Genomic DNA, 46,314 nt, shown 5'->3' with positions numbered 1-46,314 from the left:
AAAACTGACTCGATCCTCCCGAAGAAGAACCGAACATGTTTTACTGTGCGAGCACTTTATAACTTGTAAGCTCCRRTGCTTGCGCACCGGGCATCCGCTATCAAGCGCCCACACTTATCGGTTGTTTGTTTGTTAAAGAACTTGCCGCGRYTCGCTTTGCTTACCGCGTCGCTGCTTTGTTGTCAGCAGCAGAGAAACGAGATTATGAAGAACTTTCTACGTTTCGTCAACAGGTTTCGCAATCTTTTTTTGCTCCGGTTCGCCGCGCTRTYCGCACCGCCAACCTCACCCGTTCACCCCGCAACCCTTGTCCCGTCTGCTTTGCAGCCGCGCTTCGTGTTGCGAGGGAGCGAATATTAAGGCCCGCCCACGGTCCTGGCAAGCCTTTTCTGAAATCATTTTCTTGCGGCGCAAAAAGTATTTCTCAAGGCACACGGCGGCCCTGCACCGAGTCAGAATCGTGCTGTCGGGGCACCCCCAGGGATGCCGCAACTCACGTTCGCAGTGCTTCTATATATAAGGAGATGCAGCAATGACGATCCGTATCGTGAAACTGGGCTCGCCACGCGCGCCTGACGAAGGACTTCGGATTGGCACCGTGCGCCGGCCACCCCGAGGCGTACCCAAGGCGGAGTTCGCATCGCGCGACTACTACGATGTCTGGTACCCGGAGCTTTCGCCGTCGGCGGACCTCGTTGCCCAGGCGCTAGCCATCCAGGCAGACGGCGACGACAAGGCCTGGCGCGCGTTCGAAAAGCACTTTCGCGCGGAAATGGCCCGCCCCGAGGCTAGCCGGACGCTGGACCTGCTGGCCGCGCTGTCACGGCAGACAAATTTTTCGCTTGGATGCTACTGCGAGCAAGAAAGCCGCTGCCACCGCTCGATATTGCGGTCGCTGCTGGAAAAGAGAGGGGCGGCCATGGCGTAGCCGCCAAGCGCGGGACGAGTCAGATCGTCTTGTGGCTGCCGGCGCACTGCCGGCGGAACAGCGTGCGCAGCGCGCTCCACTGAATGGGGAGCAGCGGCGTGCAATGGCGCACGGCGTCGCGCCTGGCATAGTGGGCCAGCAACTGCTCTCCGACCGACTGCCGGAAATAGGAGGGCGTCGGGTAGCTCATGGTCAATCCCTATTGTGGTTCATCAGGATTGACAGTATACCAAATTTGGTGCGCTGCGTCATGACGGGGCAGGCAACGGCTCCGTTCTGGTGCATCCCGGCAGCCAATAGCACAATGAAATCAAGGGCTGGACCACTCTTCGCGCCCGGCCGCCTGCTCGTGCCGCATCCGGCATATCGTATACCGGAAGCGCCGAGATCCTCCACCAAGCCGGGACTAGCTGGCGCTCGCTACGCGACCGCTGCGCTTCGCCGGGCTGGTGGCGGTGCGCTCCCCGGCCACGTCAGGTGCGCCGCTCTCCGCCTGCGCCAGCTCTTCCGCGGCCTTCGCCGCGCTATAGACATGCCGGGTCGCCAGCAGGGCCGCAAGATCGGCATCCCCGGCAATGACGGCCTGAAGGATCTGCGCGTGTTCTTCCCAGTTCTGGCGGGCACGCGTCACATTGGCCGGCGCAAACAGCAAACCCGTACGCTCCCGCAGCGTCCGCACCATGTCCTGGAGCACGCTGTTGGCGGCGATATTGCCAAGCACCTCGTGAAAGTGGGAGTTCAGTTCGACAAAGCGCTCGGACCGGCCGCTGGCAGCCGCTTCGGTCCCCTGGCGCAGGACCTCGTTGAGCTCCGCGAGCAGGCCGGGATCGCGCCGCTGGGCGGCCAGCTTGGCATTGAGCCCTTCCAGAGTGGCCCGGACCTCGACCATTTCCTTGGCGATATTCGGCGACAGTGTTGCCACCGAAGCCCCGCGCCGCGGCTCGATGCGGACCAGGCCTTCCGCGGCCAGGGCGCGCAGCGCTTCCCGCACGGGGATACGCGACACGCCGAGTTCGGTCGAAAGCTTGTTTTCGACCAGCCGGTCACCCTGGTTGTACTCGCCGGCCAGGATGCGCTGCCGCAAGGTATCGGTGACGAGGGCGAACAGGGGCGAATGCTGGGCGCCAAGGCTGGTGCCGGCGGAATCCGAAGCGGCGTGAGCGTGTTCGGTACCAGGGGCGTCGGACATAGATTCTGGCTTTGCTCGGCAGGACACCGTCGCCAGGCTGGCCGCGCATGCGAGCCGTCGCGGACGGGTCAAAGGGATCAAGGACCGCGGCGCGCCCTGTAAAGGATGCCGCAGCGGCGATATTGTCCGCATTGTATACCGGCGCAACGCCGTTTTTGCGCGCCGCGGCGCACCCGGTCCTTGCCCGTGATCAATTGCGACACCCTGCAGCACCCGGTGGCCGGGATGGCTCGCCCGGCACGCTATGATGCGTGGGCCCGAACTTTCCACAAACCCGCCCTCCTCCGATGCGCAGATGGCACTGAATATCGTCTGGCTGTCCTTCTTCCTGCTTGCCTTCATCGTCGCCTGCATCCGCCTGGCCATGGGAGACACCAGCGTCTTCCCCGCCATGCTGACGAGCCTGTTCGACAGCGCGCGCACCGCATTCGAGATCTCCCTGGGGCTGGCTGGCGTCATGAGCCTCTGGCTCGGCATCATGCGGATCGGAGAACGTGCCGGCGTGGTCGATGTCTTCGCGCGCGCGGTCAACCCGCTGCTGCGCCACTTCTTCCCGGGCGTCCCGCAGGGCCATCCGGCCCAGGGCGCCATGATGATGAACGTCTCGGCCAATATGCTGGGCCTGGACAACGCAGCGACGCCGCTCGGCCTGAACGCCATGCGGGAGCTGCAATCGTTGAATCCGCGCCCGGATACGGCCAGCAATGCGCAGATCATGTTCATCGTCCTGAACACGGCCGGGCTGACCCTGATCCCGACCTCGGTGATCGCGATGCGGCAAGCGATCGCCGTCAAGCAGGGCCTGACCGGCTTCAACGCAGCCGACATTTTCCTGCCCACCCTCCTCGCCACCTGTGTTTCCTGCGTGGCCGGCCTGCTCGCGGTGGCCTGGGCGCAGCGGCTCAACCTGCTCAAGCCAGCGGTGCTGGGCGCCCTGGGCTTGCTGGCGGCCGCGGTCGGCGGTCTGTTCCTGTGGCTGCGTCATGCCCCGCCGGAGCAGGTCAGCACCGGCACGGCGCTGGCCGGTAGCGGCTTTATCATCACATTGATCATCGTCTTCCTGGTCTGCGGCGCCGTACGCGGCATCAACGTCTACGACGCCTTCGTCGACGGCGCCAGGGAAGGCTTCGGCGTGGCCGTGCAGATCATTCCCTACCTGGTGGCAATCCTGGTGGCGATCGGCCTGTTCCGCGTGACCGGATGCATGGATGTGCTGATGCGGGGACTTACCGCGGCCTTTGCCTGGCTGGGCCTGGACACGGCGTTCGTGCCGGCCCTGCCGGTCGGCCTGATGAAGATCCTCTCCGGCGCCGGCGCGCGCGGCCTGATGATCGATGTGATGAGCACCTATGGCGTCGCCTCGTTCCAGGGCAAGCTGGCCGCGATCATCCAGGGCTCGACCGAAACTACCTTCTACGTGCTTGCCGTTTATTTCGGCAGCGTCAACATTCGCGATACGCGGCACGCGCTCGCCTGCGCCCTGTTCGCCGACCTTGCCGGGCTATGCGCCGCGGTAGGCATTGCATACCTGTTCTTCCGCTAGGGGCATTCCCCCATCGGCCACTACGCCGCGAACACATCGGCAAATTGCCGACGGAATCAGGGCGTGAAATCAGGAAAAAGTGGAGGCGGATGTTGTAAACGGCTACTTTGTTGTGCACAAACAACATGTTTGTGAAGCCAGACACGCACAGCCAATATGACGCTTGGTGCGTCGCAACAAATCGTATATAGTGGAGTCTGTCTCCTCCACCACCTCGGTGGATTCCAGCCCGCGCACGAAACTGCGCGGGTTTTTTTTGCCCGATTTTCGGCGCGCACCTGCGTTTCCCCCTGAAACGCCAATGCATTACCGGCCGGGAACCAACCCGTCCCCACCGTCGTGCCAGGTTGGCGATTGCGCGCACCGGGACGATGCGGCGGCGCACCTCCCCAGTGCAAATCGCCCGAGATGACACGATATGTTGCAACGCACCATACGGTGATCTAGAGTCAAGCCATCGCTTGCATCCGCCGGCGTCCTTACTTAGTTGTCGACATGTTTTCCGTGCCGTACCTGCCCCGTCCCGACGCCTCGATGCTGCAAAGAGGCCTGGTCTACGCTTTCTCGTTCCTGGCCCTGGCCGGAGCGGGATGGCTCACGGATCAGCCGGGCTACTTGTGGGCAGCCACCGCCTCGCTCTGGACCTGCCTCGCCGACCGCGGCGGCACCGCAGGCGAGCGGCTCAGGGCGCTGGGTTCGGTCGGCATGGGCGGCACGGTGGCGTGCGCGGTGGGTGTGGCCGTCGCCGGGTCTGCGTGGGCGGCGCTCGCCGCGGTCGGGATTGCCGGGCTCGCGGCTGGCCTGGCAGAGACCCGTGGGCCCGGCGCGGCCCTGCCCGCCAAGCTGCTCTACGTCATCCTGATCGCCGCATGCCTCCAGCCGGCCGGCGATGCCGCGCTGGCCGTACACGTGTTCGAGCGTAGCCAGGAATTCCTGCTCGGCGGCGTGTTTGCCTGCCTGGTGAGCCTGGCGCTGATTCCGTCCGCGCGCGACCAGCGCCCGCGCGCGGAAGTCATGGCGGTGTTCGGCGCCTTGTCGCGTCTTGCCGGGGCGCTGGCCGGCACTGAAGCGGTCGGCGATGCGGCTGCCAGCAAGCGCGACATCCGCGAGCGGATCGAGGCCGCGCATCTGGCCGTGCGCGCGCGCCGCAGCCTGCGCGATCCGCTGGGGCGGATGCGCTATGCCTATATCGTCAGCCTGGCCGATGCCATTTTTGCCCTGCTGATCGTCGCCGCCGAGTTGCGCAGCCGCGCAGACAGCGCGCCGGCAGGCGACCCGGGCGAGGGCAACGTCAGCCCGCTGCCGCTCCAGTACCTGCAGCGCTGCGTGGCCGAGATGCGTTTGCAGGTGGACGAGGCCCTCGCCCGGCCCGCGCCTGACCTGCCTTCGCTGTGCGCCGCACTGGTCCGCGAGTTGCGGCGCCTGCATGCGCCCCTGGCCAATGCCGACGCGCCGGCCGTGTACCAGTCCGCGGTGGGCGCCCTGGCCCGCTACCCGGCCTTCGCCACCTGGCATGGCGCGCACCGCCGGCCGCGTCACACGTTCCGGCAAAGGTGGCAGCGCTGGCGTGCCGCCCTGGCCGAACACACTGCCCGCGACGCCCGCGTGGCGCGCCATGCGGTGCGGCTTGCGCTGGCCGGCAGCCTGAGCCTGCTGCCAGCACAACTGTGGCGGGTGGATCATGGCTACTGGGTAGCGGTCACCGTCATCATGGTGCTCAGTCCGCAACTGCAGACCACACGCAGGATCTCCTTCCTGCGCTTTGCCGGTTCGCTGGCGGGAGCGCTGCTGGCCTGCGCCATCGGCCTCGCCCACCCGCCGGCGCCGCTGGCGCTGGTGATCAGCGCAGCGTGTCTCGCGGCAGCCTATGTCTTGCGGCTCGCCGGAAGCCCGGGGCTGTTCGCCCTTTGCCTCACGCCGGCTGTCATCCTGTTCTCATGGGTGGGCGCCCCGGCGGCGGACAGCAGCCACTTCGCCGCGCTGCGCGGCATCGATACCGCGCTTGGCTGCCTGATCGCGCTGGCCAGTTACTACGTGCTGGCACCGCGCGCCGAGCTCTCGCGGGTGCATCGCCACGGCGTCGACGCACTCGCCGCGAATGCCGCGTACCTGCGCGCGGCATTCGCGGGCGCCGGCGCGTTCACGACTTCGCCCACGCGCTCGCCCGCGCCGACCGCGGCCCGCCTGGAAACACTGCGCATCGGCGCGGGCCGCGCGTCCGCCCGGGCCGAGCTGACGCTGCAGCAGGCGGAGGCGGAACTGATGCCGGAACTGGCTGCGGCCTACGCCGGGCTTCACCTCACCTCACGCCGCATGGCCGCGCTGGCCGGCGTGGTGCGCGCCGGGCTGGCTGCCGGGAGCGGCGCCGGTGCACCACTACCAGCCACGCTGGCGACGCTGCAGGCCCTGGCGGGGCGGCTTTCGTCACTGGCGGCGCGGCCCGGGGAAAGCGCAGGCCCCCTAGCCAGTCCCGCGGACCACGGAACCGCCGCACCGCTGGACCGCTTCCTGCTCGAGCAGGCCGCGTTCGCCGCGGCGCAATCTGAGGCCGCGCACGAGGCGCTCGCCAGCGTGCGCCAGTTGACGGCCGGGCTTGCCGTTGCCGGCCAGCACTTGCCCCATCCCGGTTGATGGCGGTCAAGGCGACGCGCCGCACGGCGTCGCTCGGCCGCGCGATCTCCTAGAATGGTGTCATCCTCAGCGACCGGTGTGAGGCACGCCATGCCCGAGATCTCGTTTCCCCGCAGCGTTCCCACCTACTGTGCGGCCAGTCTTACGCTTTCCTGCCCCGCCACCGTGAACGGCAAGCCCACGCTGTATTCCATTACCGCCGAGGCGCTCGAGACGCACTTTGGCGCCCGTTCTCCGCGCGAGGAAGACCTGGTGCGTGCGTTCACCAGCCATCGGCAACGCATCGAACATATTGCCGAAGACTTGTTCGAACTGACCCAGGCCAGGGAGATCGTGCTGCGCAGCGGGCACATCCGCTTCGCAGGATAGGCGCGCCTGCGCGCTGCCGCCTTGCGCTTGCGCCGGCGCCAGTACGCCGCCGCCGGCGATATCACTCGCCTCGTACTGCACTTGCCGGGACGGACGGATCCCGCGCGCCCGAGTCGACGATCACCAGATAGCGCCCCGGCCGCGACACCGGTGTGCGATCCGGCGCGAGAACCCAGAGCGCATCGCCCCGCTCCACGGCGTCGAGGTAGTCGGCGTCGATCAGGCCAAAGCGGTCGATCAGCCGGTTGAGGGCGGCAGGAATGCGCACGCAACCCTTCGAAGCCGGATGCCCGAGGCGCGCTTCGAGATGTTCGGGATCGGTCGCGTGCATCTGCAGGCGCATCTGGCTTTCGCCGCCCTTGCCCCAGCCGCGCTCTGCATCGACCCAGCCGAAGTCATAGACGCGCATGCCGCGCGCGCCATAGCCGCGGATGCCATTCTCGTTGACGGTGCCCTCGGCGCGGAAATCCATGTTCTCCAGGCTGTGGTCGAACACGCCGAGCGGCGTGATGAAATGATCGAAGGTGCCCGGCTTGCCGGTCGAGGTGGGTGCCGAACCCACCCACCGCCAGGGCGCATCGCCATCGGACCGGGCGAACAGCATGGCAGCCTGTACGCGCGGGTTGCGGTCGACCAGCACCACCCAGTCGCCGGCGTCGGCGTCGTGCCCCACAGCCTGCAGCGCCGAGGACAGCAGGCCGGCATACCGTTGCGCCTGCGCGGCCGGCAGCTCGAGGCGGTGCGGCACCTGCCGGGCAAACGCCTGCCGCACGGTACCGAACTCGTTGTTGGCGCTGGCGGCCTGGGGCAGGAGCGACAGCGCGGCCAGCAATATCCACAATGCCAGCCAGCCGAATCGGTGGCGCAGGCACGGGCCGAAAAGCCCGTCATGGGGACTGCATTGCATAATTGCCTCCTTGCACAAGATCTTGCACCGGCCGCTGCGATCATCATTCGCCCGTGCCCGACTTCGCGCACTGCCCTGCGTCAAGGCACATGCGCGAAGCCGGCGTGGCGAAGCCAGTAGCGAAGCGGCCTCCATATTTAGACTGCCGGCGCGGCCATGATTTCCCGACGCCGCACGGCCACAGCGTTTGTCAATGGATCAGACTCAAGTCATCAACCAAGCCCGCCAGCGTCTCGCCGCGGGTGATTTCGCCGGCGCCCGCGCGGCGCTCGAAGCCCTGCTTGCGCAGGAACCCGGGCACGGCGGCGCCCTGGAACTGCTGGGGCTGGCCGCAGGCAACCAGGGAGATTTCCGGGCCGCGGCGGCGCATCTCGACAGCGCCGCGCAGGCGGGTGCGGGCTCGCCGGAGCTCTACTACAACCTGGCGGTGGCGCGCCAGAAACTGGGCGAACACGAGGCGGCGATCGCTGCCTTCTCGCAAGCAGTGGCATTGCGCAGCTATTTTTTCGAAGCCCACCACGATCTCGGCCTGTCGCTCGCGGCATCCGGCAACGCATCTGCGGCCATCGCCGCGTTCGACGCCGCGCTGAAGCTGCGCCCGGGAAGCTTCGAAGCGCTCTACAACAAGGGCAAGGCGCTGAGCGAGCTCGACCGCTTCGCCGACGAGATCGACTGCTACCAGCGCGCCATCCAGCTGCGGCCCAACTTCGCCGGCGGGTACGTCAACCTGGGCGTGGCGCTGCGCGACCTGCATCGTTTCGACGAAGCCATGCGCCACTTCAAGAAGGCCGTCACGCTGGACGCAAACGACGCGCTGGCGCGTTGCAACCGCGCCCAGACCAATCTGCTGATGGGGGTCTTCGATCACGGCTGGCGCGAATACGAATGGCGCTGGCTGGACGGCACGCCCGCGCACCGCCTGCCGGGCAAGCCCTGGCTGGGCGAAGGCAGCCTGGCCGGCAAGACCATCGTGCTGCATAACGAACAGGGATTCGGCGACACCATCCAGTTCGCCCGCTACGTGCCGGCCGTCGCGGCCATGGGCGCGCGCGTCATCCTGCAGGTGCAGCCCGCGCTGGTGCCGCTGCTGCAGGGCCTGCCCGGCGTCGCGGAGCTGATCGCCGAAGGCGACCAGCTGCCTGCCTTCGACTGCCATTGCCCCTTGATGAGCCTGCCGCTGGCCTTCCGCACCAGCCTGGCGACCATTCCGCCCGCGCCTTACCTCAACGCCGACCCCGCGCTCAGCGCAGCCTGGCGCGCCCGGCTGGAGGCGGACTCCGCCGCCGGCCGCCGGCCACGCATCGGCCTGGTCTGGTCCGGCAGCACCTGGCACCGCAACGACCGCAACCGCTCGCTGGCGCTGGACCAGCTGCGCCCCCTGCTCGCGGCCGATGCGAGCTTCGTCTCGCTGCAAAAGGACGTGCGCGCCGCCGACAGCGCCACGCTTGAAAGCCTGCCGCAGCTCATGGACGTATCCGGCGAGATCGCCAGCTTCGCCGACACCGCCGCCCTGATCGACAACCTCGATCTGGTCATCAGCGTGGACACCGCCGTCGCCCACCTGGCCGGCGCGCTCGGCAAGCCGGTCTGGCTGCTGCTGCCGTTCTCGCCCGACTGGCGCTGGCTGCTCGAGCGCAAGGACTCGCCTTGGTACCCAGGCATGCGCCTGTTCCGGCAGGCCGCGATGCGCGACTGGAACGGCCCGCTCGACGAACTTGGCGCTGCGCTTGCCGCCCTGCCAGAAGCTCACCCGCGCGGCTAGATATGCGTGCTTGCGGCCGGTGCTTCACGTGAAACGCCGGCCGCGCTGGGCCTCGGGAAAACACCATTCCCAGATAAAGTGACCGACCAGTCGGTTTATATATAATGCTCCTACCCGCTGCCAATCCATGAAAGCAACAAACGCGCGGCCCCGTCAAAGGAGGCGTTATGTACACCCAGAGTCTGGATCTTCCCGGCGGCGTAAACGCACAGGCCACGCCTGACGGACTGCGCGCCGCCCCGGACGCGGCCAGGCAGGAAGCCTTCGACACCCGCATCGCGGCCGATGCCAAGATCGAGCCGCAGGACTGGATGCCCGAGGCCTACCGCAAGACCCTGGTGCGGCAGATCTCCCAGCACGCGCATTCCGAGATCATCGGCATGCAGCCCGAAGGCAACTGGATCAGCCGGGCTCCGTCGCTCAAGCGCAAGGCCATCCTGCTGGCGAAAGTGCAGGACGAAGGCGGCCACGGCCTCTATCTCTATTCGGCGGCGGAAACGCTGGACGCTTCGCGCGACGACCTGGTCGACGCGCTGCACGCGGGCCGTGCCAAGTATTCCTCGATCTTCAACTACCCCACCCTGACCTGGGCCGACGTCGGCGTGATCGGCTGGCTGGTCGATGGCGCGGCGATCATGAACCAGATCCCGCTTTGCCGCTGCTCCTATGGCCCCTACGCGCGCGCCATGATCCGCATCTGCAAGGAAGAATCCTTCCACCAGCGCCAGGGTTTCGACGCGCTGCTGGCGATGATGGGCGGCACCGACGCCCAGCGCGAGATGGTGCAGGACGCGGTGGACCGCTGGTGGCTCCCGGTGCTGATGATGTTCGGGCCGCCCGATGCGGCATCCACCAACAGCGCCCAGACCATGGCCTGGGGCATCAAGCGCATCTCCAATGACGACCTGCGCCAGAAATTCGTCGACGCCGCCGTCGCGCAGGCCAAGGTGCTGGGCGTGACGCTGCCCGACCCGGGCCTGCGATGGAACGCCGAGCGCGGCCGCCACGACTACAGCCCGCTGGACTGGGACGAATTCTGGCGCGTCATCAACGGTGACGGCCCCTGCAACAAGGAGCGCCTCGCCACCCGCGTGAAGGCGCACGACGAAGGCGCCTGGGTGCGCGAGGCCGCGCTGGCCTATGCCGCGAAACAGAATGCAGGACAGGCCGCCCTGCGCGCGGCCTGAACCGCAGGCCAGAGGAGACAAGCAACATGACCCAAGACACTTCGACCCAGGACCGGGCGCGGAAAGATTGGCCGCTGTGGGAAGTCTTCGTGCGCAGCAAGCAGGGACTCGAGCACAAGCACTGCGGCAGCCTGCACGCCGCCGATGCACAGCAGGCGCTGCACATGGCGCGCGACGTGTACACGCGGCGCCAGGAGGGCGTGTCGATCTGGGTGGTCCCGTCGGTGGCCATCACCGCGAGCGCGCCGGACGAAAAGCCCGAGCTGTTCGACCCGATGGCCGACAAGATCTACCGGCACCCGACGTTCTACCAGCTGCCCGATGAAGTCAACCATATGTAAGGGCCCGGCACCATGACCAGCATGCCGACACTTGCGCCGCCCGCCGCGCCGGCCACCGCCGCCCTGCCCGCCACGCTCCAGTACATCCTGCGCCTGGCCGACAATGCCCTGATCCTCGGCCAGCGCAACGCCGAGTGGTGCGGCCACGGTCCCGCGCTGGAAGAAGACATCGCGCTCGCCAATATCAGCCTGGACCTGATCGGCCAGGCGCGCCTGCTCTACGCGCACGCCGGCGTGCTCGAGGGCCGGCTGGCCGGGCAGGCCGGCCCGGCGCGCCTGGAAGACGACTACGCCTACTGGCGCCCCGAGCGCGATTTCCGCAACTGGACGCTGACGGAGCTGCCGCACACCGGCCCGCTGGCCGGCACTGCCGCGGCAGAGCGCGACTACGCGGTCACCATCGTGCGCAACTTCCTCTACAGCGCGCTGATGGTGGAGCTGTGGACGCGCCTGCAGGCAAGCAGTGATGCCGAGCTCGCGGCCATCGCGGCCAAGTCGGTCAAGGAGGCACGCTACCACCTGCACCATGCCGCCGGCTGGGTCGTGCGCCTGGGCGACGGTACCGGCTTTTCCCATGCGCGCGCGCAGCAGGCGCTGGATCACCTGCTGCCCTATATGAACGAGTGCTTCGCCACCGATGCGGTGGAGCATGAAGCCGCGGCTGCGGGCGTGGGCGTGCCGGCGGCGGATTGCCGCGCCGCCTGGCAGGCCACGGTGGACGAGACCGTGGCGGCGGCGACGCTCGCCCTGCCTGCTGCCGGCGGCTTCGTCCCGACCGGCAAGCAAGGCGTGCACTCGGAACACATGAGCCGCCTGCTGAGCGAACTGCAAAGCCTGGCACGCGCCCACCCTGGCGCGCAGTGGTGAGCACCATGGCCACCGGCACCGGCACCGCCGCGCAAGCGCGCGCCACGCTCGCATGGAATGCGCTGGAAGGCGTGCCCGATCCGGAAATCCCGGTGGTCTCGATCCGCGACCTCGGCATCCTGCGCGATGTGGTGGTCGCCGGCGACGGCAGTATCGAAGTGGTCATCACGCCGACCTACTCCGGCTGCCCCGCCATGTCGCAGATCGCCGAGGATATCGGCCACGCCCTCGATGCCGCGGGCCTGGGCCCCTGGCGCATCCGCACGGTGCTGTCGCCGGCCTGGACCACCGACTGGATCAGCGCCGGGGGCCGCGACAAGCTGCGCGCCTACGGCATCGCGCCGCCGACGCGCTGCCACGATGCGCAGGGCACGCACGCCACGCCGCAGCCGCTGCGCTTCGTGCCGCGCGCGGCGGCGCCGGCCGCCTGGCAGGACCGGGTACCCTGCCCGCGTTGCGGCAGCCTGCATACCGAGCAGCTGGCGCGCTTCGCCTCGACCGCCTGCAAGGCGCTGCACCGCTGCCTGGACTGCCGCGAACCCTTCGACTATTTCAAACCCTATTGATGCGCTGGCGTCGCCGGCCCACGCTGCCATGACCCCTCAGTTCCACCCGCTGCGCGTGGCGCAGGTCCGCACCGAAACCGCCGACACCATCTCCATCGCCTTCGACGTGCCCGCGGCGCTGCGCGACGCCTACCGCTTCACGCAGGGCCAGTTCCTCACGCTGCGCGCGCCGGTGGACGGCAATGACCTGCGCCGCTCGTACTCGATCTGCTGCGGCGTGCAGGACTACGCCGAGCGCGGCGAATTGCGCGTGGCGGTCAAGCGCGTGGAGCATGGCGTGTTCTCGCAGCATCTGCACGACGGCCTCGCACCCGGCCACGTGCTCGACGTGATGACGCCCGACGGCCGCTTCCATGTGCCGCTGGAAAGCGATGCTAGCCGCCACTACGTCGCCTTTGCCGCCGGCAGCGGCATCACGCCGGTGCTGTCGCTGATCCGCACCACGCTGGCCACCGAGGCGAACAGCCGGTTCACGCTGGTGTACGGCAACCGCAGCGTCGACAGCATCATCTTTTCCGAAGCGCTCGAGGACCTGAAGAACCAGTACCTGGCGCGCTTCACGCTCCATCACGTGCTGTCGCGCCAGCCGCAGGAAGTGGACCTGCTGCACGGGCGCCTGGACCGCGCCCGCGTGGGCGCATTCCTCGAATCCCTGCTGCCTGTCGGCGACATCGACGCCGCCTTCGTGTGCGGGCCGGCCTCGATGATCGACGAGGTCGAGGCCGCGCTCAAGGCGGCCGGCCTCGACCCCCACCGCATCCATGCCGAGCGTTTCGGCGTGCCAGTGGCGCAGGCGCCGCGCCCGGCTGCGCGCGCGGACCAAGCCAGCCATGCCGGCACGGCGGAACTGGTGGTGGTGCTCGACGGCAAGCAGCACGCCATGCGCCTGCCGATGGCCAATGCCAATGTGCTTGACACCGCGCTGGCGGCCGGGCTGGACCTGCCCTACGCGTGCAAGGGCGGCGTCTGCTGTACCTGCCGCGCCAAAGTGCTCGAGGGGCAGGTCGAGATGGCGAAAAACTACACGCTCGAACCGTGGGAGATGGAAAAGGGCTTCGTGCTGACCTGCCAGGCCCGCGCCGTCACCGGGCGCGTGGTGGTGAGCTACGACGAACGCTGAGCAGCGCCGGGCTCCGGCGGCGCGCCGCAAGCGGCGCAACCGCGTGATTAAAATGGAAGCAGCCGCGCCACGCATCCATATACAATCACGCCCATGCAATACATCCATGTCGTCAACGGTGACGTAGCGGGCAACACGCTACGGCAAGCCCTCGCCCAGGCCGCCCGGCCCGACCCGGTCGTCGTGCTGCGCGACGACCTTGCCGTCGGCCCGATCGCCGACGTCGACAGCAGCGGCCTCGTCCGCTCCGGCTTCTGGCAGCGCGTGGCGCCGCGCAGCGACATCGACTTCGCCGCCGAGATGCAGCACGCGCTCACCCAGCTGCACGGCCTGCGCAAGGAAGAACTGGAGATCGCGCTCTGGCATGGCCAGAGCGCGTCCGACCAGCTGATGCTGCGCCGGGTGGTGTTCCATCTCTACCAGTCCCCCCAGCGCATCAACGAAGTCGCGATGGACCTGCGCGAACTGGAAATCCCCGCGCGCGGCAACCTGGCCGCCATCGGCATGTATCCCGCGGCGCGCCTTGCGCGGCGCTTTTCCACGATCGCCCCGGTTTCGGTGCTGCGCCTCGGCCGGCTTGGCTACGAGTGGCAGCAGAACGTCAAGGAGAACGCCGACGTGCGCCTGTGGAAGGGCAACACGCTGGTGCCCGCCGCGTACCACACGGTGGATGAGGTGATCCTGGAGCGCGCGCCGCTGGAATGGGCGCCGGCCGCGCAAGTGGTGGGCGCCGTGATGGGGGCCATCGAAGGGCTGCTGGCCAGCGACTGGTTCGTGTTCTGGCGCTGCCGGGAGCTGATCGGCGCCGGCCAGCTGGTGCTGCGCGGCAATGCCGAATCACTGCAGACCTGCGAGCTGCGCCGCAACCTGTCCGCCAGCGGCGAATAGGCCGGCAAGCCGGGAACAGCAGAATCAAGCTGAAACAAGCGGAAATAATCGGAAATAAGCGGACGTTTACATGGCCCGTACCAAGGCACCCGATTTCGAGGCGCAGCGCGAGCAGATCCTGGACCTGGCTGCCGCCGCTTTTGCCGCCAGCAGCTATCCCAGCACCTCAATGGCCGACCTGGCCGCCGCCTGCGGCACCTCCAAGGCGCGCCTCTATCACTACTACGAGAGCAAGGAAGCGATCCTGTTCGACCTGCTCGACCGCTACACGCGCCGGCTGATGCTGATCGTGACCGAGGTCGAGGCGGAGGCCGGACGCCGGGGACGCAGCGAGCAGGAGACCTTCGCCAACCTGATCCGCGCCTTCCTGGCCGAGTACGAAACCTCGCAAACCCGCCATGTCGCCCTGATCAACGACGTCAAGTTCCTGGCCGACGAGCAGCGCGACCAGATCCTCCGGCGCGAGCGCGACGTGGTGGCCGCCTTCTCGCGCCAGCTGCGCCGCGCCTACCCGGAGCGCGTCACCCACGACAACCAGGCCGCCCTCACCATGACGGTGTTCGGCATGATCAACTGGACCTTCACGTGGCTCAAGCCGGGCGGCAAGCTGTCCTACGCGGAGTTCGCCGAGATGGTGATCGACCTGCTGGCTGGCGGCCTGCCGGGCGCGCCCGCGGCCGCCGCCCCTTCGGCGCGCGGCGTAGCGTAGCGTCCGGGCGGCCGCCGCCCCCTCAGGACCAGTCCTCTTCCTCCTTGCGGCGGCGCTGGTCGCGGTCCTGGCGGAACATCTCCTGCAGCTCGTCGCGCGCCTGGCGCGCCAGCGAAACCAGCTTCTTCTGGTCCGTGTAATGCGGGTAGAAGCGATCGATGGCCGCGATATTGTGGCGGCGAAAGCGCAACGCCACCGAGCGCGCCTGGACCGGGTCGTAGCCCAGCCCCTCGAGCACGTGCCGCCCCAGCCGCAGCGATCCCTCGAACAGCTCGCGCTCGAACAGCTCCACGCCGCGGTCCTTGAGCTGGTAGATATGCGATACGTGCCGCGCCCGCGCGTAGATGCGCAGATGCGGGAAGCGCTCGCGCACTTTGTCGATCAGGGCCAGGCTCTCTTCCATGCCGTCGATGGCCACCACCAGGATGCGCGCGCGCTCGGCACCGGCCGACTCGAGCAGGTCCATGCGCGTGGCGTCGCCATAGAACACCTTGAAATCGTACTGCCGCAAGAATTCGATCTGGTCGGGATCGTGGTCCAGCACGGTGACGCCGATGCCTTGCGCATAGAGCAGGCGGCCGATGATCTGGCCGAAGCGGCCGAAGCCGGCAATCAGCACCGGGTTGTCCTGCGGCGCGATCACATCGTCAGGGCGCCGCGCCAGGCGCGCCAGCCGCGGTGCCACCAGGCGGTCGTAAGCCAGCAGCAACAGCGGCGTGACCACCATCGACAGCGCCACCACCAGCACCAGCAGGGCCTCGGTGCGCGCCGGCAGCAAGCCGGCGCCGCCGGCCACGCCGAACACCACGAAGGCGAACTCGCCGCCCTGCGAGATCAGCAAGGCGAACAACAGGCGCTGGCCGTGCGCGATGCCGAAGCGCGGCGCCAGCACGGCCAGCACCACGGTCTTCAACAGCACGAGGCCGGCCACCAGCGCCACCACCGTGCCCGGCGCCTGCATCAGCACGCCGAAGTCGATCGACATGCCCACCGCCATGAAGAACATCCCCAGCAGCAGGCCCTTGAACGGCTCCAGGTCGGCCTCGAGCGCATGCCGGTACTCGGAGTCCGCCAGCAGCACGCCGGCCAGGAAGGTACCCAGCGCCATCGACAGGCCCACGGCGTCCATCATCAGCGCAATGCCCACCACCAGCAGCAGCGCGAAGGCGGTGAACATCTCGCGCATGTCGGTGCGCGCGATGAAACGCAGCGCCGGGCGCACCAGGTAGCGCCCGCCCACGATCACGGCACCGATCACGCCCACCGCCTTGGCGGCGCCCAGCCAGCCCGCCGTGCCGGACGCGCCGGCTGCCCCGGCCTCGGCACCGCCGGCGGCAAGCAGCGGCAGCAGCGCGATCATCGGAATCGCGGCGATGTCCTGGAACAGCAGGATGCCGAAGCTGGCGGCGCCCGCCGGCGTGCCGAACAGGTTGCGCTCGGTCAGCGTGGCCAGCGCGATGGCGGTGGACGACAGCGCCAGCCCGAGCCCGGCCACCAGCGCCACCTGCCACGGCGCCCCCACCAGCGAGGCGACGCCGCCGATCAGCACCGCGCAGGCCGCCATCTGGCCGCCGCCATAGCCGAAGATCACGCGGCGCAGCTCCCACAGCTTCTTTGGCTCCAGCTCCAGCCCGATCACGAACATCATCAGCACCACGCCGAACTCGGAGAAATGCAGGATGGATTCGACATTGGTGACCAGGCGCAACGCCCACGGGCCGATCGCCACGCCGGCCAGCAGGTAGCCCAGCACCGCGCCCAGACCGAAGCGGCGGGCCACCGGCACAGCCACCACCGCGGCGACCAGGAAGACCACCAGCGCCACCAGGAAATCGTGTTGATCCATGGCGCGCTCCTCAGCCGGCCGCGACGCCGGCGGCGCCGCCGAGCACCATCGATACCCGGCCGATATGCTCGGCCAGCACGTCCTCGTCCACCTGGTTGGCGTCATGCAGGACCAGCGGCGTCAGCCAGTTCATGCCGCACAGCACGGCTGTCTGCGCCAGCGGCAGCATGTATTCGCCGATGCTGTGGCCGTGCGTGCCGTCGGGACCGTAGGAATCGGCATGTCCGCCGGTGCTGGCCACCACCAGCAGGGACTTGCCGCGCAGCGCCGTGCCGCCGGGGCCAAAGGCCCAGCCGCTTTCCAGCACATCGTCCATCCACAGCTTGAGCAGCGCCGGCATGCTGTACCACTGCACGGGGAACTGCAGCACCACCGTGCCCGCGCGCGCCAGCGCGCGCTGCTCCTCCACCACGTCGATGTCGTAGTCGGTATAGCGGGTGTAGAGATCGTGCACGGTGACAGCCGGCAACTTTTCCAGGGCCGAGGCCAGCGAGCGGTTGACGCGTGACTGATGCGGCCTGGGGTGGGCGTAGATGACGAGAATCGGTGGCTCGGCCTTGGGGTCCACAAAGAATCCTGAAAAACGTAAGGTGCGCCGCGCGAAACGACGGTCTTGCGATAAAAAAGAGGCCCAAGGCGCACCAGAATGGCACCCCGGGCCTGGCGCCCCGATGTTAAATCAGGGCAGGCCGGCTGGCGGCACTGGCGATGCCTCGATATGCGGCGTTGCAACAAACCCACATTCCAGGGGCTCGCCGGCTTCATGAAGCACAATTCAAGCTATTGATTTTATTGAATAAATCCCGATATTACAAAATGTAGCCAGCTTGGCCGTCCCGCTACCTTACGCGAGACTGACAATTCCACTACAATACTTTTTGCGTTGCAGCAAGATAGTGTTTGCCCTTGGCCAAGGCTTCCAAAGCCAGGCCGCACTCGAAAGTGCATGGACAAACACCTGCTGACTGCTATTTTTATACCTGATTACGTCGCGAGGAAAACAAAGTGAATCCGCTCGAACTGAGCAAGGCCGTCGGGGCCGTATCCGACGAAGATCTCCGCCGCGCAACCGCAGCCGCGCAGGCCTCGCATCGCCCCACCACCCTGGTGCGCGAGCTGGCCGCGCATCACCGCTCGCGTCTGCTCAAGCATTTCCTCGCCCTGGGCGAGGAGGATCGCCTGCTCCGTTTTGGCCAGTCGGTCGGCGACCATGTGATCGAGGCCTATGTCGACAGCATCGACTTCGACCACGACACCGTGTTCGGCGTCTACGACGAGCACCTTGAACTGATCGGCGTGGGCCACTTCGCCAACCTGCGCGACAACACCCAGGGCCGCGTTGCCGAATTCGGCGTGTCCGTGTCGCAGAGCGCGCGCGGCCGCGGCATCGGCAGCTCGCTGTTCGAGCGCGCCGCCATGCATGGCCGCAACAGCAATGTGCGCACGCTGTACATGCACTGCCTGTCGCGCAACGCCGCCATGATGCACATCGCCAAGAAAGCCGGCATGAAGGTGCAGTACGCTTATGGCGAGGCCGACGCCTACCTGGAACTGCCGCCCGCCGACACCGTCAGCCGCCTGACCGAGGCGCTCGACGAGCAGGTGGCCGACCTCGACTACATGGTCCGCCGCAACCTGCGCGATGCGCGCCGCTTCGGCCTGCGCTTCTGGCGCTCGATGCTGCCGCAAAAGCGCACGGCCTGACGGCATTGCGGCCTTGCCAGGATGGCGCGCCCGGCGGCGCGCCATTTTCATTGCCGCCCCGGCCGTCGCCTGCGCCCTTCAGCCCCCCGCCACCGGCAGCGCCGTCGTGTCCTTGATGCACTCCAGCGCGAAGCTCGAGCGCACGTCGATCACCGCCGGGTGGGCCAGCAGGTGGTCCTTCATGAAGCGCGCGAAGTGCTCCATGTCCTCGACGTAGACCTTCAGCAGCAGATCCATTTCCCCGGTCATGGCATGGCAGGCGGCCACCTCCGGCCAGATCGCGATGGCGGCGCGGAACAGGTCCAGCGGCGCCTTGCCCTTGGGCGCGCCACCATGCTTCTCCAGCCGCACGTTGATATAGGCCAGCAGCCCGAGCCCGATCCTGCCCGGCTCCAGCAGCGCCGCGTACTGGCGGATCACGCCAATCTCCTCCAGCCGCCGGATGCGCCGCAGGCAGGGGCTGGGCGACAGGTTCACGCGCTCGGCCACTTCCAGATTGGTCAGTCTCCCGTTGGCCTGCAGCACCTCCAGGATCTTCCTGTCGATCTTGTCCAGCTCCACCTTGCTCACGATATTGTTGCTCCGCAATATGTTTGACGGCAATTTTTTTGCGCAAATTTAGCAAGCTGTGCACAACTACGCAATTTTTTGTGTAGTCCGGACTATAGACGCAGCTTATCAGCCCCCCTCCCTGCCCCGGCCGCCGCCCCCCTGCACGGCCCCGTCGATCTGCGCGATCGCCTTCCGGGTGCACGATGCCGCCCCCGCCCATGGCCGTGCACTGGAACCGGGCGCCTGGGGCTTCGACAACAAGCGCGGCCCGATGGAACTGAACATCCCGGCCATCGAGGCCATCGAGGCCATCAAGGGTATCGGCGATTCGCTGATCTGCCTCGCCGACCGATGGGAAGGCAAGGATGGTGCCAAGGCTGGCGAGGCGGGCAATATCAGCATCTACGACGTGGACTTCGCACCGATCGCCCGCGCCAAAGAAAAAGCGCGACCACGGATGGTCGCGCTTTTTCTTGCCCGCGGCGCTGGTCTGCCGCGGGATCCTGCCAGGCATCGATCAGCCGCCGCGGCCCGAAGGCGCCGCCGGATTGGACGGGTTGCCGCGCTGGCCCCACTGGTCGTGCATCTTCTGCATGCCGGCGCGGATCTCGTCCATGGTCAGCTTGCCGTCGTGGTTGGCGTCGAGCTGGTCGAAGCGCTTGGCCAGGCGGGGAAAGCCGGCCTGGACCTCGGCCTTGGTCAAGGCACCGTCGGCGTTCTTGTCGGCCGCCTTGAAGCGCGCCTCGAAGTCAGCCTGCATGGCTGCGCGGCGCTGCTCCATGCTGGTCTTGTGGAACGCCGCCAGCTCGCTCTTGTCGAGCTTGCCGTCGTGGTTGGTGTCGATCTTGTTGAACAGCGCGTCGGCTTCGGCCTTGGAGATGGTGCCGTCGCCGTCGGTGTCGATCGACTTCATCCACATGCCGTCGCCGTGCCCCATATGGTGATGCATGCCGCCCTGTTGCGCCTGTTGCGCGCCGGGGGCGGGAGCTGCCGGCGCGGGTGCCGCGGTCTGCGCGAAAGCCGTGCCGCCCATCGCCAGGATCACCGCCGAAGCGGCCATGAAATTCCGGATCGAACGCGTCTTGAGATTGCCTTGCATGTCTTTGCTCCTTTTTCGTCTCGGTGGACTGGTAAGGATTAGAACGCACGGCAGGCAGGAAAGTTGGTCTCTCTAATACGTTGTTACGCGGCTCACAGTTAGGGCGCTCCTGCGTAAACCGCTGAAAGTATTGGTAAATATCCGGCCGATGGCGGTTACAAAGAGTCACCGCGGCAAACCCTGCCCTCGGGGCGGCAATCAGTCCTTCGCGGAAATGGGTTCGCCCGGGGCCCCGGTGGGCTGCGCCGGCGCCGGTTGCATGACCGGCTGCGCCTGCGGCGGCACGGCCGCGGGCATTGGCGTCGACAGCGGTGCCGCGGCGCCGGCCGGCAGCGACGGCTGGCCCGCCGCGGCCGGACCGCGCGTGACGATGGCCGGCACCGGCAGCGCGATTTCCTGGCGCACGCCGTTGCGCTCGATCACCACGCCGCGGTCGCGGATCTCCACCAGGCGCAACTGCGCAGACAGCGCCGTGCCCGCGCGCACCGCCTTGGGCGGGCCGCCGTCGAGCGAGAGAATGGCCGCGCCAGCGCCGCTGCCGAGATCGGCCACCACGCCGATCAGCTGCACGTCGCGCACGCCCGACTGCGCGGCGCCGCCGAACAGCGTGCCGGCGGCGCCGGTCTCGACCGCCTCGGTCTGCGCCACGCGGGCGGTGCGCGGCACCGGGATCGTCTTCATCGCGCTGAACGTCAGCGCCCAGCGCGTGGCCAGCGCACACAGCGCGACGAACAGGACGAGCCCCGCCAGGCGCGGCAGCCAGAGGCCGGCAGGGTCGAGGCGAAAGGCGGGCCGCATGGAGAGTTGCACGGGGATCAGGGCTGCAGCAGGCTGCAAGGCGTGGAAAACGCCAAGCCTACCAGAGCCGCATGACAACTGTCTTCCCCGCGCCGGGACCTGGCAGGCCGCGCGCGGCCGGGATGCAGCGAGATGCCGCTTGCCCGCACGACCGGCCGCGGGTGAACATGCGGGCGCACGTCCGCAAAGCCGTCATGAAGTGGCGGTTATACTGTCTGGCGAGCCGCAGCGCCGCCCGCGTTCGAGGTCCCTGCGCTGCACCAGATATTCCAAAAGGCTATCCATGATGCGTAGGTTCGCTGCCAGCTTCGCCGATTCTTCCCGCCGTCCCGCCCGTTGCCAGTCCCGCCGCCAGTCGCGCGGCTTCACCCTGATCGAGATCATGGTCGTGATCGTGATCCTCGGCGTGCTGGCCGCGCTGGTGGTGCCCAAGATCATGAGCCGCCCCGACGAAGCCCGCATCGTCGCCGCGCGCCAGGACATCTCCTCGATCATGCAGGCGCTCAAGCTGTACCGCCTCGACAACAGCCGCTACCCCACCACCGAGCAAGGCCTGGCGGCGCTGGTGGTCAAGCCCGCCACCGAGCCCATCCCCAACAACTGGAAGGGCGGCGGCTACCTGGAAAAGCTGCCCAAGGACCCCTGGGGCCATCCCTACCAGTACCTGAACCCGGGCGTGCGCGGCGAGATCGACGTGTTCAGCTTCGGCGCCGACGGCCAGGCTGGCGGCAGCGGCAATGACGCCGATATCGGCAACTGGGAATAGGGATCCGTCGCCAATGACCGCGGCGGGCATGCAGCCATGAACCTCCGGCCGCACGGCCGCCGGCGCCAGCCCGGCAGCCACGGCTTTACCCTGCTGGAGCTGCTGGTCGTGATGGTGATCGCCGGCATCGTGATCTCGCTGGTGGCCGTCAATGCCACACCCAACGAGCGCGGGCGCGTGCTCGACGACGGACAGCGCATCGCGCGCCTGTTCGAGCTGGCTCAGGAAGAAGCCCAGCTGCGCGCCCGCCCGATCGCCTGGGAAGCCAGTACGTCCGGCTGGCGTTTCCTGCAGGCCACCCCGGCCGGCTGGAGCCCGCTCGCCAGCGACGTCTTCGCGCCCGCCAAATGGCGCCTCCAGCTCGACAATGTCGCCGTGACCGAAGGCGGGCGCGGCAACAACGGCACGCGCCTTGTGTTCGGGCGCGAGCTGATCGACGGCCCCCAGCACGTGGTGCTGGTGCGTGGCGACATCCGCGTGGACGTGGCCGGCGACGGCACCGGCCGCTATTTCGCCAGCACGCCATGACGCGCCGCGCCGACGCACGCCGCGCGGCCCCGCCCGGGCGCGGCTTCACCCTGATCGAAGTGCTGGTCGCGCTGACCATCCTGGCCGTGGCGCTGACCGCCGCCATGCGCGCGATGGGCTCGATGATCGAGGCCAGCGCCTCGCTGCAGACGCGCATGCTGGCCGAATGGAGCGCCGAGAACCACTTCGCCACGCTGCGCCTGTCCAAGACCTGGCCCGAGCCCGGCACGCGCGGCTACGCCTGCCCGCAGGGCGGCGTCGCGCTGTACTGCGAGGAAACCGTCTCGGCCACGCCCAACCCCTCGTTTCGCCGCGTCGAGATCGCGGTCTACCCGTCCGGCGCCGACAAATCCGTGCGCCTGGCCTGGCTCGTCACCATCATTCCCAATGAAACGCGCAACCTGCTCTAGGCGCCCCGTGCGCCCCGTGCGCCGCGCCGCCGGCGCGCGTGGCTTCACGCTGCTGGAGATGCTGGTGGCCATCACCCTGCTGGCGGTGATCGCGGTCATCGCCTGGCGCGGGCTGGACGCGATGACGCGCAGCCGCGAGCGCCTGACCGACCACGACGAGCGCCTCAATTCGCTCAAGCTGCTGTATGGACAGTTCCAGTCCGACTGCGAGCACCTCGCCAGCCCCGCGCTGCTGCAGCGCAGCCCCGTCGAACTGGGCAACGGCCAGCTGCTGATGGTGCGCGACCGCCGCGACGAAGGCCGTCCCACGCAGTGGCAGGTGGTTGCCTACCGCCTCGACGGCAATACCGTGGTGCGCTCGGCCAGCCCCCCGGCGGACAACCGCAACGCTGTACAGTCGGCGCTGCAGACGCAGCGCCAGGCGGGCGGCGGCGGCAACCTGGCGCGCGCGCTGGTGGGCGATGCCGCCGGCCTGTCCGCACGCGTGTGGACCGAGCCGGGTGGCTGGCAGTCCGAGAACGGCCGCATCGCGGCGGCCCTGCTCAGCGGCAACGCCAGCGCCAGCGCCGTGGCCGCATCGGGCGCGGGCGCGAGCCTCGGCGTGGCCACCACGGCGGTGCGCGCCATCGAGCTCAGCCTCACGGCGCGCATGGGCGACGGCGACGCGCCCCGGCAGTTCCAGAAGATCTGCATGACCGGGCTATGAGCAAGCGCACCGCATCCTTCGCCCGCGCCCCGGGCCTGCCCTCGCGCCGCCGCCAGCGCGGCGCCGCCGTGGTGACGGCGCTGCTGGTGGTGACGCTGGCGGTGGTGGTGGTGTCCGGCATGCTGTGGCGCCAGCAGGTGCAGATCCGCTCCATCGAGAACCAGCGCCTGCTGGCCCAGGCCACCTGGATCGAGCGCGCGGCGGTCGACTGGGCCCGCCTGATCCTGCGCGACGACCAGCGCCGCACCAATGTGGACCAGCTCGGCGAGCCCTGGGCCGTGCCCATCGCCGAGACCCGGCTGTCCGACTTCCTCGGCGCCGCGCTGCGCACCGACCAGGAAGGCGAGACCTCCTTCCTCTCGGGACGTATCCAGGATGCGCAGGCCCGCTTCAACCTCAGCAACCTGGTGCTGTGGAGCGCCAGCGAAGCGCAGGGCCGCGTTGCCAGCGTCGACCCGTCCAGCCTGGCGATCTACCGCCGCCTGCTGCAGACGCTGGGCCTGAACGCGGCGCTGGCCGAGCCCACGGCGCGCTACCTGGTCAACGCAGCCATGGGCGGCGATGGCAACGGCGGCCGGCAAGGCCTGCGCGCGCCCGACGGCGCCGACGACCTGCTCGCCATTCCCGGCTACACGCCCGACATCGTGGCGACGCTGGAGCCCTTCGTCGACCTGCTGCCCGAGCGCACGCTGGTCAACGCCAACACCGCCGAGGCCGAAGTGCTGGCCGCGGTCATCGACAAGCTGCCGCTGGATCGCGCGCGCGAGCTGGTACGCCAGCGCGACCGCGCCTACTTCAACAACGTGGCCGACGTGCAGTCCCAGCTGCGCACGCTGGCACCGCAGGCCGACCCCAACACCGCCACCAGCACGCTCGATGTGCGCACCCACTATTTCCTGGTCTACGGCCTGATCCGCCACGAGCGCGCCACCCGCATGCAGGTCTCGCTGGTCTATCGCGGCGAGGTGATGGGCAATGCCAACACCACCCGGGTGGTCTGGGTACGCGATCTGGAGCGCATGCCCGAGCCACGCTGAGGCCCCGGCGCGCCCTTTGTTTCCCCCCTTCCGGGTGGCGCCCCGGATACCTCCGGCGACCCCGCCGGCTGCCGCCAAAGGCGCTTGCCTGCAAGCCTTGCGGGCGCTCGAGGGCAGCTGTCACACAGATACGTATTGACGCCAATTCGTCACACAGGCAAGGTATGCTCCGGCCCGGCGCAAGCGTAGTCCGAGCGGTAGTCCAGCTCTTGCGCTTCCATCAGTGCAGTGCCGCCGGCGGCAACGCAGCCGGCGTCTTTCGCGTAGCGGAGCGGTCCGCCGCGCGGGCCGCCCGTCCCCCGCCATCGTTCATCGACGCCATTGCTGGCGCAGTAGCAAGGAAATCTTGAGCACCACCCTGTACGTCCGCCTGCCGCACAGGCCGCACGACCAGCCGCAACCCTGGCACTTCGGCGCCTTGCCGTTCGCGCTGGTGCGTGCGGCCGTGGCCGGACGCGGCCGTCGCCAGGGGCCCCAGGCGGCCCCGCAGCTGTTGCGCGAAGGCCACGCTCCCATTGCCGAACTGCCCGCGGCCGAACGGCTGGTCCTGATCCTGGCCGCCAGCGACGTACTGCTCACCCAGGCATCGGTGCCGCCGCTGGCGCCGGCGCGCCTCAAGCTGGCGCTGCCCAACCTGGTGGAAGATGTGCTCGCCACCGACGCCCAGCTCAGCCATATCGCCGTCGGCCCCGCGCTGGATGCGCCGGCCGGCAAGCCTGTGGCCGGCGCCCGCAAGCGCCTGCTGATGGTGACCGACCGCGCCTGGCTGCGCGCCGTGCTGGACGCTTTCGCCGAGCACCGCCATCGCCGCCGGCACGTGCTGCCGGCGCAGCTGTGCCTGCCCTTGCCGGCGCAGGGTGCCGCGCAGGCCCCGCAGGACGACGGCGCAGCCGCCGAAGACAGCACGCCGATGGCGGCCCTGGCGCTCGAGGCCGCCACGCTGACCAGCGCCTCGCCCCTGTTCGACACAGCGGGCGTGCCCGCGGCCGAGCAGCCCCCCCGCTTCTGGCAGCTGACCGTGCGCAGCGGCGAGTACGCCGGCTACGGCCTGCTGCTGGGCAACGACGCCCTCGGCGCCTGGCAAGGCCTGGCCCCGCCCGGCGACTGGTATGCCGCGCCGCAGGCGCTGGCGCAGGGCGCCCCGCAAGGCGCGCGCGCGCTCGGCTGGCGCGTGTGGATCGAGGGCGCGCGGGCCAGCCTGCTCGATCCCGCGCTCGACCTGGCCCAGTTCGAATTCGCCCAGGGCCGTGCCGACCGCTGGAACCTGAAGGCCTGGCGCCTGCCGCTGGCGCTGGCCGCTGGCCTGCTGCTGGTGCAGCTGATCGGCATGAATGTGCAGTGGCTGATGATGAGCCAGGAAGAAAAGCGCCTGCAGGCCGGCCAGGAGCAGGTCTTGCGCAGTGCCTTCCCGCAGATCCCGGTAGTGATCGACGCGCCGCTGCAGATGCGCCGCCAGGTCGACCAGTTGCGCCTGGCCTCCGGGCGCAGCACGCCCGACGATTTCCTGCCGCTGGCCGACCGCTTCGGCCAGGCCGCCCGCCAGCTCGCGCCCGACGCGCTGCTGGCGCTCGAGTACCGCGGGCACACGCTCTACGCCACGCTCAAGCCCGGCGCCAATGCCGAGGCCCTGCGCAGCGCGGCGCGCCAGTCCGGCCTGGCCATGGAGCCGGACAACAGCCCGCCGGACGCCACGCGCGGCAATACGCCGGCCGGCACGCGCTGGTCGATCAAGCCCAGCCTGTGAGCGCGGAGCGCCAAGTGAACCCGATGAAAGACACCGCATCCAAGCCCGGCTCCGCCGCCCGCCCGCGCGCCGCCGAGCGGCTGGCGCGCCTGCGCCCGCGCGTGCCGCAGCGCTGGCAGGAGCGTTTCCAGGCCTTCTGGTCGGCACGCAACCCGCGCGAGCAGGCCATCCTGGCCGGCGGCGGCACCGTGCTGGCGCTCGTGATCGGCTACAGCGTGCTGTGGGAGCCCGCCGCCGACGGCCGCGCCAGGCTGGCGCGCAGCCTGCCGCAGCTGCGCGGCGACCTGGCCGAGATGGAAACGCTCGCGCAGGAAGCGCGCGGCCTGGCCGCCAGCCCGGCGCCATCGCTGCGCGGCGAGGCGCTGACGCAGGCGCTGCAGGACAGCCTGGCCCAGCACGGCCTGAAGGCCACGCGCCTGGCCAGCACCGGCGACAACGGCGTGCAGCTCCAGCTCGACAAGGTCCCGTTCGGCGCCGTGGCCAGCTGGCTGCAGGACGTGCGCCAGCAACAGCGGCTCAAGGTAACCGACACGCGCATCGTCTACGTGGGCGCCACCGCCATGGTGAACGTCACCGCTACCCTGCAAGGCCCGGCCGCCAATCCGGGCGGGCGAGGCTGATGGCGCGCCTGGAGGCGCTCCGGCTGGCCCGCCGCGGCATGCGCAGCCCGCGCGGCTGGCGCCGCCTGGGCTGGCTTGCGCTGGGCCTGGCGACGGTCGCGCTGACGGTGCTGGCGGCCTTTCCCGCGGCCTGGATCGCCGACGGCATCGCCACCCGGAGCCAGCGCCGCGTGCTGCTGGCCGACGCCGAGGGCTCGCTGTGGAACGGCAGCGCGACGCTGGCGCTGTCCGCCGGCGCCGGCAGCGAGACCGCCACCGTGCTGCCCGGGCGGCTGCACTGGTCGGTGGCGTTCTGGCCGCTGCTCACCGGCACCCTGCGCCTGGTGGTCACGCATTCGGAAGCGATGAGCGGCCCGGTGGGCGTGGCAGTCACGCCGCTGGGCTGGACCGCGCAGGCGGGCGCCATCCGGCTGCCGGCTGCGCTGCTCGAAGGCGTTGGCGCGCCGTTCAACACCCTGCGCCCGGACGGCCTGATGCGCATCGACTGGTCCATGCTGCAGGGCCGCTTCTTCCGCCGCGCGGGCGACAGCGGCGGCGGTGGCATGACCGGCCACCTGACGCTGCGCCTCGAGCAAGTATCATCGGCTGTCAGCCGGGTGCGCCCGCTGGGCAGCTACCGCGCGGAGATCGACTGGGGCGGCGCCGACGGCAAGATAGAGCTGACAACCCTTGCCGGGCCGCTGCGCCTGCAAGGCAGCGGCATCCTGGGCCGCCAGGCACGCTTCGAGGGCACGGCCAGCGCCGACCCCGACGCCGCCGCGCAATTGGTGGGCCTGTTGAGCCTGCTGGGACGACGTGAGGACAATGTGACACGGCTGCGCTTCTGACCCGGCGGCAGGCGCGCCCCGCGCGCTCCTGCCGCCCGCAGCCCGGAACCGATTATGAAAACCCAAGCTCTACGACTCTCGTTCAAGACCCGCTGCGCCCGCGCCACCGCGCTGGTGTGCGGCCTCTCCCTGCTGGCGCCGGCGCCGCTGTGGGCCCAGCAACCGGCCCCGCAACCGGCGCAGCCGCCGGCCCAGCCCGGCCAGCCACCCGACCTGACCCCGCGCAACCGCGACCAGGTCGTGCTCAACTTCGTCAACGCCGACCTGGAATCGGTGGTGAAGGCGGTGGGGCAGGCCACCGGCAAGAATTTCGTCATCGACCCGCGCGTCAAGGGCTCGGTGAACCTGGTGACCGAACAGCCGGTATCGCGCTCGCAGGCGCTGGAAACGCTGGGTTCGGTGCTGCGCATGCAGGGCTATGCGATGGTCGAGAGCAATGGCTTCACCAAGGTGGTGCCGGAAGCCGACGCCAAGCTGCAGGGTTCGCCGATCGTGGTCGGCGGCGGCCGCTCGCGCGGCGACCAGGTCGTGACCCAGGTGTTCCGCCTCAACTATGAGTCGGCCAACAACCTGGTGCCGGTGCTGCGGCCCATGATCGCCCCCAACAACACCATCACCGCCTACCCGGGCAACAACACGCTGGTCATCACCGACTACGCCGAGAACCTGCAGCGCCTGGCCCGCATCATCGCCGCCATCGACGCGCCGGCCTCCGGCGAGGTCGAACTGGTGCCGCTCAGGAACGCCATCGCCAGCGACGCCGCGCTGGTCCTGCAGAAACTGCTGGACCCGGGCGCGGCGGGCGGTGCCGGCGGCGCGGTGCCCGGCGGCGACGTCTCCCTGCGCACCACCGTGGTGGCCGAGCCGCGCAGCAATGCGCTGATGATCCGCGCGTCCAGCCGCGCGCGCCTGCAGCAGGCGCGCCAGCTGATCGAGAAGCTCGACCAGCCCTACGCGCGGGCGGGCAACATCTGGGTGGTGCCGCTGAAGAACGCAGAGGCCACCAAGCTGGCGCAGACCTTGCGCGCCATCGTGGCCGCCGACAGCTCGTTCAGCACCGGCCAGCCTGGCACGTCCGGCGCCGCCGGCGTGGGCTCCACCGGTACCGGCGGCCTGCTCAACACCTCCACGCCCGCCAGCGGCCAGTACACCGGCGGCACCACGGGCAGCATGCGCAGCGGTTCGGGCTCGGGCTTCGGCGCCGGCGGCGGCTCGGCCTTCTCGGCCTCGTTCGCCACCACCAACCTGCCCACCACGGGCGGCATCATCCAGGCCGACCCCGCCACCAACTCGCTGATCATCACCGCCAGCGAACCGGTCTACCGCAACCTGCGCGCCGTGATCGACGACCTCGACGCGCGCCGCGCGCAGGTCTACATCGAGTCGATGATCGTGGAGGTCTCCTCCACCCAGACCGGCCAGCTCGGCATCCAGTGGCAAGGCCTGATCAACTCGCGCGGCAGCAATACCAACGTCTTTGCCGGCACCAACTTCGGCACCGGCGGCCAGAACATCATCAACCTGACGGGCGCCGCCGCCGCGATCAATGCCGGTGGCGTCGCGGCCATTCCTGCGGTGTCGGGCCTGATCCCGGACCTGGCCGGCCTGAACCTCGGCCTCGTCAACAAGGCCATGGGCCTGGGGGCGCTGCTGCACGCGCTGGGCGCCGACGGCAGTGTCAACCTGCTGTCCACGCCGAACCTGATCACGCTGGAGAACGAAGAAGCCAAGATCCTGATCGGCCAGAACATCCCGATCACCACCGGCTCCTATGCGCAGACCGGCAGCGCCGCCACCGTCACGCCGTTCCAGACCTTCGACCGCAAGGACGTCGGCATCACGCTGCGGGTCAAGCCGCAGATCACCGACGGCGGCCTGGTGAAGATGCAGATCTACCAGGAGTCGTCCTCCGTGGTCGCAGGCACCGCCTCGCTCACGCAGGGCCCCACCACCAATGTTCGCTCGATCGAGACCAACGTGCTGGTGGACGACGGCCAGATCATCGTGCTCGGCGGCCTGATCGAAGACACCTACGGCGACGGCGTGCAGAAGGTGCCGGGCCTGGGCGACCTGCCGCTGATTGGCGGCCTGTTCCGCTACGAGAACAAGAACCGCGGCAAGACCAACCTGCTGGTGTTCCTGCGACCCTACGTGATGCGCACCGCCGGTGCCACCGACCGCCTCACGCAGGACCGCTACGACTACATGCGCGGCCTGCAGCAAAGCTACGTCTCGCCCAACATCATGACGCGCGACACCAACACGCCGGTGCTGCCGCCGGCCGATGCGCCGATGACGCCCTTCGTCGACCCGCGTTCGCGCGGGCCGGTGCCGGGCCCGCTGCCGCTGGAGCAGACGCTGCCGCAGTCGCGCCAGCAGCCGGCGCCGGGCGCGCCGGGCGCCGGCAGCGGCACCGTGGACGCCGCCCGCGGCGGGAACTGAGACACGCCATGGCAACTAGCATCGCCCCTGCCGGCGCGCCGGCCGCAACGCCCGAGGCGGCGCTGGAGCCGCCTTCGACCATGGCCGCGCGCCTGGTCCCCTACGGCTTCGCGCGCGAGGCGCGCCTGCTGATCGCGCACCAGCACGCGGACGGGCTGGAGGTCTGGGTCAGCCGCGCCACCTCGCCCGCGGCGCTGGCCGAGCTGACGCGCGTGCACGGGCCGCTGCACCTGCGCGTGCTGGAACCGGATGCGCTCGAACTGGCCATGTCCGAGGCCTACAACCGCCAGGACAGCGGCAGCGCCGCGCAGGTGGTGGGCGAGGTGGAGGGCGAAGTCGACCTGTCGCGCCTGATGCAGGACATTCCCGCCGTGGAAGACCTGCTCGAATCCGAGGACGACGCGCCCATCATCCGCATGATCAATGCGCTGCTCACGCAGGCCGCGCGCGAAGGCGCCTCGGATATCCATATCGAGCCGTTCGAGTCGTCCTCGGTGGTGCGCTTTCGCGTGGACGGCACGCTGCGCGACGTGGTGCGCCCGAAGAAGGCGCTGCACGGCGCGCTGATCTCGCGCATCAAGATCATGGCGCAGCTCGACATCGCCGAGAAGCGCCTGCCGCAGGACGGCCGCATCACGCTGCGCGTGGGCGGGCGTCCGGTGGACGTACGCGTCTCGACCCTGCCCACCGGCCACGGCGAACGCGCGGTGCTGCGCCTGCTCGACAAGGAAGCCGGCCGCCTCGACCTGGCCAAGCTCGGCATGGCGCCCGGCACGCTGGGCGGCTTCGATCACCTGATCCGCCAGCCGCACGGCATCGTGCTGGTGACCGGGCCGACCGGCTCGGGCAAGACCACCACGCTGTACGCCGCGCTGTCGCGCCTCGATTCGCGCACCACCAACATCATGACGGTGGAAGACCCGATCGAGTACGACCTCGACGGCATCGGCCAGACCCAGGTCAACCCGCGCATCGACATGACCTTCGGCAAGGCGCTGCGGGCCATCCTGCGCCAGGACCCGGACGTGGTGATGATCGGCGAAATCCGCGACCTCGAAACCGCGCAGATCGCGGTGCAGGCCTCGCTCACCGGCCACCTGGTGCTGGCCACGCTGCACACCAACGATTCCGCCTCGGCGGTGACGCGGCTGGTCGACATGGGCATCGAGCCCTTCCTGCTGTCGTCGTCGCTGCTCGGCGTGCTGGCGCAGCGGCTGGTACGCCGGCTCTGCCCGCACTGCAAGCGCGAGGAAGTGATCGAAGTCACGCCCGAGGAAGCCGATGCCCTGCTCGCCCAGGGCAAGCCGTTGCAGCGCGTGTGGCACGCGGTGGGCTGCGACAAGTGCGGACATTCCGGCTACCAGGGCCGCATGGGCGTGTACGAGCTGCTGAGCGTCGACGATGAGATCCGCACCATGATCCACCGGCAGTCGCCCGAGTCCGAGATCAAGAAGGTGGCACTCGCGCATGGCACGCACACCATGCGCGGCGATGCGCAGCGCTGGATCGACAGCGGCGCCACCGCGCTGGAAGAAGTGCTGCGCGTGACGCGCGACTAGCAGGACACCCGAGCAAAACCATGCCCGCCTATCGTTACGAGGCCGTTGACGCCGCCGGCAAGACCGACCGCGGGGTGATCGAGGCCGACAGCCCCAAGCAGGCCCGCGGCCAGTTGCGCGCACGCGGCCTGACCCCGCTCAACGTAGACCCGCTGGCCGGCGTCGGCGGCGTGCAGAAGAGCAGCACGGCGTCCTTCGTGCGGCGCCTGTCCACCCAGGAGCAGGCGCTGTTCACGCGCCAGCTCGCCAGCCTGATCGTGGCCGGCCTGCCGCTGGACGAAGCGCTGGCCGCGCTGGCCGACCAGGCCGAGCGCCGCTACGTGCACGAGCTGCTGGCGGGCATCCGCGCCGAGGTGATGGGCGGCAGCTCGCTGTCGCTGGCGCTGCAGCAGCATCCGCGCGATTTCCCCGACATCTACCGCGCGCTGGTCTCGGCCGGCGAGCACTCCGGCCACCTCGGCCTGGTGCTGGAAAAGCTGGCCGACTACATCGAGACGCGCAACACGCTCACCGCCAAGATCAGGCTGGCCTTCACCTACCCGGCCATCGTCACCGTGGTGGCCTTCGCCATCGTGATCTTCCTGCTTTCCTACGTGGTGCCGCAGGTGGTGAGCGTGTTCGCCAACACCAAGCAGAAGCTGCCCACGCTGACCATCATCATGCTGGCGCTGTCGGATTTCGTGCGCAACTGGTGGTGGGCCGCGCTGGCCTTCATCGTCGCGGTGGCGTTCGGCATCCGCAGCCTGCTGCGCCAGCCCGGGGTGCGGCTGTCGTGGCACCGCTGGCTGCTGACCGCGCCGCTGCTGGGCAAGCTGATCCGCGGCTACAACACCGCGCGCTTCGCCAGCACGCTGGCCATCCTGGTGTCGGCCGGCGTGCCCATCCTGCGCAGCCTGCAGGCAGCCGGCGAGACCCTGACCAACGAAGCGCTCAAGGACAACGTGGACGACGCCACCACGCGTGTGCGCGAAGGCGCCTCGCTGGCGCGCGCGCTGGCCGCGCAGAACCAGTTCCCGCCGGTGCTGGTGCACCTGATCCGCTCGGGCGAGGCCACCGGCAACCTGCCGGTGATGCTGGAGCGCGCCGCCCAGGGCGAAGGCCAGGAACTGGAGCGGCGCACGCTGTTCCTCACCAGCCTGCTGGAGCCGCTGCTGATCCTGAGCATGGGTGTGGTGGTATTGCTGATCGTGCTGGCGGTGCTGATGCCGATCATCGAGATCAACCAGCTGGTGCGGTAGCGCCCGAGGCCGGCTGAGGCAGGCAGAAATGAAAACGGCGCCGGAATGACCGGCGCCGTTTCTCCTTGCTTCTCTTCTGCCCTTGACGGCGTGCGGGCCGCGGCGCGCCACACATGGCACGCCTGTTACCCGCGGTCCCTGGCCTATTCGGCAGCCTTGGCCGTCTTCTTCGGGGCGCGCTTGGCCGGTGCCTTCTTGGCGGCCGGCTCGGCAGCCTTCTTCGCGGGCGCAGCCTTTTTGGCGGGTGCGGCCTTTTTGGCGGGCGCGGCCTTTTTCACCGCCGCGGCCTTCTTGGCAGGTGCCGCGGCCTTCTTGGCCGGAGCCTTCGGCTTGGCTTTCGCCTTGGCCTTCGGTTTTGCCTCGACCAGGGGCTCGGCGCCTTGCGCGGCTTCGGCGGCTTCGGCGGCTTCGGCTACTTCAGCAGCTTCGGCCACCGGGGTCGCCTCAACCGTCTCGACCGTCTCGACCGTCTCGACCACTTCGTCCGCCTTGCGCGCTTCGGCCGGCTCGACCGCTTCGACCGGCCTGGCCGGCTTGACCGGCCTGGTCACCTCGACCCGCTCTACCACCGGCGCGATCACGGTCGCGGAAGGCGCTACGAAGAGCGACCGGTCCATCGGCCACGGGGTCTCGCTCAGCGTGACTTCGGGCTTGGGCGGCTTGCGGCGGCGCGCGGCGTTCGTCGCACCGGCATCGCCTTCCGTCAGTTCGCCTTCCATCGACTCGGCATCATCGAAGCCGTCCTGCGCCAGCGCGAGGGCGTCCAGCGGATCGACCACGAACGAAGGCACGTCATCGCTCTCGTCCGCCTGCGCAGCGTGCTCGGGCAGCGGCGCGGGCTGGATCGGCAGCGCAGGCTGCTGCGCCGGCGCGGGACGCGCACCGTGCGCCTGCTGGGAAGCATGGCGATCGCCGCCCTGGCGGCCGTCGCCGCGGCGGTTGTCGCCGCGACGGCTGTCGCGGTTTTCACGGTTGTCGCGGTTTTCGCGGTTGTCGGGCTGGCGGCTTTCGCGGTTGTCGCCCTGGCGATTGTCCGGCTGGCGGCCTTCGCGGTTGTCGGTCTGGCGATTGTCGGGCTGACGGCCTTCGCGGGTGTCGGCCTGGCGATTGTCGGGCTGACGGCCTTCGCGGGTGTCGGCCTGGCGATTGTCCGGCTGACGGCCTTCGCGGTTGTCGGTCTGGCGATTGTCGGGCTGACGGCCTTCGCGGTTGTCGGTCTGGCGATTGTCGGGCTGACGGCCTTCGCCTTGGCGGTTGTCGCGGTTGTCGCGGTTGTCGCGGTTCTCGCCCTGGCGGGCGTCACGATTGTCGCGGCTCTCCACCTGGCGGCTTTCGGTCGGCCGGCTTTCTGCCGGGCGGCTCTCGGCCGGGCGATTGTCGCGGCTGTCGCCCTGGCGGCCTTCGGCCGGGCGGCTCTCGCCTTCGCCTTGCTTCGAACGGCGCTTGAGGCGCACCCACAGCGTCTTGTTGTTGCCGCCGTTACGCGTCTCGACTTCGAACAGGCCAGTGGCGGCCACCAGCTCGGAGAGCTTGCCGTAACCGTAGTTGCGCGAGTCGAATTCCGGCGCCTGCTTGGCGATATGGGTACCCATGCCGCCCAGCGTGGACCAGCCCTCTTCGTCGGACACGGCCTGCGAAGCGTTCTGCAGCAAGCGCACCAGGCGCGAATCCTGGCGCAGCTCGCCGCTGTTGCGCTTGCGCGCGGGCGCGGCGGTGCCATCCGCCTCCGTGTCGGTATCGGCATCGCTGTCGGCGGCGCGCAGCACGTCGGCGTAGATGAATTTGTCGCAGGCGGTGACGAACGGCTTGGGCGTCTTGCGCTCGCCGAAGCCATACACGGTCAGGCCCTGCTCGCGGATGCGCGAGGCCAGGCGCGTGAAATCGCTGTCGCTGGAGACGATGCAGAAGCCGTCGAAGCGGCCCGTGTACAGCAGGTCCATCGCGTCGATGATCATCGCGCTGTCGGTGGCGTTCTTGCCCACCGTGTAGCGGAACTGCTGGATCGGCTGGATCGAGTGCGAGAGCAGGCGCTCCTTCCAGCTGGCGAGATTGGGCTTGGTCCAGTCGCCGTAGATGCGCTTGACGGCGGCCACGCCGTACTTGGCGACTTCGGCCAGCAAGCCTTCGACGATGGCGGGCGCCGCATTGTCGGCGTCGATCAGCACGGCCAGGGTGGCGGTGCCCTGGCGGGAGGAAATGGTCATTTAGGATCCTGGAGGCCGGTCGGCCTCGGGTAGGGCGGGTTGCACCGTGGCGCGCTCCCTCGGGATATGGCGCACGGTCCGCATCTGCCCGTTCGTTGTGCAAACTGTTTGCAGCGCAGTGTACACGCGAAGCCGTGACAACATGGGAAAGCGCGCCCGCGGCTGGCGCATTTATTGCTGCATCGCAAGGTGCCGCCTCTCCGGGGCCGGTGCTACCATGCTGCAAAGAGACACGGTCGTCCTATGCCTTCACGAGAGGCTGCGCACGGCCGCCCACAACTGAAGTGAGTCGGCGATCCCGACTGCATTCCCCATAGAGGAGCACCTATGAATGCCCCCTTGACTCCGCCGGTCAGCGACGCCATCCGCCGCGCGCTCGAAAACGTTTCCCTGGACGACAAATACACGCTCGAACGCGGCCGCATCTATATCAGCGGCATGCAGGCCCTGGTGCGCCTGCCGATGCTCCAGCGCGAACGCGACCGCGCCGCCGGGCTCAACACCGCGGGCTTCATTTCCGGCTACCGCGGCTCGCCGCTGGGCGGGCTGGACCAGTCGCTGTGGAAGGCCAAGAAGCACCTGGCCGCCCACGACATCGTGTTCCAGCCGGGCCTGAACGAAGACCTCGCCGCCACGTCGGTATGGGGATCGCAGCAGGTCAATATGTACCCGGACGCGAAGTTCGACGGCGTGTTCGGCATGTGGTACGGCAAGGGCCCCGGCGTGGACCGCACCGCCGATGTCTTCAAGCACGCCAATTCGTCCGGCTCCTCGAAGCATGGCGGCGTGCTGGTGCTGGCGGGCGACGATCACGCCGCCAAGTCCTCCACGCTGGCGCACCAGTCCGAGCACATCTTCAAGGCCTGCGGGCTGCCGGTACTGTTTCCGTCCAATGTGCAGGAGTACCTCGACTTCGGCCTGCACGGCTGGGCCATGAGCCGCTATTCCGGACTGTGGGCGGCGATGAAGTGCGTAACCGACGTGGTGGAATCGTCGGCCTCGGTCGAACTCGATCCGCATCGCGTGGAGATCGTGCTACCCGAGGATTTCGCGGTGCCGCCGGGTGGCCTCAATATCCGCTGGCCGGACCCGCCGCTCGAACAGGAAGCCCGCCTGCTGGACTTCAAGTGGTACGCCGGCCTGGCCTATGTGCGCGCCAACAAGATCGACCGCATCGAGATCGATTCGCCACAGGCGCGCTTCGGCATCATGACCGCCGGCAAGGCGTATCTCGACACCCGCCAGGCCCTGTGCGACCTGGGCCTGGACGAAGAGACCTGCGCGCGCATCGGCATCCGCCTGTACAAGGTGGGCTGCGTGTGGCCGCTGGAGGCGCACGGCGCGCGCGCGTTCGCCGAAGGCCTGCAGGAAATCCTGGTGGTCGAGGAAAAGCGCCAGATCATGGAGTACGCGCTCAAGGAAGAGCTGTACAACTGGCGCGACGACGTGCGCCCCAAGGTCTACGGCAAGTTCGACGAGAAGGACAACGCCGGCGGCGAGTGGTCGATCCCGCAAAGCAACTGGCTGCTGCCGGCGCACTATGAGCTGTCGCCGGCCATCATCGCGCGCGCCATCGCCACGCGCCTGGAGAAGTTCGAACTGCCGTCCGACGTGCGCGCACGCATCGCCGCGCGCATCGCGGTGATCGACGCCAAGGAGAAGAGCCTGGCGGTGCCGCGCGTGACGGCCGAGCGCAAGCCCTGGTTCTGCTCGGGCTGCCCGCACAACACGTCGACCAACGTGCCCGAGGGCTCGCGCGCGATGGCCGGCATCGGCTGCCACTACATGACGGTGTGGATGGACCGCAACACCAGCACCTTCAGCCAGATGGGCGGCGAAGGCGTGGCGTGGATCGGGCAGATGCCGTTCGCCGGCGCCAAGCACGTGTTCGCCAACCTGGGCGACGGCACCTACTTCCACTCCGGCCTGCTGGCGATCCGCGCCTCGATCGCGGCCAACGTCAACATCACCTACAAGATCCTCTACAACGACGCGGTCGCCATGACCGGCGGCCAGCCCATCGACGGCAAGCTGTCGGTGCAGGACGTGGCCAACCAGGTCGCGGCCGAAGGCGCGAAGCAGATCGTCATCGTCACCGACGAGCCGGACAAGTACAGCGCCGCCATCAAGCTGCCGCAAGGCGTGGAAGTGCATCACCGCGACGAGCTGGACAAGATCCAGCGCGAGCTGCGCGAAGTGCCGGGCTGCACGATCCTGATCTACGACCAGACCTGCGCCACCGAGAAGCGCCGCCGCCGCAAGCGCGGCACCTATCCGGACCCGGCCAGGCGCGCCTTCATCAACGATGCGGTCTGCGAAGGCTGCGGCGACTGCTCGGTCAAGTCCAACTGCCTGTCGGTGGAACCGCTGGAGACCGAGTTCGGCACCAAGCGGCAGATCAACCAGTCGTCGTGCAACAAGGACTTCTCCTGCGTCAACGGCTTCTGCCCGAGCTTCGTCACGGCCGAAGGCGCGCAGGTGAAGAAACCCGAGCGCCACGGCATATCGATGGAGAGCCTGCCTGCGCTGCCGTTGCCTGAACTACCCGGCCTCGATCATCCGTACGGCGTGCTGGTCACCGGTGTCGGCGGCACCGGCGTGGTCACCATCGGCGGCCTGCTCGGCATGGCTGCGCACCTGGAGGACAAGGGCGTCACCGTGCTCGATATGGCGGGCCTCGCGCAGAAAGGCGGCGCCGTGCTCTCGCACGTGCAGATCGCCGCGCGGCCCGAGCAACTGCACGCCACCCGCATCGCCATGGGCGAGGCGGACCTGGTGATCGGCTGCGACGCCATCGTCAGCGCCACCGACGATGTCATCTCCAAGACCCAGGTCGGCCGCACGCGCGCCATCATCAACACCGCGCAGACACCCACGGCCGAGTTCATCAAGAACCCGAAGTGGCAGTTCCCCGGCGTGTCGGCCGAGCAGGATGTGCGCAACGCGGTCGGCGAGTCCTGCGACTTCATCAATGCCGGCGCCCTGGCCGTGGCACTGCTGGGCGACACCATCTACACCAACCCGCTGGTGCTGGGCTATGCCTGGCAAAAAGGCTGGCTGCCGCTGTCGCTCGACGCCATGGTGCGCGCGATCGAACTCAACGGCGTCGCGGTGGAGAAGAACAAGGCCGCCTTCGACTGGGGCCGCCACATGGCGCACGACCCGGAACACGTGCTGTCGCTCACCGGCAAGCTCAAGAGCACCGCCGAGGGCGCCGACGTGGTCAAGCTGCCCACCTCCTCCGGTGCGCTGCTGGAGAAGCTCATCACGCGCCGCGCCGAGCATCTCGCCGCCTACCAGGACGCCGCCTACGCGCAGACCTTCCGCGCTGCCGTGAACAACGTGCGCGCGAAGGAAATCGAACTGGTCGGCAGCGCCAAGCCGCTGCCGCTGACCGAGGCAGTGGCACGCAACCTGTCCAAGCTGATGGCCTACAAGGACGAGTACGAGGTCGCCCGCCTCTACACCGATCCGGTCTTCCTCGACAAGCTGCGCAGCCAGTTCGAGGGCGAGCCCGGGCGCGACTACCAGCTGAAGTTCTGGCTGGCACCGCCGCTGCTGGCCAAGCGCGACGAAAAGGGCCACCTGGTCAAGCGCGCTTTCGGCCCGTCCACCATGACCCTGTTCCGCCTGCTGGCGAAACTCAAGGGCCTGCGCGGCGGCCCGCTCGACGTGTTCAGCAGGACCGCCGAGCGCCGCACCGAACGCGCGCTGATCGGCGAGTACCGCGCGCTGCTCGACGAGCTGACACGGGACCTGAGCCCGGCCAACCACGCGACCGCTGTCGCGCTGGCAAACCTGCCCGACGACATCCGCGGCTTCGGCCACATCAAGGATGACAACCTGGTCAAGGTGCGCTCGCGCTGGTCGGCGCTGCTGGAACAGTTCCGCCATCCGGAGACGGCGCAGCAGGTGGCATGAGGTGAAGCTCGGGCGCAGCCTTGCGGCGGCGCCCCGGTTGTCGTCAAACCCCGCGTTATTCGTAGCGCGGGGTTTTTTTTGGCGGCGCCATGTTCCGATCCGTTCCGGTCGGCCCGCCCGCCAGCGCGCACGCCCTCACGCCGGCTGCGCCAGCGTCGTCTCGTTTTCCTTCACGTACATCGAGTTGCGCGGCCGCGCGAACACGCGCCGCACCATCGGTTCGAAGAACGACAGCGGCAGGTTGTCGTAGTCCTGCATGAAGGCGGCGCCGTCGTACTTGGCGCAGAACTCGGCGGTGCGCGCGAACAGCTCGGGCTGGCCGCGGAATTGCTCGCGCAGGTTGCGGTCAAGGCCCAGGTGGTGAAAGAAGTAGTAGCCCTGGAACACGCCGTGCTTCTCCACCATCCACAGGTTCTCGGGGCTGACGAAGGGCTTGAGGATGGCCGCGGCGATGTCGGGATGGTTGAAGCTGCCGAGCGTGTCGCCGATGTCGTGCAACAGCGCGCACACCACGTATTCCTCGTCGCGGCCGTCACGGTGCGCCAGCGTGGCGGTCTGCAGGCTGTGGGCCAGGCGGTCGATGGGAAAGCCGCCGCAGTCGCCGTCGAGCAGCTTGAGGTGGGCCAGCACGCGGTCGGCCAGGTTTTGCGCGAAGGGCATGAACTCGGCGGAAATGGCGGCCCAGTCCTCGCGTGTGCCGTTTTCCATATGGCTGAAGGTGGCGCGGGCGTGCTTTGTGGTTTCGCTCATGGGGGTGGTCTCCTGTGGCGGGTTGTCCCCGCTTGTCTTGATATTGGCGAAGCCGATTCTGGCACAGCTTTCGCGGCTACACTGTCAAGGACTCGACATTACCGCCGCCGCGCGGCGCCTCGACCCAGCATGCAGATCCGCCCTTACCTGGCCTCCGACGAGCACGACATCATCGCCCTGTGGCAGGCCTGCGGCCTGACCCGGCCCTGGAACGACCCGAAGAAGGACATCGCCCGCAAGCTCACCGAGCAGCCCGAGCTGTTCCTGGTCGGGGAAGTGGATGGCCGCGCCGTGGCCTCCGCCATGGTCGGCTTCGACGGCCACCGCGGCTGGGTGTACTACCTGGCCGTGCATCCGGACCACCGGCGCCGCGACCACGGCCGCCGCCTGATGGCGCACGCCGAGCAGCTGCTGATCGAGCGCGGCTGCCCCAAGATCAACCTGCTGGTGCGCACCGGCAACCACCAGGTGATCGATTTCTACCGCAGCCTCGGGTACGCCCAGGACGAGGCGGTCAGCCTGGGCAAGCGGCTGATCCCGGACCTGTAGCCACACCACGCCACCGGCAGGCAGCCATGTTCCGCATCCTCGCCATCGATCACCTGGTCCTGCGCAGCGCCGATGTGCCCGCGCTGCTGCGTTTCTACGTGGAGGTGCTGGGCTGCAGCGTGGAGCGCGAGCAGCCGGCCTTCGGCCTGACCCAGCTGCGCGCCGGCAGCGGCCTGATCGACCTGGTCACGCTGGACGGCCCGCTCGGCCGCGCGGGTGGCGCCGGGCCCGGTGCGCAGGGGCACAACCTGGACCATTTCTGCCTGCGCGTCGATCCCTTCGACGCCGATGCCCTGGGCACCCACCTGCGCGCGCATGGGGTGGAGCCGGGTCCGGTGGAGATGCGCTTCGGCGCCGAGGGCAAGGGGCCGTCGATCTACGTGCGCGATCCCGATGGCAATGTCGTCGAGCTGAAGGGGCCGCCAACGGATACGGTTGCGTAGCCTGTGCGGCGAACTAGGCATGCGGGCCGGATAGCCCTACAATTCCCGCTTCCCTCCGCCGCCGCTCCGGGCGCGCCATGACCGCACAAGACGCTGCTTCCGCACCACCTGCCGGCCGGCCTCCCATTTCCCCGCGCCAGCTGGTCTGGACCCTCGGCATCACCGAGACCATTTCCTGGGGCACCCTCTATTTCGCTTTCACCGTCTTTATCGGGCCGATGAGCGCCGCGCTGGGCTATTCCAAGCCCTTCCTCGCCGGCGGCTATTCGCTGGGCCTGCTGGTGTGGGCAATGTGCTCGTTCGCCGTGGGCCGGCTGCTGGACCGCGTGCCGGCGCGCATCGTCATGACCACCGGCTCCGCGCTGGCCGGCTGCGGGCTAATGCTATGGGCCTGGAGTCCGAGCCAGGCGGCTTTCCTGCTGATGTGGATACCGCTGGGCCTGGCCATGTCCACCACGCTGTACGAGCCGGCCTTCGTGGTGCTGCGCCAGGCCTTCGGCGACGGCTACCAGAAGTCCATCATGACGGTGACGCTGATGGCCGGCTTCGCCAGCACGATCTTCGTGCCGCTGGCGCAATGGCTGGTGCTGCATCTGGGCTGGCGCGAGACGCTGCTGTGCTTCGCCGCGCTCAACCTGCTGGTCTGCGCGCCGCTGCACGCGCGCCTGCGCTACCTGGCGCACGCCAGCTACGCCGCCGCCCCGGCACCGGCCATGCCGCTGGCCGACCCGGCACAGCCCGGCATCGCGCGCCTCGCGCTGCGCCAGCCGGTGTTCTGGGCGGTGGTGCTGGCCTTCACGGCGCTGGCGGTGATTGCCTCGCTGCTGGGCGCCCACCTGATCCCGATGCTGACCGAGAAGGGACTGCCGCTGGGCGAGCAGTTGATCGTGGCGGCGCTGATCGGCCCGGCCCAGGTGGTGGGCCGGCTGGTCATGATGCGCTTCCCGGCGCGCCATCCGCTGCGCCTGTCGCTGCCGGTCTACGCGGTGATGAGCGTGGGCCTGGTGTGCTTCGCGCTCGGCTACGGCAAGTGGCTGATGGCGGCGGCCGTGCTCTACGGCTGCGCCAACGGCATCAACACCATGCTGCGCGCCATGGCCATGCCGGAGCTGATCTCGCGCCATCACTACGCCACGCTCAACGGCCTGATGATGACGCCGGTGCTGCTGATGCAGGCCGCCGCGCCCTGGCTGGGCGCGCTGCTGTGGCGCGCGGCCGGCGGCTACTGGCTGATGCTGTGGGTGATGGTGGCGCTGGCGCTGTCGGCGCTGGGGGCCTTCGCCTTCGCGCTGCACCAGCGCGGCCTGCTGCGCCCGGCCACGACCGCGCTGGCATAGCGCCGGCGAGCGCCGCATGGCGCGCACGTCATGCGGCCGACGCACCGATGTGCGACGATGCGGGGCTCGAACACTTCGCTGCGCCCGCCGGGGCACGGCGCGCCATGCCGGCGCGGCGGTGCGTGCCCTTCGCCAATATGCCCGATTCCTCCCCTGCCGAACTGACCCGGCCGTCCGCTCCCGACCCGTCTCCTGCCGTGCCCGGCGCGCGCCGCGTGGAGCACGCCGCGCGCGCCACCATGGCGCTGTTCTTCGTCAACGGCGCCACCTTCGCCACCTGGGGCGTGCATATCCCGACCATCAAGGCCCGCTTCGGCCTGTCCGACGCGGTGCTCTCGCTGGCCATGCTGGCGGTAGCCGGCGGCGCCATCGCGGCGATGGGCCCGGTGGGCCGCTGGGTAGCGCGCGCCGGCAGCGCCCGCGCCAGCCGCGCGAGCGGGCTGGTCTACGCGGCGGCCACGGTGGCCATCCTGGCCATGCCGGCATTCGCCCTGCTGATCCCCGCGCTGATCGCCTTCGGCATGGCCAACGCGGCCTTCGATGTCGGCATGAACGCGCAGGCCGCCACGGTGGAGAACAGCCGCGCGCGGCCCATCATGTCGGCACTGCACGGCATGTTCAGCCTGGGGGGCATGGCCGGCGCCGCGGCCGGCGGCCTGCTGATGGGCCTGGGCGTGCCGCCGCTGGCGCATGCCGCCGGCATGGCGCTGCTGACGGCAGCGGTCACGGCCGGCGTGGCGCCCCGGTTGCTGGAGGATCACCCGATGCCGCCGCCGTCCGCCCACCACCGCGACCATGCGGTGCGCGCGCTCTGGCTGCTGGGCCTGATGGCCTTCCTCGGGCTGGTTGGCGAAGGTGCGATGTACGACTGGACCAGCGTCTATATGCGCGAAGTGGCGCAGGCACCGCAAGCATGGATCAGCGCCGGCTACGCCGCCTTCTCGGGCGGCATGGCGTGCGGCCGCTTCGGCGGCGACCGCCTGCGCGCGCGCTGGTCGGACGCGCGCACGCTGAAGATCAGTGCCTGGGTCGCCTTCGCCGGGATCGCGCTGGCGCTGCTGTGGCCGTCGCCGCGGGCGGCGCTGGCCGGCTTTGCGCTGATGGGGCTGGGGGCGGCGAACATGGTGCCGGTGTTCTTCGTGGCGGCCTCGCGCCTGCCGGGCGTGGCACCGGCCGAGGCGATCGCGCGGGTCGCGCGCTTCGCCTACGTGGGCCTGTTGCTGGGGCCGGTCATCATCGGTGGCGTGGCCCACGTCAGCAGCCTTCGCTACGGGCTGGGCGTGGTCGCCATCACCATGGGCTGGATCGCGCTGGTGGGCGCGCGGCTGGCGCGGCCCTACCTGGGCGCAAGGAAGCAGCCGGCCAGGTAGCCGGCCGCCCGTCAGGCCGCCGCCCCGAGCGCGGCCGGGGCGGATGCGCCCTGCCCCTCGAACACGAAGGTGTCCATCGCCAGCACGCCGTAGGTGACATCGTCGGCCACGCGCGCCACCCCCGCGGCGGGCTGCCCGGGCCGCGCGCCGTCACGCGGCCCCAGCGCCGCGCCCAGCGCCACGAAGAACGGCAGCAGGTGTTCGTCGGTCGGGTGGGCACGGCGGGCATATGGCGCCTGCGCGCGGTAGTCGGCAATGCGGGTGGTGTCGCCGCTGGCGAGCGCCTCGGCAAGCGCCTCGCCCATCCAGTCGCGGAACGCCTCCACATATGACTCGGCCACCTCGCCGTGCTGCTCGCGCCGCCCGCCGGGGCCGAACACTTCCTGCAGGTTGTGGGTAAAGCTGCCCGAGGCCATCACCAGCACACCCTCGTCGCGCAACGGCGCGAGCGCGCGGCCAATCTCGATCTGGGCCGCGGGCGGCAGGTAGGGGTTGAGCGCCAGTTGCACCACCGGTACGTCGGCCGCGGGGAAGAAATGCCGCAGCGGCATCCATGCGCCGTGGTCCAGCGGGCGATCCTCGTCCTGCAGCACCACCGCGGCGCCAGGCACGTGCGCCGCCTCGACCAGGGCCTTGACGCGGCCGGCCAGCGCCGGCGAGCCGGGCGCGTTGTAGCGCAGTTCGTAGAGCGCGCGCGGGAATCCGCCGAAGTCGTGCCAGGCCTCCTGCCGCTCGCGCGTGCCGACCACCAGCGTGCTGTAGATCCAGTGCGCCGAGATCACCAGCACCGCGCGCGGCTGGCGCGCGCGCAACTGCTCGCCGAGCGCGTCGAGCGCGGCGCCGCTGGGGCCCGGCTCGAGCGCGAGCATGGGAGAGCCGTGGGAAACGTAGATGGCGGGAAGCATGATGTCTGCCTTCTGATCCATTGATACATCCGAGTGTGACAAAACGCGGCGGCGCTGGCAGCGGCCATTTGCGGACTCCTCCATCAAAAAACTTGAAGCCAGCGTGCATGGACCGCGCCGGCTAACGTTGGGTGCCCCACACAACGCTTTAAAGATCCCGGCACTTCCCCGGCAATCGGCTTATGATGGCAAGCGTGGGGTCCGGCACGGCTCCGGCAAGCCCCGCAACCCGCAACCTATGGTGACGACGCGCGCCCCGGCGCGTCCGGTTGGAGAACATCGTGGTCAAGCGCCCCGCCCGCAGCCCGAGACTGCCCCATGCGAACTGGTGGCAACCGGGTGTGTATGCAAGCGGACCGGCCGTGCTCCTGTGGATCGCAGCCCGCATCCCGGCTCCCTGGCTGGCCGGCTTCCTCAACTTCCCCGCTGCCACCGCGCTGCTCAATCACTGCGGCGATACCCTCTTCGTGACCGGCTGGCTGGCCAGTGCGCTGTGGCTGTGGCTGACGCGCAAGCGCGATCCCGCCGAGAGCGCGCCGCGCCACGTCGCGCAGGACAATGCCACCAAGCCCGGCGATCACAGGCCGCACCGCGCCGGCTGACGCCGCGGCGGGCAGCGCCGATCCGTCCTTGCCGCGCCCGCCGGGAACGCCACGCGCCGTACGGGTGTAACCTTGGGGCCACACGCAAGGGCCGGTCGCGCGCCGGCCCGTTTTTCCTGGCCGGCCGCCCGATCCCTTAACATGTTGCCTTTCAGTCCCCGCCGCATGCTGTTGCGCGCACGCGGACCGCAAGCCTGTTCCTTATCGCACCAGAAGCATCAGACGCATCATGCAAGCCAACACAGCAACATCCCCGATCCCGGATATCTCCAAAGCCCAGCGACGAAAAGCCATCCTGGCCGCCACCATCGGCAACGGCCTCGAATGGTTCGACTTCACGGTCTACAGCTTCTTCGCGCTCATCATCGCCAAGCTGTTCTTCCCCACCGGCAATGACCTCACCTCCTTCCTGCTGACCGTCGCCACCTTCGGCGTGGGCTTCTTCATGCGCCCGGTCGGCGCCATCGTGCTCGGCGTCTACGCCGACCGCGTTGGCCGCAAGGCGGCGCTGACGCTGACCATCCTGATGATGGCGCTCGGCACCGCCATCATCGGCCTGGCGCCCACCTATTCGTCGATCGGCCTGTGGGCACCGGCGCTGATCGTGCTGGCCCGCCTGATCCAGGGGTTCTCGGCCGGCGGCGAGGTCGGCGGCGCCACCGCCTTCCTGATCGAGCACGCGCCCGACGAAGAGCGCGGCGCCTACGCCAGCTGGCAGCAGGCCAGCCAGGGCATCTCCTTCATGCTGGGCGCGGCCATGGGCGCACTGGTGATCAACGGCCTGGAGCCGGAGCAGATCGACGCCTGGGGCTGGCGCATCCCGTTCCTGTTCGGCCTGCTGATCGGCCCGGTCGGCATGTACATCCGCTCCCACCTGGAGGAGCCGCCCGCCTTCGAGGTGCGCCGCGCCGAGCGCAAGGCCAGCAAGGTCAAGTTCTCGCCGCTGACGCAGGTGCTGCGCGACCACCCGCGCGAAGTGCTGGCAGGCCTCGGCGTGACCATCCTGTGGACGGTCTGCACCTATGTGCTGGTGTTCTACATGCCGTCCTACGCCAAGCAGCAGCTCGGCCTGCCGCTGGGCGCCACGTTCCAGTCCACGGCCATCTGCGGCGCCATCATCCTGGTGCTGTGCCCGCTGATGGGCATGCTGTCCGACCGCGTGGGCCGCAAGCGCATGCTGGGCACCGTGGCGCTCATCATCGGCGTGCTGGCCTACCCGCTGTTCCACTGGCTCAACGTCTCGCCGACCACGCAGACGCTGCTGATGGTGCAGGTCATCCTGGGCATCCTGCTGGCTGCCTTCACCGGCCCCGCGCCGGCGGTCCTGGCCGAGCAGTTCCCGACCGAAGT

General features: G+C 69.1%; 42 protein-coding genes and 1 pseudogene (1 of these 43 only partly in view). 32 read left to right on the top strand and 11 right to left on the bottom strand.

Annotation, left to right across the window (positions count from 1 at the left end):
• Window positions 1–532 precede the first annotated feature (532 nt).
• Window positions 533–928 carry a DUF488 domain-containing protein gene (locus AB4Z48_RS06410; protein WP_441613043.1) on the top strand — a complete coding sequence of 132 codons (396 nt, stop codon included), beginning with the start codon at window positions 533–535 and terminating at the stop codon, window positions 926–928.
• 19 nt (window positions 929–947) lie between these two features.
• On the opposite strand, the gene AB4Z48_RS06405 is transcribed toward AB4Z48_RS06410, so the two are convergent.
• Both AB4Z48_RS06405 and AB4Z48_RS06400 read right to left on the bottom strand, forming a co-directional pair.
• Window positions 948–1,118, bottom strand: coding sequence for a hypothetical protein (locus AB4Z48_RS06405; protein WP_441613042.1), 171 nt, complete (start codon window positions 1,116–1,118; stop codon window positions 948–950).
• 216 nt (window positions 1,119–1,334) lie between these two features.
• Window positions 1,335–2,117: a GntR family transcriptional regulator gene (locus AB4Z48_RS06400; protein ID WP_441613041.1), complete on the bottom strand. Its 783-nt coding sequence runs from the start codon at window positions 2,115–2,117 to the stop codon at window positions 1,335–1,337.
• A 295-nt stretch (window positions 2,118–2,412) separates the two neighbouring features.
• Between AB4Z48_RS06400 and AB4Z48_RS06395 the strand changes: the two genes are divergently transcribed.
• The 3 genes from AB4Z48_RS06395 to AB4Z48_RS06385 all read left to right on the top strand — a co-directional run bounded on the left by AB4Z48_RS06395 (window position 2,413) and on the right by AB4Z48_RS06385 (window position 6,660).
• On the top strand, window positions 2,413–3,660 hold the full coding sequence (locus AB4Z48_RS06395; protein ID WP_441613040.1) for a nucleoside recognition domain-containing protein: 1,248 nt from the start codon (window positions 2,413–2,415) through the stop codon (window positions 3,658–3,660).
• A 495-nt stretch (window positions 3,661–4,155) separates the two neighbouring features.
• Window positions 4,156–6,291, top strand: a complete 2,136-nt coding sequence (locus tag AB4Z48_RS06390; RefSeq protein ID WP_441613039.1) for an FUSC family protein — start codon at window positions 4,156–4,158, stop codon at window positions 6,289–6,291.
• Between the two features lie 90 nt (window positions 6,292–6,381).
• Window positions 6,382–6,660: a DUF1488 domain-containing protein gene (locus AB4Z48_RS06385; RefSeq protein WP_441613038.1), complete on the top strand. Its 279-nt coding sequence runs from the start codon at window positions 6,382–6,384 to the stop codon at window positions 6,658–6,660.
• Window positions 6,661–6,721: 61 nt separating this feature from the next.
• On the opposite strand, the gene AB4Z48_RS06380 is transcribed toward AB4Z48_RS06385, so the two are convergent.
• Complete coding sequence (locus AB4Z48_RS06380) at window positions 6,722–7,567, bottom strand: L,D-transpeptidase (protein ID WP_441613037.1); 846 nt, start codon at window positions 7,565–7,567, stop codon at window positions 6,722–6,724.
• A 193-nt stretch (window positions 7,568–7,760) separates the two neighbouring features.
• Here AB4Z48_RS06380 and AB4Z48_RS06375 point away from each other — a divergent pair, with 193 nt between their 5' ends.
• The 8 genes from AB4Z48_RS06375 to AB4Z48_RS06340 all read left to right on the top strand — a co-directional run bounded on the left by AB4Z48_RS06375 (window position 7,761) and on the right by AB4Z48_RS06340 (window position 15,007).
• Window positions 7,761–9,329 (top strand): tetratricopeptide repeat protein, encoded by a 1,569-nt coding sequence (locus AB4Z48_RS06375; protein ID WP_441613036.1) that lies wholly within the window; start codon window positions 7,761–7,763, stop codon window positions 9,327–9,329.
• 167 nt (window positions 9,330–9,496) lie between these two features.
• Window positions 9,497–10,516 carry a 1,2-phenylacetyl-CoA epoxidase subunit PaaA gene (gene paaA / locus AB4Z48_RS06370; protein WP_441613035.1) on the top strand — a complete coding sequence of 340 codons (1,020 nt, stop codon included), beginning with the start codon at window positions 9,497–9,499 and terminating at the stop codon, window positions 10,514–10,516.
• 26 nt (window positions 10,517–10,542) lie between these two features.
• Window positions 10,543–10,857, top strand: a complete 315-nt coding sequence (gene paaB / locus AB4Z48_RS06365; protein ID WP_441613034.1) for a 1,2-phenylacetyl-CoA epoxidase subunit PaaB — start codon at window positions 10,543–10,545, stop codon at window positions 10,855–10,857.
• A 12-nt stretch (window positions 10,858–10,869) separates the two neighbouring features.
• Window positions 10,870–11,724 (top strand): 1,2-phenylacetyl-CoA epoxidase subunit PaaC, encoded by an 855-nt coding sequence (paaC, locus tag AB4Z48_RS06360; RefSeq protein WP_441613033.1) that lies wholly within the window; start codon window positions 10,870–10,872, stop codon window positions 11,722–11,724.
• Window positions 11,725–11,729: 5 nt separating this feature from the next.
• Entirely contained in the window at window positions 11,730–12,290 is a 561-nt protein-coding gene (gene paaD, locus AB4Z48_RS06355) for a 1,2-phenylacetyl-CoA epoxidase subunit PaaD (protein WP_441613032.1), read from the top strand.
• Between the two features lie 28 nt (window positions 12,291–12,318).
• A complete protein-coding gene (paaE, locus tag AB4Z48_RS06350; protein ID WP_441613031.1) occupies window positions 12,319–13,410 on the top strand; it encodes a 1,2-phenylacetyl-CoA epoxidase subunit PaaE in 1,092 nt (363 codons plus the stop codon).
• 93 nt (window positions 13,411–13,503) lie between these two features.
• The gene (locus tag AB4Z48_RS06345; protein WP_441613030.1) at window positions 13,504–14,298 is read left to right on the top strand and encodes a DUF1835 domain-containing protein; all 795 of its coding nucleotides are present in this window, start codon (window positions 13,504–13,506) and stop codon (window positions 14,296–14,298) included.
• Between the two features lie 70 nt (window positions 14,299–14,368).
• Window positions 14,369–15,007 (top strand): TetR/AcrR family transcriptional regulator, encoded by a 639-nt coding sequence (locus tag AB4Z48_RS06340; RefSeq protein WP_441613029.1) that lies wholly within the window; start codon window positions 14,369–14,371, stop codon window positions 15,005–15,007.
• A 22-nt stretch (window positions 15,008–15,029) separates the two neighbouring features.
• On the opposite strand, the gene kefC is transcribed toward AB4Z48_RS06340, so the two are convergent.
• Together kefC and kefF are read right to left on the bottom strand one after the other, a co-directional pair.
• Window positions 15,030–16,853 carry a glutathione-regulated potassium-efflux system protein KefC gene (kefC, locus tag AB4Z48_RS06335; protein ID WP_441613028.1) on the bottom strand — a complete coding sequence of 608 codons (1,824 nt, stop codon included), beginning with the start codon at window positions 16,851–16,853 and terminating at the stop codon, window positions 15,030–15,032.
• Window positions 16,854–16,863: 10 nt separating this feature from the next.
• Window positions 16,864–17,421, bottom strand: coding sequence for a glutathione-regulated potassium-efflux system oxidoreductase KefF (kefF, locus tag AB4Z48_RS06330; protein ID WP_441613027.1), 558 nt, complete (start codon window positions 17,419–17,421; stop codon window positions 16,864–16,866).
• A 437-nt stretch (window positions 17,422–17,858) separates the two neighbouring features.
• Here kefF and AB4Z48_RS06325 point away from each other — a divergent pair, with 437 nt between their 5' ends.
• On the top strand, window positions 17,859–18,557 hold the full coding sequence (locus tag AB4Z48_RS06325) for a GNAT family N-acetyltransferase (protein WP_441613026.1): 699 nt from the start codon (window positions 17,859–17,861) through the stop codon (window positions 18,555–18,557).
• Window positions 18,558–18,635: 78 nt separating this feature from the next.
• Here AB4Z48_RS06325 and AB4Z48_RS06320 read toward each other — a convergent pair whose 3' ends face one another.
• Window positions 18,636–19,127, bottom strand: coding sequence for an Lrp/AsnC family transcriptional regulator (locus AB4Z48_RS06320; RefSeq protein WP_441613025.1), 492 nt, complete (start codon window positions 19,125–19,127; stop codon window positions 18,636–18,638).
• Between the two features lie 151 nt (window positions 19,128–19,278).
• Between AB4Z48_RS06320 and AB4Z48_RS06315 the strand changes: the two are divergent.
• Window positions 19,279–19,545: pseudogene (locus AB4Z48_RS06315) on the top strand (4-hydroxyphenylpyruvate dioxygenase); the annotation flags it as partial.
• 81 nt (window positions 19,546–19,626) lie between these two features.
• On the opposite strand, the gene AB4Z48_RS06310 reads toward AB4Z48_RS06315, so the two are convergent.
• Both AB4Z48_RS06310 and AB4Z48_RS06305 read right to left on the bottom strand, forming a co-directional pair.
• A complete protein-coding gene (locus AB4Z48_RS06310) occupies window positions 19,627–20,208 on the bottom strand; it encodes an EF-hand domain-containing protein (protein ID WP_441613024.1) in 582 nt (193 codons plus the stop codon).
• Between the two features lie 198 nt (window positions 20,209–20,406).
• Window positions 20,407–21,006, bottom strand: coding sequence for a hypothetical protein (locus AB4Z48_RS06305; RefSeq protein ID WP_441613023.1), 600 nt, complete (start codon window positions 21,004–21,006; stop codon window positions 20,407–20,409).
• Between the two features lie 286 nt (window positions 21,007–21,292).
• On the opposite strand from AB4Z48_RS06305, the gene gspG reads away from it, so the two are divergent.
• The 11 genes from gspG (at window position 21,293) to gspF (ending at window position 32,883) form a co-directional block, all read left to right on the top strand.
• Window positions 21,293–21,772 (top strand): type II secretion system major pseudopilin GspG, encoded by a 480-nt coding sequence (gene gspG, locus AB4Z48_RS06300; RefSeq protein WP_441613059.1) that lies wholly within the window; start codon window positions 21,293–21,295, stop codon window positions 21,770–21,772.
• 36 nt (window positions 21,773–21,808) lie between these two features.
• A complete protein-coding gene (locus tag AB4Z48_RS06295) occupies window positions 21,809–22,300 on the top strand; it encodes a GspH/FimT family pseudopilin (RefSeq protein WP_441613022.1) in 492 nt (163 codons plus the stop codon).
• Window positions 22,297–22,710, top strand: a complete 414-nt coding sequence (gene gspI / locus AB4Z48_RS06290) for a type II secretion system minor pseudopilin GspI (protein ID WP_441613021.1) — start codon at window positions 22,297–22,299, stop codon at window positions 22,708–22,710. The genes AB4Z48_RS06295 and gspI overlap by 4 nt, the downstream gene beginning before the upstream one ends.
• Entirely contained in the window at window positions 22,688–23,416 is a 729-nt protein-coding gene (locus AB4Z48_RS06285) for a PulJ/GspJ family protein (RefSeq protein WP_441613020.1), read from the top strand. The genes gspI and AB4Z48_RS06285 overlap by 23 nt, the downstream gene beginning before the upstream one ends.
• Entirely contained in the window at window positions 23,413–24,453 is a 1,041-nt protein-coding gene (gene gspK / locus AB4Z48_RS06280) for a type II secretion system minor pseudopilin GspK (protein WP_441613019.1), read from the top strand. Before AB4Z48_RS06285 ends, gspK begins: the two co-directional genes overlap by 4 nt.
• A gap of 346 nt (window positions 24,454–24,799) precedes the next feature.
• Window positions 24,800–26,197 (top strand): type II secretion system protein GspL, encoded by a 1,398-nt coding sequence (gene gspL, locus AB4Z48_RS06275; RefSeq protein ID WP_441613018.1) that lies wholly within the window; start codon window positions 24,800–24,802, stop codon window positions 26,195–26,197.
• Between the two features lie 23 nt (window positions 26,198–26,220).
• Window positions 26,221–26,817, top strand: a complete 597-nt coding sequence (locus AB4Z48_RS06270) for a type II secretion system protein M (RefSeq protein ID WP_441613058.1) — start codon at window positions 26,221–26,223, stop codon at window positions 26,815–26,817.
• Window positions 26,817–27,644: a type II secretion system protein N gene (gspN, locus tag AB4Z48_RS06265; RefSeq protein ID WP_441613017.1), complete on the top strand. Its 828-nt coding sequence runs from the start codon at window positions 26,817–26,819 to the stop codon at window positions 27,642–27,644. Before AB4Z48_RS06270 ends, gspN begins: the two co-directional genes overlap by 1 nt.
• Before the next feature lie 54 nt (window positions 27,645–27,698).
• Window positions 27,699–30,086: a type II secretion system secretin GspD gene (gene gspD, locus AB4Z48_RS06260; RefSeq protein ID WP_441613016.1), complete on the top strand. Its 2,388-nt coding sequence runs from the start codon at window positions 27,699–27,701 to the stop codon at window positions 30,084–30,086.
• Between the two features lie 8 nt (window positions 30,087–30,094).
• The gene (gene gspE / locus AB4Z48_RS06255) at window positions 30,095–31,645 is read left to right on the top strand and encodes a type II secretion system ATPase GspE (RefSeq protein ID WP_441613015.1); all 1,551 of its coding nucleotides are present in this window, start codon (window positions 30,095–30,097) and stop codon (window positions 31,643–31,645) included.
• Between the two features lie 20 nt (window positions 31,646–31,665).
• Window positions 31,666–32,883, top strand: a complete 1,218-nt coding sequence (gene gspF / locus AB4Z48_RS06250) for a type II secretion system inner membrane protein GspF (protein WP_441613014.1) — start codon at window positions 31,666–31,668, stop codon at window positions 32,881–32,883.
• Window positions 32,884–33,026: 143 nt separating this feature from the next.
• Here the strand turns inward: gspF and AB4Z48_RS06245 are convergent, their stop codons facing one another.
• Entirely contained in the window at window positions 33,027–35,087 is a 2,061-nt protein-coding gene (locus AB4Z48_RS06245) for an NYN domain-containing protein (RefSeq protein WP_441613013.1), read from the bottom strand.
• A 327-nt stretch (window positions 35,088–35,414) separates the two neighbouring features.
• Here AB4Z48_RS06245 and AB4Z48_RS06240 point away from each other — a divergent pair, with 327 nt between their 5' ends.
• A complete protein-coding gene (locus AB4Z48_RS06240; RefSeq protein WP_441613012.1) occupies window positions 35,415–39,008 on the top strand; it encodes an indolepyruvate ferredoxin oxidoreductase family protein in 3,594 nt (1,197 codons plus the stop codon).
• 135 nt (window positions 39,009–39,143) lie between these two features.
• On the opposite strand, the gene AB4Z48_RS06235 is transcribed toward AB4Z48_RS06240, so the two are convergent.
• A complete protein-coding gene (locus AB4Z48_RS06235) occupies window positions 39,144–39,758 on the bottom strand; it encodes an HD domain-containing protein (protein ID WP_441613011.1) in 615 nt (204 codons plus the stop codon).
• Between the two features lie 129 nt (window positions 39,759–39,887).
• On the opposite strand from AB4Z48_RS06235, the gene AB4Z48_RS06230 reads away from it, so the two are divergent.
• The 4 genes from AB4Z48_RS06230 to AB4Z48_RS06215 all read left to right on the top strand — a co-directional run bounded on the left by AB4Z48_RS06230 (window position 39,888) and on the right by AB4Z48_RS06215 (window position 43,457).
• Window positions 39,888–40,307 (top strand): GNAT family acetyltransferase, encoded by a 420-nt coding sequence (locus AB4Z48_RS06230; RefSeq protein WP_441613010.1) that lies wholly within the window; start codon window positions 39,888–39,890, stop codon window positions 40,305–40,307.
• A gap of 26 nt (window positions 40,308–40,333) precedes the next feature.
• On the top strand, window positions 40,334–40,750 hold the full coding sequence (locus AB4Z48_RS06225; RefSeq protein WP_441613009.1) for a VOC family protein: 417 nt from the start codon (window positions 40,334–40,336) through the stop codon (window positions 40,748–40,750).
• Window positions 40,751–40,827: 77 nt separating this feature from the next.
• A complete protein-coding gene (locus AB4Z48_RS06220) occupies window positions 40,828–42,087 on the top strand; it encodes an MFS transporter (RefSeq protein ID WP_441613008.1) in 1,260 nt (419 codons plus the stop codon).
• A gap of 239 nt (window positions 42,088–42,326) precedes the next feature.
• The gene (locus AB4Z48_RS06215) at window positions 42,327–43,457 is read left to right on the top strand and encodes an MFS transporter (RefSeq protein WP_441613057.1); all 1,131 of its coding nucleotides are present in this window, start codon (window positions 42,327–42,329) and stop codon (window positions 43,455–43,457) included.
• Between the two features lie 11 nt (window positions 43,458–43,468).
• Here AB4Z48_RS06215 and AB4Z48_RS06210 read toward each other — a convergent pair whose 3' ends face one another.
• Entirely contained in the window at window positions 43,469–44,362 is an 894-nt protein-coding gene (locus AB4Z48_RS06210; RefSeq protein ID WP_441613056.1) for a dioxygenase family protein, read from the bottom strand.
• A 281-nt stretch (window positions 44,363–44,643) separates the two neighbouring features.
• Here AB4Z48_RS06210 and AB4Z48_RS06205 point away from each other — a divergent pair, with 281 nt between their 5' ends.
• On the top strand, window positions 44,644–44,964 hold the full coding sequence (locus tag AB4Z48_RS06205; RefSeq protein WP_441613007.1) for a hypothetical protein: 321 nt from the start codon (window positions 44,644–44,646) through the stop codon (window positions 44,962–44,964).
• A gap of 229 nt (window positions 44,965–45,193) precedes the next feature.
• Window positions 45,194–46,314, top strand: the 5' portion of a protein-coding gene (locus AB4Z48_RS06200; RefSeq protein WP_441613006.1) for an MFS transporter. It continues 196 nt past the right edge of the window; only the first 1,121 of its 1,317 coding nucleotides appear in the window; it begins with the start codon at window positions 45,194–45,196; its stop codon lies beyond the right edge, outside the window.

The organism is Cupriavidus sp. 2TAF22 (assembly GCF_052115045.1).
Lineage (GTDB): Bacteria > Pseudomonadota > Gammaproteobacteria > Burkholderiales > Burkholderiaceae > Cupriavidus.
This window is presented reverse-complemented; position numbering and strand designations above follow the sequence as displayed.

Coding starts and splice junctions, on each gene's coding strand:
- AB4Z48_RS06410 (WP_441613043.1), top strand. CDS start 533: ATGACGATCCGTATCGTGAAACTGGGCTCGCCACGCGCGCCTGACGAA.
- AB4Z48_RS06405 (WP_441613042.1), bottom strand. CDS start 1,118: ATGAGCTACCCGACGCCCTCCTATTTCCGGCAGTCGGTCGGAGAGCAG.
- AB4Z48_RS06400 (WP_441613041.1), bottom strand. CDS start 2,117: ATGTCCGACGCCCCTGGTACCGAACACGCTCACGCCGCTTCGGATTCC.
- AB4Z48_RS06395 (WP_441613040.1), top strand. CDS start 2,413: ATGGCACTGAATATCGTCTGGCTGTCCTTCTTCCTGCTTGCCTTCATC.
- AB4Z48_RS06390 (WP_441613039.1), top strand. CDS start 4,156: ATGTTTTCCGTGCCGTACCTGCCCCGTCCCGACGCCTCGATGCTGCAA.
- AB4Z48_RS06385 (WP_441613038.1), top strand. CDS start 6,382: ATGCCCGAGATCTCGTTTCCCCGCAGCGTTCCCACCTACTGTGCGGCC.
- AB4Z48_RS06380 (WP_441613037.1), bottom strand. CDS start 7,567: ATGCAATGCAGTCCCCATGACGGGCTTTTCGGCCCGTGCCTGCGCCAC.
- AB4Z48_RS06375 (WP_441613036.1), top strand. CDS start 7,761: ATGGATCAGACTCAAGTCATCAACCAAGCCCGCCAGCGTCTCGCCGCG.
- paaA (WP_441613035.1), top strand. CDS start 9,497: ATGTACACCCAGAGTCTGGATCTTCCCGGCGGCGTAAACGCACAGGCC.
- paaB (WP_441613034.1), top strand. CDS start 10,543: ATGACCCAAGACACTTCGACCCAGGACCGGGCGCGGAAAGATTGGCCG.
- paaC (WP_441613033.1), top strand. CDS start 10,870: ATGACCAGCATGCCGACACTTGCGCCGCCCGCCGCGCCGGCCACCGCC.
- paaD (WP_441613032.1), top strand. CDS start 11,730: ATGGCCACCGGCACCGGCACCGCCGCGCAAGCGCGCGCCACGCTCGCA.
- paaE (WP_441613031.1), top strand. CDS start 12,319: ATGACCCCTCAGTTCCACCCGCTGCGCGTGGCGCAGGTCCGCACCGAA.
- AB4Z48_RS06345 (WP_441613030.1), top strand. CDS start 13,504: ATGCAATACATCCATGTCGTCAACGGTGACGTAGCGGGCAACACGCTA.
- AB4Z48_RS06340 (WP_441613029.1), top strand. CDS start 14,369: ATGGCCCGTACCAAGGCACCCGATTTCGAGGCGCAGCGCGAGCAGATC.
- kefC (WP_441613028.1), bottom strand. CDS start 16,853: ATGGATCAACACGATTTCCTGGTGGCGCTGGTGGTCTTCCTGGTCGCC.
- AB4Z48_RS06310 (WP_441613024.1), bottom strand. CDS start 20,208: ATGCAAGGCAATCTCAAGACGCGTTCGATCCGGAATTTCATGGCCGCT.
- AB4Z48_RS06305 (WP_441613023.1), bottom strand. CDS start 21,006: ATGCGGCCCGCCTTTCGCCTCGACCCTGCCGGCCTCTGGCTGCCGCGC.
- gspG (WP_441613059.1), top strand. CDS start 21,293: ATGCGTAGGTTCGCTGCCAGCTTCGCCGATTCTTCCCGCCGTCCCGCC.
- AB4Z48_RS06295 (WP_441613022.1), top strand. CDS start 21,809: ATGAACCTCCGGCCGCACGGCCGCCGGCGCCAGCCCGGCAGCCACGGC.
- gspI (WP_441613021.1), top strand. CDS start 22,297: ATGACGCGCCGCGCCGACGCACGCCGCGCGGCCCCGCCCGGGCGCGGC.
- AB4Z48_RS06285 (WP_441613020.1), top strand. CDS start 22,688: ATGAAACGCGCAACCTGCTCTAGGCGCCCCGTGCGCCCCGTGCGCCGC.
- gspK (WP_441613019.1), top strand. CDS start 23,413: ATGAGCAAGCGCACCGCATCCTTCGCCCGCGCCCCGGGCCTGCCCTCG.
- AB4Z48_RS06270 (WP_441613058.1), top strand. CDS start 26,221: ATGAAAGACACCGCATCCAAGCCCGGCTCCGCCGCCCGCCCGCGCGCC.
- gspN (WP_441613017.1), top strand. CDS start 26,817: ATGGCGCGCCTGGAGGCGCTCCGGCTGGCCCGCCGCGGCATGCGCAGC.
- gspD (WP_441613016.1), top strand. CDS start 27,699: ATGAAAACCCAAGCTCTACGACTCTCGTTCAAGACCCGCTGCGCCCGC.
- gspE (WP_441613015.1), top strand. CDS start 30,095: ATGGCAACTAGCATCGCCCCTGCCGGCGCGCCGGCCGCAACGCCCGAG.
- gspF (WP_441613014.1), top strand. CDS start 31,666: ATGCCCGCCTATCGTTACGAGGCCGTTGACGCCGCCGGCAAGACCGAC.
- AB4Z48_RS06245 (WP_441613013.1), bottom strand. CDS start 35,087: ATGACCATTTCCTCCCGCCAGGGCACCGCCACCCTGGCCGTGCTGATC.
- AB4Z48_RS06240 (WP_441613012.1), top strand. CDS start 35,415: ATGAATGCCCCCTTGACTCCGCCGGTCAGCGACGCCATCCGCCGCGCG.
- AB4Z48_RS06235 (WP_441613011.1), bottom strand. CDS start 39,758: ATGAGCGAAACCACAAAGCACGCCCGCGCCACCTTCAGCCATATGGAA.
- AB4Z48_RS06230 (WP_441613010.1), top strand. CDS start 39,888: ATGCAGATCCGCCCTTACCTGGCCTCCGACGAGCACGACATCATCGCC.
- AB4Z48_RS06225 (WP_441613009.1), top strand. CDS start 40,334: ATGTTCCGCATCCTCGCCATCGATCACCTGGTCCTGCGCAGCGCCGAT.
- AB4Z48_RS06220 (WP_441613008.1), top strand. CDS start 40,828: ATGACCGCACAAGACGCTGCTTCCGCACCACCTGCCGGCCGGCCTCCC.
- AB4Z48_RS06215 (WP_441613057.1), top strand. CDS start 42,327: ATGGCGCTGTTCTTCGTCAACGGCGCCACCTTCGCCACCTGGGGCGTG.
- AB4Z48_RS06210 (WP_441613056.1), bottom strand. CDS start 44,362: ATGCTTCCCGCCATCTACGTTTCCCACGGCTCTCCCATGCTCGCGCTC.